The sequence below is a fragment of the Ottowia cancrivicina genome, assembly GCF_029813755.1.
Classification (GTDB): Bacteria; Pseudomonadota; Gammaproteobacteria; order Burkholderiales; family Burkholderiaceae_C; genus Ottowia; species Ottowia massiliensis.
The window spans coordinates 1-57,451 of sequence record NZ_JARVII010000007.1; the positions used below are offsets into that span (position 1 = coordinate 1).

The following is a 57,451-nucleotide window of genomic DNA, read 5'->3' on the forward strand; positions in this document are numbered from 1 at the left end:
CTCTGGCTGGCCAGAGCCGCACCACCTGAAAAAGCGTTTATCTTGCTCCTTGATTCGTAGCATGAAGTCCCGGTGGAATGGGCGCTGGAGCCGTTTTCAGGCCATTGAATCTGCTTCTGTTTTCGAGAGCCTGTTCAAAATCTGGCCGCAAGAGCACGCCATGCGCGGCGCCAGCACTGTTCCAAAGAGGCTGTCCCCCCTTTTCCTGAGCTTCTCCCGCAGGGGAAAAGCGGCCAGAGAAAGCCAAAAGCGAAAGCCTGAAGCGCCCGCAAGCCAGTGCGCCCGCGCAGGCCCGGAAAAGGAAGGGTAAAAGGCTTGAATCTGCTACCAAACCAATAGCACGAGGTCCTAGTGGAATCTGCGCAAACGCCGTTTGGAAGCCCTCCAAATTTGCTCCTTTTTCTGATGAAAAACCACTCGCCCGCAGCCCCCTCGCCATCGCCATGAAAGTGAAAACCGCCCATGACCGGCGCGCCTGACACCGCCGCGCCCGCCGCCCGCGTGACCGCCGCCATCATCGGCGCCGGCCCGGCGGGGCTGATGGCGGCGCAAGTGCTGTCGCAGGCGGGCGTGCCTGTGGACGTGTTTGACGCCATGCCCTCCGCTGGCCGCAAATTCCTGCTGGCGGGCAAAGGCGGGCTGAACCTCACGCACAGCGAGCCGCTGCCCGCCTTCATCCGCCGCTACGGCGCGCGGCAGGCCGAAGCAGCCGCCTGGCTGCAAGCCTTTGGCCCGCAGGCCGTGCGCGAGTGGGCGGCGGCGCTGGGCGTGGCCACCTTCGTAGGCACATCGGGCCGCGTTTTTCCGCAAGAGATGAAAGCCGCCCCCCTGCTGCGCGCCTGGCTGCGCCGCCTGCGCCAGCCCGCCAGCGGCGGCGCGCCCGTGCGCCTGCACATGCGCCACCGCTGCGTGGGCGCGCGGCCCGCCGCGCCGGAAGCGCCTGGCCAGGCGGGCGCAGGCGTCATCTTCCGCCTTGAAACGCCTGACGGCGCGCGCTGCGTGCAAGCCAGCGCGGGCCTGCTGGCGCTGGGCGGCGCGAGCTGGCCGCGCCTGGGATCGGACGGCGCGTGGACACGCTGGCTGGCCGCGCCCGGCGTGGCGGATCTCATCGCCCCCCTGCGCCCGGCCAACTGCGGATTTGACGCGGCAGGCCCCGGCGGCTCCGGCTGGTCGCCCTATTTCGCGCAGCGCTTTGCGGGCCAGCCGCTCAAATCCGTGGCCCTGCGCGTCACGGCCCCCGGCGCAGGCCCGCAAGGCGCGGCGCTGTTTGAGCGCCAGGGTGAATTCGTGGTCACTGCCGCCGGCGTGGAAGGCAGCCTCATCTACGCCGCCAGCGCCCTGCTGCGCGAAACCATCGCCGCCCACGGCCACGCCGTCTTCTGGCTGGATCTGCTGCCCGCCCGCAGCGCCGCCCAGGTGCAGGCCGCCCTGCTCGCGCCGCGCGGCAGCCAGAGCCTGGCCAGCCACCTGCGCAAAAAACTCCGGCTGGACGCCATCAAAACCGCCTTGCTGCACGAGCTGCTGCCCCGCGCCGCCCTGCGGACGGGCAGCGAAAGCGAAGCCGCCGGGCTGGCCGCCGCCATCAAGGCCCTGCCCGTGCGCCTGACCGCCCCCCGCCCCGTGCAGGAAGCCATCAGCACCGCTGGCGGCGTGCGGCTGGAGCACCTGACAGACGGCCTCATGCTGCGCCGCTGGCCGGGCCTTTTCTGCGCGGGCGAAATGCTGGACTGGGAAGCGCCCACCGGCGGCTACCTGCTCACCGCCTGCCTGGCCAGCGGCCACGTGGCCGGACAGGCCATGCGCCGCTGGCTGCAAGCGGGGCCGGGAGCAGATTTCACCAGCCAGACAGCGACAAAAACAGGAGCAAATTCAGGTGGGCTTTAAACCTGCCTCGCGCACATTCCTGTAGGACCTCATGCTATGGATACAGGAGCGAATCGAGGCCATCCAGCGGGCCATGCCCGCCACTGCCTGACGCTTTGCTGGGCGCGCCAGAGTGCAGCGTAGCGGCCATCTTTTGAGCCGTCTTGCCGCAGCAGCTTCCGTGCGCGTCCGGGGCTGCACTTTTCAAACCTCACGGACAGCGGCCGCAAACAAAGCCCTCAGGCCCGCGCGCGCCGCGCCTGCACGGCTTCGGCCAGCACGTTGATGAGCGCCTCGGAATCGTCCCAGCCCAGGCAGGCGTCGGTGATGCTCTGGCCGTATTCGAGGGTGGCGGGGTCGTCCTGGCCGGGAGTGAATTTCTGCGCGCCGGCGCGCAGGTTGCTTTCCAGCATCACGCCGCTGATGCGGCGCGAGCCTGCGCTGATTTGGCGGGCCAGGTCGTGCGCCACATCCAGCTGTTTTTCGTACTGCTTGCTGCTGTTGGCGTGGCTGCAATCGACCATGAGCGTTTCGGGCAGGCCGGCGGCGGCCAGCTGCTGGCAGGCGGCCTGCACGCTGGCGTCGTCGTAGTTGGGCTGCTTGCCGCCGCGCAGGATGAGGTGGCAGTCGGGGTTGCCCTGGGTGTGCACGATGGCGACCTGCCCACTCTTGCCTACGGAGAGAAAGTGGTGTCCGCGCGAGGCGGCCTGCACGGCGTCGATGGCGATTTTCACGTTGCCGTCAGTGCCGTTTTTGAAGCCGATGGGCGCCGAAAGGCCGCTGGCCAGCTCGCGGTGCACCTGGCTTTCGGTGGTGCGCGCGCCAATGGCGCCCCAGCTGATGAGATCGCCAATGTATTGCGGCGAAATCACGTCCAGGAACTCGCTGGCGGCGGGCATGCCCAGGCGGTTGATGTCCAGCAGCAGCTGGCGCGCAATGCGCAGGCCCTCGTCGATGCGGCAGCTCTCGTCCAGATACGGGTCGTTGATCAGCCCTTTCCAGCCGACGGTGGTGCGCGGCTTTTCAAAGTACACGCGCATCACGATTTCCAGCGCGCCAGCGTGGCGCTCGCGCAGCGGCTGGAGGCGGCGGGCGTAGTCCAGCGCGGCGGCGGGGTCGTGAATGGAGCAGGGGCCGATGACCACGAGCAGCCGGTCATCCGCGCCCTGCATGATGCGGCGCGTGCGCTCGCGCGTGGCGGCCACCAGGGTTTCGGCGTGCGTGCCGTTGATGGGGAAAAAGCGGATCAGGTGTTCGGGCGGGGGCAGCATGGCAATGTCCTTGATGCGTTCGTCGTCAGTCGGGCCGGTTTTCTCGTAGGGCAAACGCCAGGACGGGGCATTGCGGGGCATCGTGGTTCTCCTTGCAAGACATGAATGGATGAAATGGACATGAAAAAACCGCCGGGCTTGTGAGGCTCCGGCGGTTTCGGGTGAATGTGATCGGGAAGCTTTGCGGCGCGCTTTCAGCAACAGGCCTGCCTCTCGTCCGCCGGGGACAGAGAAAACCAGAACCAAAACCAGAAAGCGCGGCTGAAAGTCATAGGCGGCGGACTCTAGCACACCGGCGGCAGCCCCCTGCCCTGCTCATGGCCAGACGCTGAACAGGGGCCGGGAGGCAAAGAACCAAGGGCTGGCAGAAGAAAATGACAGGGTCGAATTCGCTCTTGTATCCATAGCATCAGGTCCTAGTGGAATGAGCGCAGACGCCTATTTTCGGGCAGCTTAATTCGCTCTCTTTTTCTGCATTGATTCGAAGCGCCCGAAGCAGCGCTTTTCGCGCCCACGGACGGACTTTGAGCAAGCTCTTGCGCGCCGCAAGTCAGCGGAACAGCCCTTCCACCCTGGGATCAGTTTGCACGTCGATTTCTTCGGAGAGCATGAGGGTGTAGGACGCCTCGTCCATGAGCTTTTGCGAGGTCTTGGCGGAGCCTTCCAGGTTCACGGCCACCACCATCACGCGCGTGCCCAGGCCGTTGAGCTTGCGAATGAGCGGCACGAAGTCCGAATCGCCCGAGACGAGCACCACCACATCCAGGTTCTTGTGCGCGGCCAGGTCATAGGCTTCCAGCGCCATCCAGACGTCGATGCCTTTTTCTTCGGGCGGATCCAGCGCCTCGTTCATGGGGTGATAGTGCGCCACGATGCTGGAGTGCATCAGGATCTGGTCCTGAAAGCGGTCCACTTCCAGTTGCTTGACCGGGTCTTTCATGGCCTGCACGGATTTGAGCGAAAAGCGGCCCCTGAAAAAGTGTGCTTCGGTGATTCTGCAAAGGTCGGCGTTGCCGTCCGTTTCCAGCCTGGCCACGCGCGCGCGAATGAAGTCGTGCAGTCCGTCTATCGAAAGGTAGCTGCTGCGCTCGTGGCGGTGTTTGTAATGGTTGCTGATGCGCCAGAAAAAGGTGCCGTCGTAAAAAATGCCAATACGGATCATGGAGCTTGGTTTGGTTTTCATCTCTTTTGGGAATTTGCCGGGTTTATGGTTTGGAATGAGCCAGAAAAACCAAGGCCGGGAAATTCACATTCCCGGCCTTGAATGAATATTTTCCCTGCGGATTATTCAGCGCGGTAATTCGGCGCTTCCTTGGTGATTTGCACGTCATGCACGTGCGATTCGCGAATGCCGGCGGCGGTGATTTGCACGAATTCGGCCTTTTCGCGCATTTCCTCAATGGTGGCGCAGCCGCAGTAGCCCATGCTGGCGCGCAGGCCGCCGGCCATTTGGTAAATGATGGCGACCACGCTGCCTTTGTAGGGCACGCGGCCTTCAATGCCTTCGGGCACGAGCTTGTCGGCGTTAGGGTTGCCGGTGCTGCTTTCCTGAAAGTAGCGGTCGGCGCTGCCTTGCTGCATGGCGCCAATGCTGCCCATGCCCCGGTAGCTTTTGTAGCTGCGGCCCTGAAAGAGCACGATTTCGCCGGGCGCTTCTTCGGTGCCGGCAAACACGCCGCCCATCATCACGGCATGCGCGCCGGCGGCCAGGGCCTTGGCGATGTCGCCGCTGTAGCGCACGCCGCCATCGGCGATGAGGGGCACGCCCGTGCCTTTGAGCGCCGTGGCCACGCTGTCGATGGCCGTGATTTGCGGCACGCCCACGCCCGCAATCACGCGCGTGGTGCAGATGCTGCCCGGGCCGATGCCGACTTTCACGCCATCCGCGCCCGCCTCGGCCAGCGCGCGGGCGGCGGCGCCGGTGGCGATGTTGCCGCCAATCACATCGACTTGCGGCCAGTTGTTCTTGACCCAGCGCACGCGCTCGATCACGCCCTTGCTGTGGCCGTGGGCGGTATCGACCACGATGGCGTCCACGCCGGCTTTGACCAGCGCTTCCACGCGCTCTTCGGTGCCTGCGCCCACGCCCACGGCGGCGCCCACGCGCAGGCGGCCTGAAGCATCGCGCGCGGCATTGGGGAAGGTGGTTTGCTTGGTGATGTCCTTGACGGTGATCAGGCCCTTGAGTTCAAAGGCGTCATTGACCACCAGCAGGCGTTCCAGGCGGTGCTTGTTGAGCAGCTGCTTGGCCTCTTCCAGCGTGGCGCCTGCGCGCACGGTGATGAGGCGCTCGCGCGGCGTCATGATTTCGCGCACGGGCATGTCGTAGCGGGTTTCAAAGCGCAAATCGCGCCCGGTGACGATGCCCACGACCTTGCCGTGGTCCACCACCGGAAAGCCGCTCACGCCCAGCTCGTGCGACAGATCGCTGACTTGCCGCACGGTGTGCTCGGGCGTGATGACCACCGGATCGCGCAGCACGCCCGATTCATGGCGCTTGACTTTGGCCACCTGCGCGGCTTGCTCCTGCGCCGTGAGGTTTTTGTGAACGATGCCCATGCCGCCTTCTTGCGCCATGGCAATGGCCAGGCGCGCTTCCGTCACCGTATCCATCGCGGCGGACAGCAGCGGCAGATTCAGGCGGATGTTGCGGGTGAGCTGGGTGGAGAGATTGGCGTCCTTGGGCAGGACCTGGGAGAAAGCTGGCACCAACAACACATCGTCGAAGGTGAGCGCATTGCCGATCAGGCGCATGGGGTATGGCTCCGCAAAAAATGAATTCTACTTGCGGCCTCCAAGCACACGCATGCAGCACGCGCATGCCGCCAGATTCAACCCGTTTCTGCGCATTACGGCACATTTGCCCCGCTAAACGGGCATTGGCGCGCGGCCAGGCGCGACGCACAATAAGCGCCTTCATTGACCCAGAGCCTTGCAGCCCCATGAAACTCACCGTCCGCGCCCTTGCCGCCGCCTCCTTCGCTGCCCTTGCCTTGGCAGCCAGCCTTCCGGCCCATGCCCAATACCAGTGGATTGACGGCAGCGGCCGCCGCGTTTTCAGCGACCAGCCGCCGCCGCCCGGCACGCCGCAGAAAAACATACTCAAGCAGCCCGCCGCCCGCCCCGCTGCGCCCGCCCCGGCGACGGACGAAGCCGAAAGCAGCGCCGCCGATAGCACGGCCGCCCCAGCCGCTGCGCCCCAGGCATCCACACCTCAGGCCGCTGCGCCAGCAGCGCAAGACAAGGCGCTACAGGAAAAGCTGAAAAAAGCCGAAGCCGAAGAAGCCGCCAAGAAGAAGGCGGAAGCCGACCGGCTGGCCGCCCAGAAGGCCGAAAACTGCAAGCGCGCCATCTCGGCCAAAGCCCTGCTGGATTCAGGCCAGCGCATCATGCAATCAGACGGAAAAGGCGGGCGCTCCTTCATGAGCCCCGAACAGCGCGCCGCTGAAACCAAGCGCATCGAAGAAGTCATGCGCAACGACTGCAATTGAGCGCCTGTTCAGCACCTGTTCAAAGCGCCCGCGCTTGCATGCCAACCGCCTCTCGCAGGCGGTTTGTTTTTGCAGATGACGGCTGCCTGTGCGGCAGATGAGCGGAGCAAACGAAGCAGAATTTATTTGCCTTTTTGCTTCTTAATCAATAGCAATATCTCGGCGCAGATAAAGCGCAATCCCCATTTTTTGACTGCCTGAATTTGCTTCCTGTTTAATAGCAAGCCAGCTTTGAAGAGGCCGTCCCGCCTCCCTCAGACCATCCCCCCGCATGAAAAACCCAGAACTGCTGCTGCCCGCCGGCAGCCTTGAAAAAATGCGCGCCGCCTATGACTTTGGCGCCGACGCCGTTTATGCCGGCCAGCCGCGCTACAGCTTGCGCGCGCGCAACAACGAATTCCGGCTGGAACAGCTGGCCCAGGGCATCGCCGAGGCGCACGCGCGCGGCAAAAAATTCTTTGTCACCAGCAACCTTTATGCGCACAACGACAAGGTGCGCAGCTACCTGCGCGATCTGGAGCCTGTGATTGCGCTGGGGCCGGACGCGCTCATCATGGCCGACCCCGGCCTGATCATGCAGGTGCGCGAGAAGTGGCCGCACGTGCCCATCCATTTGAGCGTGCAGGCCAACACCACCAACTGGGCCGCCGTGCGCTTTTGGCAAAGCGTGGGCGTGGCGCGCATCATCCTCTCGCGCGAACTCAGCCTGAAAGAAGTGGAGCAGATTCGCCAGGCCTGCCCCGGCATGGAGCTGGAAGTGTTTGTGCACGGCGCGCTGTGCATGGCCTACTCGGGCCGCTGCCTGCTTTCGGGCTACTTCAACCGGCGCGACCCCAACCAGGGCACCTGCACCAACGCCTGCCGCTGGAACTACGCCACGCACGAGGCCGACGTGGACCCCAACACCGGCGAAGCCCTGGCGCAAGGCGCGCGCCTGGCGGATTTCAGCTTCGCCAGCGAGCAAGAGCGCGCCGAAAAAGCCGCCAATGAAGCCGTGCATGACGGCGCCATGCCAAGCGCCACCGGCCAGCAGCGCCATCCCAAAGCCGACAAGGTCTATCTCATCGAAGAAGAAGGCCGCCCCGGCCAGCTCATGCCCATCATGGAAGACGAGCACGGCACCTACATCATGAACAGCAAGGACTTGCGCGCGGTTGAACTGGTAGAGCGCCTGTGCCGCATTGGCGTGGACTCGCTCAAGATCGAAGGCCGCACCAAAAGCCTGTATTACGTGGCTCGCACCGCGCAGGTGTACCGCCGCGCCATCGACGACGCCGTGGCGGGCCGCCCCTTCAACCCCGCCCTCATCACCGAGCTGGAGGGCCTGGCCAACCGGGGCTACACCAGCGGCTTTCTGGAGCGCCACCCCATCCAGAGCTACCAGAACTACGAAACCGGCCACTCCACCTCCACCCGCAGCCAGTTCGTGGGCGAAGTGCGCGCCTGTGCGGACGGCTGGGCCGAAGTGGAAACCAAAAACCGCTTCGCCGTGGGCGACCTGATCGAAATCATCCACCCCGCTGGCAACCGCACCTGCCGCCTGGCGGCCATGAAAAACGCCGAAGGTCAAAGCCTGCAAGTGGCCAGCGGCAGCCCCTTACGCGTGTGGATTCCGATGGACGGCCCGGCCGATGGCGCGCTGATTGCCCGCGTATTCGAGCCACAGGCCGCATGAATCCGGTTGAGGCAAAGGAGCGCGCGACGCCTTCAGATGCTGTCCGCCATCCGGCCGTGAGAGGCGAAAGCGCAGAAATCGGAATGGGGCAGCAAAGCGCAAACTGAAGACGGAGCTTGCAGCCCGCTGAGAATTTGCAAGGCCCACGAGCGCCCGAGTCCGCGCTTTTGCGCACCCCGGACAGAGGGCAATCAGGTTCCAGACGGCTTCCGCCCGCCAGATCACACCAAAAAGAAGAGCAAATCTGAAGGGTGAAAAATGCCGCCTGGCGCAGTTTCCACTAGGACATTATGCTATGAATCAAGGAGCAAATGATGCAGGACGCTGCCCCCTGCGAAGCGCCCATTCCGGCCAGCTTTTTTGCGCCTTGCTGGCGGAGACCAAACAGGTTTTCAGTCCTGCCGGGGTGAAACGCGGGCGACTTCGGAAATGCCGACCACGCCAAAAAACAGGGCGATCAGGCGGTTGAGGTTGGTGAAGGCAACTTTTTTTTCCTGTGCCTGAAGATCGGCCGCCCAGTTGAGCAGCATGCCGGCGGCGGCGAAATCCACGCGCAGCACGAAGCGGCAGTTCAGCTCGACGTAGCGGGCATCGCCGAGGCGCTCGCGGATGGGGGCGAGGATGGCCGTGGGGTCGTCCAGGATTTCGCCGCTGAGCTGGGCGCGCAGGTGGCCTTCGATGAGCTGCACGTCTTCTTGCGGGGCGTGCGTGTCCTGCGCGGCTGCGGCAGGTTCTCCGCCCAGCTCGGCCAGGATGGTTTCGCCTTCGGGCGTCATGGCCGTATAGTGGCAGCGAGGGGCTTGCCAGGCAGGCGGGGAAACTTCGTAGGTGACGCAGTAATTGAGCGCCACAAGGTCGAATTCATCCATTTCCCCCATCAGGCGCAGCAGAGCTAGGCGCGCTGTCCACCACTGCGTGTCGGTGTTGCGGTCTTCGTTGGGGGTTTTTTCGGACAGGATGTCCAGCAGTGCTTCCGTACCGAGGAATTTGATGCGGTCGCCGCTGTCGGCCCAGCGGTGCAGCTGCTCTGTCAGGGCTGGCAGGGCATCAGGGTTGATGCTTTTGAGCGAGCGCCAGTCGATGCGCCAAGGCGGCGTGTTGCGCTTGATGGCGCCTGCCAGCGCGGCCATAGATTGCACGCTGAGCGTGGCGGGCGCAGCCCATTGGGCCAGCGCCGCGCGCACGTTTTTCGGACTGGCGGCATGGCGGGCCATTTGCGCCAGCTTTTCAGGCGTGAGCATGCCCCACTGCGGGGCCGAGCGGCCAAAGCGGCTGGCAAATTCAATGGCGGTTTCGTCGAATTTGGCTTGCTGCGCCGTGGCGCGGTAGAGGTCGAACAGGCATAGCCAAGTGTCTTCATGATCCTGACGCGGGCCGCCTTCGGCAATCAGCGCGCGCAGGCTTTCTTCGGCTCCGGCGGCGTCACCATTGGCGAAGCGGATGGCGCTTTCTTCCAGCTCCGCGTCTTGCGGCATTTCGGCGGAGACTTCCACGTTGAAGTCGCCCATGATGCCGAAGGTGTAGGCGTCGCGGTCTTCTCCTGTGGCGTGCGGAACGTGCTCGTGAGGGGCGTCAGCATGGGTGGGCGGCTCTTCCGCTTTGGTGGCGGGGGCATCCACCAGGGTGTCGTGCTCATCTTCCATTGAAGGCGGAACCACTTCGACCACGCCTTCCGGCAAATGGGACATGGGCACGGTGGCGGCGAAAGCCGTGTTTTCGACGGCGGGCGGAGCATGGGGCGCGGGTTCGGGAGGAGGCGCCTGGGGTTCGGGCGCAGCGTCGTTGCGTGGTTTCTTGAACCAGGCCTGCGCCATCTGTTCTTCGATCTGGTCGATCTTTCTTTCCAGCGTGCGGGCGCGGTGAGGCCGGACGGCGTCAGGGGGAGCGCTGTTCAGGTAGCTGGATGGGCCTGCGTCTGAACTGGAGCTCTTGTTTTTGGCCACTTCGCCACGGCGGATTTTGCGCAGCGTTTCGAACTCGTCGCGGCGCGAGGCGTCGTTGCGGCGTTTGCGCTCGATCATGTCCTTGAGCGCCTGCCGCGTGTCGGACGCATCCTGCCGGGAATCCAGCTGGTCCAGGTCTGACCAGCCGGTGGCCGAGTTCTTGACGAACTTGGCCATCCGCGAGAGCAGGCCGCTGGGAGAGGTGTTCTTGCTCATGGGCGCATTATGCGAACGGGCGCAGGCGGGCGGCCAGCCGGACGCTTACTCGCCAAACATTTTTTGCTTGAGTTCGCGCCGCTGCTGCGCTTCCAGTGAGAGCGTGGCCGTGGGGCGCGCCAACAGGCGGCCCACGCCGATAGGCTCGCCGGTTTCATCGCAATAACCGTATTCGCCCATGTCAATGCGGGCAATGGACTGCTCGATTTTTTTGAGCAGCTTGCGCTCGCGGTCGCGTGTGCGCAGCTCCAGGGCGTGTTCTTCCTCGATGGTGGCGCGATCGGCCGGATCGGGCACAACAATGGTGTCTTCGCGCAGGTGCTCAGTGGTTTCGTCGGCGTTTTCCAGGATGCCGTTTCTCAAGCCAACAAGCTTGTGGCGGAAAAAGGCCATCTGCGCTTCGTTCATGTACTCGTCATCGGGCATGGCAAGCACCTCGGCGTCGGTCAGCTCTTGAGCGGGCTTGTTTTTCCAGTTATCGGCCAGGCGCGGATCTTTCTTGATCAGGGCCGCGGCGGCAGGCTTGGCAGCGGGGGGAGGCAATGTCTTTTTGTGGGCCGAGGACGTTTTGGCCCTGGACTTGACCGTTGCCTGCGCGGGCGGCGTTTGCCGGGTGCTGGCGGCCTTGGAAGCAGTTTTTCCAGCCGTGGTTTTCATGAGGCACTTCTCCCTTGGTTGGAGCCTGGCGCAGGGGCCGGGCGAAAAAATAGGCGGGCGATTGTATAGAGCGTGTCTGGCCCCGAAGCCGGGTTCAGACCAGGCATTGCGACAGCCCTTGTTCAAAGATATCGCGCGGCAAGTCGATGCCGATGAACACCATCTTGCTGACGCGCTTTTCGCCTTCAGCCCAGGCCGGACCCAGGTCGCTGCCCATGAGCTGGTGCACGCCCTGGAAGATGACTTTGCGCTGCACGTCCTTCATCCACAGCACGCCCTTGTAGCGCAGCATCTTGGGGCCGTAGATATTGACGATGGCGCCCAGAAAGTCTTCCAGCCGGGCCGGGTCAAAAGCGCGTTCGGTACGGAAAACGAAGCTTTTCACGTCGTCGTCATGCGCGTGGTGGTGGCTGTGATGCCCGTGCTGGCAGTGGCCATGCGCGTGGTCGCAGCCCTCGTGACCATGGTCATGGTGGCCGTGACCGTGTTCATGGACGTGGCCGTGCTCTTCTTCCTTGAGAAAGTCCGGGTCGATGTCCAGCCGCGTGTTCAGGTTGAAGCCGCGCAGATCCAGCACACTTTTAAGCGGCGCCTGCCCGAAGTGCGTGACGTGCTGCCCCGCGCGCGGGTTCATGTGCGCCAGACGGTGTTGCAGCGCAGCCAGCTCGTCGCCGGACACCAGATCGGCCTTGCTGATGAAGATCTGGTCGGCAAAGCCCACCTGGCGGCGCGCTTCCTGGCGCTCATCGAGCTGCTGCATGGCGTGCTTGGCATCGACCAAGGTCACGATGGCGTCCAGCAGATATTGCTCGGCCACTTCGTCGTCCATGAAAAAAGTCTGCGCCACGGGGCCAGGGTCGGCCAGGCCGGTGGTTTCGATGATCACGCGCTCGAAGTCGAGCGCGCCGCTGCGCTTTCGGGCGGCCAGATCGGCCAGGGTGGCGCGCAAGTCTTCGCGGATGGTGCAGCACACGCAGCCGTTGTTCATCTGAACGATCTGCTCTTTGTCGTCGCTCACCAGAATGTCGTTGTCGATGTTCTCCTCGCCAAACTCGTTTTCGATGACGGCGATTTTTTGCCCGTGCGCCTCGGTCAGCACGCGCCGCAGCAGCGTGGTTTTGCCGGAGCCGAGAAAGCCGGTGAGGATGGTGGCGGGGATGAGGGACATTGGATGCACAAGGGCCGGTTTGAAAGGGCGCGGAGTGTACCGCCGCATTCGCGGGCCTGCCTGGCGGTTCGGCATGCCTTGAAACCATGTTTGCAAACGGTTAATACGGCGGCAGGGTTTCTATTGTTTCGATAGCAACGAATCCAGCAACCACGGGCGCAAGCGGCGAATCGGCTTTCTGGCATTGACGAAACGCAACAAGAAGAAATCTGGTTTGCAATACCATTTACAGCTCATCTCTTATAGAGGAGTTGCAAGATGAAACCTTTTCAGACCATTGCCCAATCCATCGGCCTGGCGGCTCTGCTGGCTTTTGGCGCAGCCGCGCAAGCGGCGGATGTGGCGCTCACCCCGAATGAAATGGCGTTCAAGGACGGCCGCGCCGTGCTGGACGACAACAGCGAATTCACCACCAAAACCATCCGCGTCACCATCGAGCCGAACAAGAAGCTGGAGCCGCACGGCCCGAAAGAAGGCTATTTCTTCGTGACCGTCATCAGCGGCACGCTGGAGCTGGGCTTTGGCAAGACGTATGACGAGGCCAAGCTCAAAACCCTGCCGCCCGGCAGCATCTTCACCCACCCGGCCGGGCAGCTGCACTTCGCCAAAACGGGCAAAGACCCCGTGGTGCTGCAAATCACCGTGATCAAGCCCAAGGGCAGCGCCGACAAAAGCGAGCACTGAGCCAGCAGGCGCATTTCCCGCTGTTTCACACGCCATTCGTTTCTTCCTTTCGTTCTTCCGGCTGCCCTCCTCATCGGGACGGGCGGCCTTTTTTCCGCCCAATAGCTGTCATGAGAGCTGTCATGAAACCTTTCATCCCGCACCCGCACGCCCTGGCTGCCGCCTCGGCGCTGGCCCTGGCCGCGCTGTGCACCAGCGCCGCCGCGCAAACATCCGCTTCCAGCGCGCCCAAGAAAGACAAGGCAGACCCCGCGCTGCCAGCCGTGCTCGTCACGGACAAGCAGGAGACCATCGCCGGCCAGGTCAGCGTGGACACGCGCGCTCCCGCCGTGGCCCCGCGCATGACCGACGGCGCTTCGCTGCTCAAGGAAATTCCCAACATGGGCGTGGTGCGCAAGGGCCAGCAGGCGGGCGATCCGGTCTTTCGCGGCCTGGGCGGCTCGCGCCTGGCCATCACCGCCAATGACCAGTTCCTCTACGGCGGCTGCGGCATCCGCATGGACACGCCCACTTCCTACATCAACCCGCAGGCGTATGACGAACTCGTCGTCACCAAAGGCCCGCAAACCGTGCTCAAAGGCCCCGGCCTGGTGGCTGGCGCGGTGGAGTTCGTGCGCCACCCGCGCGTGTACGACAAATTCAGCACCGAGTTCGACGGCGCCCTGTCGTTGGGCAGCTTTGGCTATGTAGACGCTTTTGGCGACTTCGCCGCAGGCAACCCCCTCGTTTCCCTGCGTGCCATCGCCACGCGGGGCAGAAGCGACGACTACAAAGACGGCGACGGCAACGAAGTGCGCTCCTGGTACACGCGCAAGAGCGGCTCGCTCAACCTGGCCGTCACGCCCACCCGCCATTTGCGCTTTGAACTCTTTGCCGACGCCAACCGCAGCAAGGCCAAATTCGCCAGCCTGCAACTGGACTCGGGCAAGACCGACCGCAACTCCTATGGCGCCAAAGCCGAAATCAGCGACATCAACCCCTTGCTGCAAAAGCTCAGTTTCGAAACCGGCTACAGCCACCAGGACATCATCATGGGCCGCCAGTTCCGGGGCCTGCTGGCGGGCGGCAATCCGGACCGCATCACCCGCAACGCCAAGGCCAGCGCCGAACTCGCCTGGGGCGCCAACCGCACCACGGCCGGCCTGGACTGGTACGCCGACGAGCACCGCGCCCGCCGCGCCTACACCAACCTGGCCCGCAGCCGCAGTGAAACCTCCAACAACATCGGCGTCTTCCTTGAAAACCGCATGAACCTGGGCGAAGACCGCGCCTGGGTCGCCGGCCTGCGCCGCGACCGCACACGCGCCACCACCTACCCCGGCTTCTGGTACGGGCCAAACGCCAAACAGCGCAAAAACCGCTACAACCTCACGGCCGCCTTCACCCGCTTTGAATTCGGCCCGCGTCCCTGGCATCACTACGTGGGCCTGGGCTACACCCAGCGCGCCCCCGACTTCTGGGAACGCAACCGCAACCGCGACATCAAGCCCGAAAAAAGCCTCCAGCTTGATGTGGGCACCCGCTATACCGAAGGCAACTTGCGCCTGAGCGGCTCGGCCTTCATCAACCGCATCAATGACTACATCCTCATCTACAAGGACAACCCGCGCCTCAACGACCTGGCGGCCAATTCCTTTGCCCGCAACATCAGCGCCATGCGCTACGGCTTTGAAGCCAGCGCCGACTACGCGCTGCCCGCCAACTTCAAAGTGGGCGGCGACCTGGCCTGGACCTGGGGCCGCAACCAGACCGACCACCGCCCCCTGGGGCAAATCCCCCCGCTGGAGCTGCGCCTGCGCGCCGGCTACGAAACCCAGCAGGCATCGCTCATCGGCGTGATGCGCGCCGCCGCGCGGCAAAACCGCGTCAGCGTGGGCGACGGCAACGTCAATGGCGTAGACATCGCTCCCACCCCCGGCTTTGCCGTCTTTGGCGTGCACGGCCACTGGCGTTTCAACCAGCACGCCCGGCTGAACTTCGGCATCGACAACATCTTTGACCGCACCTACGCCGAGCACCTCACCAAAGCCGTGCAAACGCCCGAGTTCTACAACGGCCTGGGCCTGAACCCCAACGCCGGCTCCACCACCCGCATCAACGAACCCGGCCGCTCCTTCTGGGTGCGGCTGGACATCAAGTTCTGAACCCGCAGGCGGCGAAAAATCAAGGGGCAGAATTTGCTCCTTGGTTCATAGCAAACTTTCCCGTAGAAGCTGCGACAAGGCCCGTTTGACGGGCTTTTTTTCGCTCCTTTTTGTGGATTCCCTGCAATCAGTCTCTCATCACCGGCAATCCTGAATCTGGTGCCGGCCAGCGCCTGCCAGCCTGCCTGGAAATGGTGTGCAATGCTTTATGGTGCGAAACGGACAAGGCCGAACTTGGACGATGCCCTAGATTTTTGTTCACACGACAGAGAAAATGCCGGAGAAGCCCAGTTTTTTTGATGATGAAAAGGCCATGGCAAAAAGTACCAATATTGCCTCCAATATCAACCAGAAAATAATCCGCGCAGCGGTCGAAAAATAGCCGCCAACCGTGAAGGCCAGAGCTTTTCGATTATGGGCGGGGTCTGCCGGGCAAAACGTATTCCAGCAATGAAAACTGGCAGAAAACCATTGACTGGCAATATCAACGGAGCGAAGAAAACAGGACGGACAGATGACAACCAGAAGATGCATGGTCATGGCTTTCTGCCTTATGGGGTTGCATGGCTGTGACATGACGAATATGGAAACCAATCCTGGAAGCGCCGAAATGAAAGTGGCAAAAACTGGCGATGGAAAAATCCGGAACGAGCTTGACCCCATCGTCAAGCGTTTTCCCATGCTGAAAAACGCAAAATCCATCCAATGGACGAGCGGGGTAATGGGAGATCCGGCCATGCCGGGGCCGTCCCTTTACTGGATAGATGCAGTGATCCGGCCAGACGCTGGATTGCTTGAAAAAATCAGCCAACTGGAAGGCCTTGCCCATGCACAGCCGCCGGGTGACACGCACCCGGCCATCCAGCGCCTGATCCCTGAAGGGCGCTATCAGACATCTCCGGAGCTTGACGGACTTTTCACACATGGAACATGGCTGTGCCATGCCTACTTCGAGCCGTCACAAAACCTTGTGCTGCTGCTTGCCAAGGGGCAATAGCAGAGCAAAAGCAGAGCCAGTGTGCAGAGCAAAAATCGAAACCATGAAACGGGCTGATTTGGGCTGATCCTCCTGAGCAAGCGCACGCGTTGGATGCCGTGCTGATTGCCGCGCCGGGTTCGGCCAAGAACAATCGCTCCGCAAACCATGCGGCGGCTGGCGAGCACAGCGGGCCGCCCCACCGCATCATCCACGCCCATGCCCACTCCACTTCCCGCCACACTGGCCCAGGCCCTGGCCCAAGCCGCCGCCAGCGGCCTGCCGCGCCCGGAAGCGCACATGCTGCTGCTGCACGCGCTGGGCCGCCCCGCGCACGAGCGCGCCTGGCTGCTGGCGCACGACAGTGACGCACTGCCCGCAGAGCAGGCCCGCCGCTTCGCCAGCCTGTGCCAGCGCCGCGCGGCGGGCGAGCCAGTGGCCTACCTCACGGGCCGCAAAGCGTTCTACGGACTAGAGCTGCAAGTGGACGCGCGCGTTCTCGACCCGCGTGACGACACCGAAACACTGGTGGACTGGGCGCTTTCGCTCCTGCCAGCCCAAACCCCTTCCCGCCCCTTGCGCGCGCTGGACCTGGGCACGGGCAGCGGCGCCATCGCCCTGGCCCTGGCCAGCCAGCGCCCGCAAGCCGACATCTGGGCCAGCGACGCCAGCGCTGACGCCCTGGCCGTGGCCGCCGCCAACGCCCAGCGCCTGGCCCTGCGCCTGAACCTGCGGCAAGGCGACTGGCTGCGCGCCGTGGCTGACGCGCCCGCGTTTGACCTCATCGTCAGCAACCCCCCCTACATCGCCGAGGGCGACGCCCACCTGCCCGCGCTGGCGCACGAGCCGCGCCTGGCCCTGACCAGCGGCGCGGATGGGCTGGACGCCATCCGCGCCATCATCCACGCCATCGCCCGCGCCGCGCCCGCGCGCGCCCATCTGCGCCCCGGCGGCTGGCTGCTGCTGGAGCACGGCCACAACCAGGCCCCCGCCGTGCGTGCGCTGCTGGCCGCCGCAGGCTTTGCCCGCGTGCAATCGCGCCGCGACCTGGCAGGCATCGAGCGATGCAGCGGCGGGCAATGGCCAGGCAACAAGCCGTCATGAGCGCGAAACGCAGCGGGCGGCTGATTGCCGCCAGGCGCGGGCCGGACGGCTCAAGCAAGTCTTTCAGCTGAGCAAAGCCTGCCCGGCCGCCTCAAAAACAGGAGCAAATTTAAGCAGTCAGAATACCTGCTCTGCGCTTATTTCACTAGGACAGTGTGCTATGAATAAAAGAGTTATAGAAGCCTCTCCTCGCCGCTTATTCAATGCAGCACCTCTCACTGCCCGCTCTTTCTCTTTCCACGGCCCCAAACTGCAGGAAATGCGGCACAGCGGCAACCCGTGTTCGCACTCTTTGCGCCAAGGCTTGGGGCGATGATGGGATATGGGACGGAATTCCAGAAACGGCAGCAACCGCAAAAACCGCGTCAGAACCCGGCTTCGGAAAGCGATGCGCGCAGCGGTTTGCTGTTGCAGCGCCCGCCTCGGAAAAGCGCAGTCTCGGGCGTTCGTGGGCGTTGCAATCCTTGAAAGGCCCATTTCGGTCGGCGCCATGCCTGAAAACTGAAAATCTGGAATAGCCGCGCCGAAAATCTGCCATTCATCCGTCGTTATTCATCCGCCGCTATTTATCCGCCGCTTTCGTGCTGCCGCTCACGCGGCCCCATCGGTTTGATGTTTATCAATCCGGCTGCGAGGCAATTCTTTACAATTGCGTCAAAAAAGCTGCCAGCCGAGCGGCTATCCACGATGAAAACCGCGTCAGGCCCCTGCGTTTCATGGGGCCGTTTTTTCATTGGTGGATTTCTGATGCGCTCCCTCCATTCTCCTTTCTGGCGTTTTTCCGCCTTGGCCTGCGGCATTTTTCTTTTGTTGGGCCAGGCTGCTGCGCAGCAGGCGCAGCAGGCGCAGCGGACGCAGGAAAAAGACAAAGAAAAAGTCCCGAACCTGCCTGAAGTCACCGTCACGGGCACCAGCATGGCGACGGATTTGCAGACTTATCCCGGTTCCGTTTCCGTCGTGACAGAACAGCAACTGGAGGCGGCCAGCACGCCCATTGACGCGCTAAGCAGCGTGCCCGGCGTTTCAATTGGCGATGACTTCGGGCGAGGCCTGGGACAGTCCTTCCATATTCGCGGCTTTGGCTACCAGTCAGAAAACCGCATCATCATCATGCAAGACGGCGTGCGGCGCTCGCTGAGCATGTTTTCCAACCATATTTCCTCATTCCGCTCCGACCCTGATTTGCTCAAGCGCGTGGAAGTGGTTAAAGGCGCTTCATCCATTCAATATGGCGGCGGCGCGATTGGCGGCGTGGTGGACATGGGCATGAAAACCGCCGAAGATTTTGTGCCGGAAGGCAAGGACAGGGGTTTTGCCGCCAAGTTGCGTTATGAGCACAACAATTACCGCGAAGGCTATTTGGCCGGAGCTTTTGCGCCCAAGGACCAGCCTTTTGAATTCATGGCCTATGGCAAGAAAGGCAGGCGCGGCGATCAGGAAATGTCGCGTGTTTGGGGCCATATCAACGGTCAGCCCGCCCGCAAGGTGCCCACGGACGAAGACACAACGGTGGCCTATCTGCAAGGTGGCTTCAAAATCACGCCGGAGCAGAAAATTTCGCTTTCCTATTTTGATTACGGAATGGATGTGGCTACCGTCTGGCAAAATCTGTGGCACAGTAATTACAGCGAAAGAACAGGCCCTGTCATTGGAAAGCTCAAGCAGCAGGACTGGGTGGCCAAATACACATTCAAGCCCATTGCCAATCCGTGGGTTGATTTGACGGCCACAGCATTCCACTCCAAGGGCAGCTATGATCGGCATTATGAACTTCTGCCTATCCAATATGAAAATGAAGACAAGCGCTACGGATTCCGCGTCAAAAATCTCTCCCATTTCGAGACTGGGCGCATCCAGCACCGCTTGCTGCTGGGCGTTGATTATGAGAAGCGCAATGAAGATGCAATGATGCTCAATGACGGTGAGCTGAGTGATTTTGGCTCCATGCCCAATACCTATAACGACACGGGCGTTTATGGCCACATTGAGTCATCGTTTCTGAATGGCGGCGTGATTCTCCAGCTAGGCGGGCGTTATGACCGTTTCGAGCGCAAAGTAGCCAAGCATCAGTATTCGGCCAAGAAATCACATTTTTCTCCGCGCGTAGGCGTTAGCGTGCGTGTGGCGGACGGCTTTTATCTACTCGGCAACTGGGCGGAGGCTTTTCGAGCGCCCACGCCGCATGAAACGCATAGCAACGGGCCGCTGAATCCGCATTATTGGTATCTTCCAAATTACGAGCTGAAACCTGAAACCGCGCGCGAAACGGAAATCGGTTTCTCATGGACGAAAAACGGACTGTGGGCGGCCAATGATTCACTGGAAACCAAGCTGATGCTGTTCAGCGGCCGCGTCAAGAACCTGATTTCGCTGGAACTCGTGCGCCCGAATGAAAAGCCGCCGGAAAGCGAGTCGTATGCCATGTATCTGAATACAGACAGCGTCAAGCGACACGGCCTTGAATGGACAGGCACATATCAACAAGCCTGGGGCAATGTGGGGCTGGGCTATTCGCGCATCCGCCAGACCGACCGCGCCACGGGGCGCAACGTGCCTGGCGCTTTCGCCGACAAGCTCAACCTGCACGGTCACTGGCAGGCGGCGCCGGGCCTGCTGCTGGGCCTGAATGTGAACCATTGGTTCAAGCCCAAGCAGAACCCGGAATCCTTCGTGTCGCAAGGCCGGCGCTACTGGTATGTGCGCAAGGCGTTCACCGTTGTCGATCTGGATGCGCGCTGGCAGCCGCGCCCCTGGGCAAGCGGCCCCTTCGGGCGCGACATGGAAGTGACGTTCGGCATCAAGAACGTGTTTGATGCTTCCTACATGAACGCCTTTGTTGCTGAAACATCCCAGCGCGTGGGCAAGGGCCGCAATATCTATGTGGGCTTGAGCACCCGCTTCTGACGCACAGCCCGGCTGCTTTGCAGGCCGTCCGGCGCTCCCTGTCCAGGGCTGCCGGGCGGCCTGTTTCTGCTTCTATAAAAAGAGCAACCTTTCAAGTCTCTACCAGGACATCAGCTGATTTGAGCGCCTTGAATCCGCTCCTGTTTCAGAAGCAATCTGCGCCCATTTACACGCTGGCGATATGCTGCGCGCCTTTTGCCGCCTGGCCCTTGCCCATGATGATTGCCCTGAACCAGCTGCCCCCCGGCGCGTGGCGCCACGTGCGGGGCGTGCTGACCGATATTGACGACACGCTGACGACCGATGGCGCCATCACGCCCGATGCGCTGGCTGCGCTTGAGGCGCTGCGGGCGGCGGGGCTGCCGGTCATTGCCATCACGGGCCGCCCGGCGGGCTGGAGCGAGCCGTTCGCTCGCACGTGGCCGCTGAGCGCCATCGTGGCGGAAAACGGCGCGGTGGCGCTGGCGCGGCAGGGCGGCGCGCTGCGCAAGTGGTATTTCGAGCCGGATGCCGCGCGCCGCCAGGCCAATTACGCGCGCCTGCAAGCGGTGGCCGCGCGCGTGCTGCGCGAAGTGCCGCTGGCGCGGCTGGCGCAAGACAGCGCGGGGCGCGAGACGGACATTGCCATTGACCACGGCGAGTTCACGCATCTGCCGCCCGCCGCCATTGAGCAGGCCGCCGCGCTGATGCGGGCCGAGGGGTTGACGGCCACGGTCAGCAGCATTCACATCAATGGCTGGATTGGCGGGCATGACAAGCTGGCCGGGGCGCACTGGATCGTGCAGCTGCTGCTGGGCCGCCGCCTGGCGGATGAAATGGCGCACTGGGTGTACGTGGGCGATTCCACGAACGACCAGCGCATGTTCCAGCACTTTCCCAACAGCGTGGGCGTGGCCAACGTGGCGCGCTTTGCGCCGCACATGGAGCACTTGCCGCGCTACGTGGCGCAGGGCGAGCGCGGCGCGGGCTTCGCGCAGGCGGCGCAGGCAGTGCTGCAAGGGCGCGGCTGACCATGCCGGAGGCGGCGGGCAGGCTCCATGCGCATGCAAGATGCGCCCAGATGCGCGCGCAAGAGCGGGCCGCCCGGCTCTTTTCATGTGCGCTGACACGGTTTTATGTGCAGTAAAACCATTTGTCACACAAGGTACACTTGGCCGTTTGCGACCAGGAATTGATTGCGGATTGCCATGAAGGTGGGCAATCCATTGTTGAACGTTACAGGCCATGACTCATCGCTCCACGGTTCTCATCGTCACCCCCGAGCAGACGCGCTCGGTGGAAGTCAATACGCGCCTGCTGCTGTCCATGCGTCCGCTGCTGATGGGGCTGGGCGCCGTCATCGTGGCCTTGCTGGGCGCGCTGGCCGCCATCGGCTGGGGCTACTGGGGCCAGCGGCAGGCGCAAAGCGAGCGCCATCAGCAGGCGCAGGTTGAACATCAGCAGTTGCTGGAAGAACGCGCCCGCGAAATCGAGGCGCTGCGCCAGCAGCTGGAGCAGGCGCGGGACACCCAGTCCGCCGAAATGGCCGCCAAGGCCGCCGAGGTGGACGCCAAGCTGGCCGAGCTGAAAAAGTCCGAGCACATGCTGGCCGAACTGCGCGAATACCTGAAAGCGCGCGGCGTGAACGTCAAGCCTGTCTCCGTCGAGCCGCCCAGGGGCAAGCCCAACAAGGCGGCGGGCGGCCCCGTTTCAAGCCGCGAAGTGCGCCAGGCCCCTGGCCGCCAGGCGGCGGTGGAAGACGCGGGCGACTTGCTGCAAGTGCTGCAATCCGTGCCGCTGGGCATGCCGCACAACGGCCCCATCAGCTCTCGTTTCGGCAACCGCTCCAACCCTTTCACGGGAAAAGGCAGCGAATTCCACGGCGGGCTGGACCTGAAGGGCAGCACGGGCCAGCCCATCCGCGTCACGGCCAAAGGCAAGGTCCACTTCGCGGGCGTGCAGTCCGGCTACGGCAATGTCGTGATGGTGGACCATGCGCACGGCTACAGCACTGTTTATGCCCACCTCTCCAAAATCAGCGTGAAAGCCGGGCAGCACGTGGAAGCGGGCAGCGTCATCGGCCAGCTGGGTTCCACGGGCCGCTCCACCGGCCCGCACCTGCATTACGAGGTGCAGAGCAAGGGCCAGCGCATTGACCCGGAGCAGTTCCTCTCGCTCAACGCGCCCGTCAGAAAGCAGCTTGAAAAGCCCGCCTCCGAGGCCGTGCCCTGAAGCGGCGGCCCCGCCTTTTTCCAGCCGCTCATCCCAGTCTGTTTTTCCCGCCCTTTCCTTTTTTCTCCCAAGCAAGGCAGCAGCATCATGTTCGGTTCCGGCAAAGACAAAAACACCCCCGCGCCTTTCAGCGCCAGCAAGCAGATTGACACCGTGATTGCCGAGCAGTGCACGCTCGAAGGCGATCTCACGGCGCAAAACTCCATCAAGCTCGATGGCCGCATCCACGGCACGCTGCGTTGCGAGGGCAGCGCCGTCATTGGCGAGACGGGGCTGGTCAAAGGCGATGTCTATGCCTCCGATCTGCTGGTGCTGGGCCGGCTCGAAGGCAACGTTCACGCAGGCCGCCTGCATTTGCAGTCCACCGCGCAAATTCAGGGCAACATCGAAGCCGAAACCCTGCAAGTGGACCCGGGCGCGCGCTATCAGGGCAGCGTCACCATGCGTGTTCCCAACGCCGCCTCCACGCCCCTGCTGCCTGGCAGCGAGAGCGCCACGGCCAAGGCGTGAGCGGCCACCGCATTCTTCGCCAGCGCCCTCCGGGGCGCTTTTTCATGCCCGCCGCCTGCCAATCTGCCCGCAAGGCCTCTCGCACAAGACGGGCGCAAGGAATAAGAACCGGCTCGAAGCCTGCCCGTGAGTGCAAAAAGCGCAGCCCCGGGCGCTTTGCCGCGTTTCAGCTCCAAAGGTTTCAGCTCCGGCTCCGGCGGCCCGCTCTGGCGCGCCCGTGCTACAGGAAGGAGCCTGCCAGGCCATATCAAAACAGGAGCAAATTCAGGCCACCAGAAATGCCGTCTTGCGCAAATTCCACTAGGACCTCATGCTATGAATAAAAGAGCGAAACAAGGCCGCGCAGGCTGCAAGGCGCAGGCCGCCCGGAGCCGCGCTTTTTGCACTCACGGGCAGGCTTTGGGCCGGTTTTCAGGCCAGTGCCTGGCGCATGGCGGCGATGGTTTGGGCGTAGTCGCTCTGGCCGAAGATGGCGCTGCCAGCCACGAAGGTGTCGGCCCCGGCGTTGGCCACGCGGCGGATGTTGGCGGGCTTGATGCCGCCATCGACTTGCAGGCGGATGTCGCGGCCTGATTGCTCGATGCGGCGGCGCGCCTGTTCGGTTTTGCGCAGGGCGCTGTCGATGAAGCTCTGGCCGCCAAAGCCGGGATTGACGCTCATGATGAGGATGAGGTCGATGTCGTCAATCAGCCAGTCGAGCACGTCCAGCGGGGTGGCGGGGTTGAAGGCCAGGCCGGGGCGGCAGCCTGCGGCGCGGATGGCCTGCACGCTGCGGTGCGGGTGGGCGCTGGCTTCGGGGTGGAAGCTGATGGTGGCCGCGCCCGCCCGGGCAAAGGCGGCGGCCAGCGCGTCCACGGGCTGCACCATCAGATGCACGTCGATGGGGGCGCTTTGGCCGTCTGGCAGGCGGGCGTGGGGGCGCAGGGCTTCGCAGATCATGGGGCCGAAGGTGAGATTGGGCACGTAGTGGTTGTCCATGACGTCGAAGTGAATCCAGTCGGCGCCGGCGGCCAGCACGTTGCGCACTTCTTCGCCCAGGCGGGCGAAGTCGGCGGAGAGGATGGAAGGGGCGATGAAGTGGCGGGGCGCGGTCATGCGAAGCAGGGCGGGTTGCGGAAGCGGCGGATGAGGCTGCGGGTGAAACCGTGGCCGAAAGGGCCAGTGAAAGGGGCGCATTGTCGCGCCGCTACCATCGTTGCCCATGACAAAAAATGAATTGGCGGGTGGATGAATGGCCCGTTCGCAGCTTGAACTGGTGCGGCATCTGGAAGCGCTGGATGCCAACGCGCCGCGCGTGGAGCGGCATTTGTGGCTGATTGGCCTGCTGGACTGGGTGCGCGGCAGCGCCGATTGGCAAAACCCCAGCGAAGACGAGGTGCAGGCCGTGCTCACGCGCGTGCGTTCGCTGCTGGACGCGGTGGCGGTGCGCCCGCACTGGCGGCAGCGCTGGCGGCGCTGGTGGGCGGTGTTCATCACCACCACGGATGAGACGCCGCTGCTGGCGGATTTGGGCTTTGCGCCGCGCGCGGCTTTCTTGAGCGAGCTGACGCGCCGCCTGCGCAAGAAGCTGCTGCCGGTCACGCCCGATTCGACCGACCAGGCCGATCTGATCTACCTGCTGTTTCCGGGCGAGCTGGACGCGCGCTGGCTGCGCGCGCTGGACAAGGAAACGGCCCGCCGCATGGGCGAGCTGCTGTTTGACGAGGAGCCGCCTGGCCCCGGCAGCGCCGCGCAATACGACTACGCCGAGCGCGCGCTGCTGGACGCGCTCACCTACGCCGTCAGCCAGATCAGCGCCATTGGCCTGTCGCCCGGCATTCGCAGCCGCATGTCGATGGAGGCGCGCCAGGCGCGGCGCTTTCATGATCTGCCCGCGATGTTCGAGGCCCTGCGCACGGCCGTGCAGACGCAGGGGCGCTTGTCGCCCGGCGCGCAGCAGGCCATTGCAGCGTTTCGCGAGCATCTGGATGCCTGCCGCGCCAGCGCCAACACGGTGTACGCGCATTTGCAGGAGCACGGCATCTCGGTGAACATCGAGTTCCAGATTCAGCAAATGCGCCAGCGCATCTTGCGCGTCAAGGGCCTGCTGCTGTGCCTGGAAACGGCCGAGCCGGTGCTGGCGGCGGCGCAAATGCTCTCGCATCTGGTGCGCGTCAGCCGCGACACGCTCAGCGTGCGCGCGCTCATTCGCAGCAACACGCAGCTGCTGGCCGCCAAGGTGACCGAGCGCAATGCCGAAGGCGGCGAGCACTACATCACGCGCAACGGCAAGGAGTACCGCCAGATGCTGCGCGCCGCAGCGGGCGGCGGCGCGGTGATGGCGCTGGCCACCTGGGGCAAGCTGTTTCTGTACACGCTGGGGCTGTCGGCCTTCTGGGGCGGTCTGGCGGCGGGCATCAACTACTCGCTGGCTTTCGTGCTGGTGATGCTGCTGCACTGGACGATTGCCACCAAGCAGCCCGCAATGACCGCGCCGGCCCTGGCCGCCAAGCTGCGCAGCCTGAACGCGCCGGGCGCCATAGACGGCTTCGTGACCGAGGTGATGTTTTTGCTGCGCTCGCAATTCGCCGCCATCGCCGGCAATCTCGTCCTGGTGATCCCGCTGGCCTGGCTGCTGGGCCTGGCATTCGCGGCCCTGGGCGATACCCGCATGATGACGGCCGGACACGCGCGCCACGTCATCGCCGACCATCACCTGTTTGGCCCCACGCCGCTTTTTGCCGCCATCACGGGCGTGCTGCTGTTTGCCTCCAGCGTGGTGGCCGGGTGGGTGGAAAACTGGTTTGTCTTTCACAAGCTTGATTCGGCCATTGCCTACAACCCGCGCAGCACGCGCTGGCTGGGCAAAGAACGCGCGCGGCGCTGGGGCTGCTACTGGCGCGAACACATCTCCGGCTATGCCGCCAATATCTCGCTGGGGCTGATGCTGGGGCTGGCGCCGCCCGTGCTCCAGTTCTTCGGCATCCACTTTGAAGTGCGGCACGTCACCCTCGTGGCGGGCCAGATGGCTGCCGCCGCGCATCGGCTCGGCCCGGCCGTGCTGCACGAGAGCGCTTTCTGGTGGGCCGTGGCCGGAGCGCTGCTCACAGGGCTGATGAACGTGGCGTTCAGCTTTCATTTCGCCTTTCGCCTGGCGCTGACGGCGCACAACATCTCCAACGTGGAGCGGCACCGCATCTACCGCGCCGTCTGGCGGCGCATGTGGCGCCACCCTCTGGGCTTCGTCCTGCCGCGCAAGTCCGACGCGCGCCTGGTGGCCGAAATGGAAACAGCCGCCGCTGCTGACGGTGAAAACGCGGCCCCGGACAGCCCGGCTTCTCCCAAAGAGCCGCCAGCGCGGCAAGACTGAAAGCCGTGATTTGCGCGGCGCGCGGTTTTGCGTTGAATAGATGGATTCCGTATCAATGGCCGGTTATCTTTTTATATTTTCATTTGGAATTTTGGAATGAATCCAGTCGTTTTTGCCGTGTGCCTGATGCTGGCGCTATCCATTGCGCGCGTGCATGTGGTTTTCAGCCTGATCATCAGCGCCTTTGCGGGCGGGCTGATGGCGGATATTCCGGCCGCCACCATTTTGGCCGCCTTGCCGCCCGATGCCGTTGCGGGCGTGACTGAACCGGGCGTGGTGCTGAAATTGAAGTATCTGGTCAAGGTTTTTGAGGAAGGCATTACGGCGGGCACCACCACGGCGCTGTCTTACGCGGTATTGGGCGCTTTTGCCGTGGCCATTTCCTATTCGGGGCTGTCGCAGGCCATGGCCAATGTCATTGTCAGGCGCGCCACGCAAGGCAGCGGCCATTATGTGAAATGGCTGCTGATTGCGGCGCTTTTGCTGATGAGCATCATGAGCCAAAACCTCATTCCCATCCACATCGCCTTCATTCCGCTGGTGGTGCCGCCGCTGCTGGTGGTGATGAACCGCCTTCAGCTGGACCGCCGCATGCTCGCCTGCGTGATCACCTTCGGGCTGGTTTGCACCTACATGTTCGTGCCTTATGGTTTTGGCGACATTTTCCTGAACAAAATCCTGCTCGGCAATATCAGCAAATTCGGCATGGATGTATCCGGCGTCAATATCTACCACGCCATGTTCATTCCCGCGCTGGGCATGCTGGCGGGGCTGGCGGCGGCCATTTTCTTCAGCTACCGCAAGCCGCGCCATTATCAGGATTTGCCGGTTGAAGGGGCGGCGGAGCAGGTGGCGGTCAAACGGGAAAATATTATTGTCGCGGTGATTGCCGTGAGCATTGCCTTTCTGGCGCAGAAATACACCGGCTCATTGATTCTTGCGGGCCTGCTGGGTTTTGCCATTTTCATGGTTTCGCGCGTGATTCACTGGCAGCAGGCCGATACGGTTTTCAATAGCGGCATTCGCATGATGAGCATGGTCGCTTTCATCATGATTGCCGCCAATGGTTTTGCCGCCGTGATGAATGCCACGGGCGGCATCGAGCCGCTGGTGCGTGACAGCGTGGCTTTTTTCGGCAACAGCAAGGCGCTGGTTTCGCTGGCCATGCTGCTGGTGGGGCTGCTGGTGACGATGGGCATTGGCAGCTCGTTTTCCACGCTGCCGATCATTGCCGCCATTTACGTGCCGATTTGCGTGCACATGGGGTTTTCTCCGCTGGCCACGGTGGCCATCATCGGCACGGCCGGGGCGCTGGGCGATGCCGGCTCGCCCGCGTCGGACTCCACCCTCGGCCCGACAATGGGCTTCAATGCCGACGGCCAGCACAACCACGTCAAAGACAGCGTCATTCCCACCTTCATTCACTACAACATTCCGCTGCTGCTGGCGGGCTGGGTTGCGGCGCTGGTGCTGTAAGCGCCCGCCTGCGGCCAGGCGGCGCAAGAGGGTCGCGCGGGCCGCTGCCTGCCGGGGTTCTAAACTCGGGCGCGATTTTTTCCCCGCCCTTTTCTTCTTTTCCCCTTTTTTCTGGAAAGACCTGACACATGAAGACTTCCTGGTTCTCCCGCGCCGCCGCCGTGGCGCTGGCGGCGACGGCCAGCCTGCTGGCCGCTTGCGGCTCCGGCTCCACCGTGCAGCAGCTCACGCCCACGCGTTTCATGGCCGTGGGCGACGGCATGATTGATCTGGGCCACGACGGCAAGCGCTACACCATCAACGACGGCTCCATGCTGTGGACGCAGCAGCTGGCCTCCCATTTCGGCCTGACCCTGGCTGACAGCTCCACGGGCGGCCTGAGCTACGCGCGCGGCAATGCCCGCATCACCGCCGCCGATCCCACGGGCGGCGGCGCGCCCAGCTTGTCCGCGCAGGTGGACGCGCTGCTGGCCAGGCTGAACAACAAGTTTGAAGACAGCGACGTGATCATCCTCTCCGGCGGCCACACCGACATCGTGACCGCCGTGAACGAAACCGGCATTTCCGCCACGACCACGGCCACGGTCAAGGCCGCCGGCACGGCGCTGGGCGATCTGGCCAAGCGCCTGTCCGAGGCGGGAGCCAAGCACGTGGTGGTTTCGGGCGTGTACAACCTGGGCCTGTCGCCCTGGGCGCGCGCCCAGGGCGAAGCCAAGGCCAACGCCATCCGCGATCTGTCCGTGGCTTTCAACGACGCCATGCTGCTGTCGCTGGCGGACACGAAATGGGGCCGCACCGTTCTGGCCATCAACCCCGGCCTGTTCTACAACCTGATTGCGAACGAAACGAAGGATCCGCTTTTCGCCAACGCGAAAGACCCCGTGTGCACTACGCCCGATGCCACCACCTGCACCAACAACACGCTGGTCAGCGGCGCCAAGGTGGAGCAGTACCTGTTTGCCGACAAGCTGTATTTCACCCCCCTGGCCAACCGCCTGTACGGCAGCAGCAGCTACGGCAACAACGCCTATTCGAGCCTGCGCGACCACTGGTGAGCGCCTGAGCGCTGGCGGGCGGCGCCCCAGGCAAAGCAGCGTTTTTCGCTATTGGATCAATAGCGTGTGCTCCTGGTGGAAACTGCGCAAAGCGCCTTTTTGATGCCCTGAATTTGCTCCTGTTAATGAAGCAAGCCAGCCTTCAGGCAAGGCGCAGGGCCGCCTGACGCGAAGGGGCGACAGGCGGCCTTTTTTATTGGCCTGCCCGCCTCCGCCTTCTTGAGTTTCCGAATCCCTGAATTCCCGAGTTCTCCCCGAAAGACCTGAAACATGCCCATCACCCCGCAAGAGGCGCTGCTGCGCGCCATTGAGCACCGCGAAATCTTTCAGGACGAAATGCTGCACCTGATGCGGCTGATCATGCGCGGCGAGATTTCGCCGCTGATGGTGGCGGCCATCACCGCCGCGCTGCGCGTGAAAAAGGAAACCGTGGGCGAAATCACCGCCGCCGCGCAAGTCATGCGCGAATTCGCCACGCCCGTGCCCATTGCCGACAAAACGCATTTGGTCGATGTGGTAGGCACCGGCGGCGACGGCGCGCGCACCTTCAACATCAGCACCTGCGCCATGTTTGTGGCCGCCGCCGCCGGTGCGCGCGTGGCCAAGCACGGCGGGCGCAGCGTCTCCAGCCAGTCGGGCAGCGCCGATGCCGTGGAGGCGCTGGGCATCCAGCTGAACCTCACGCCGCAGCAAATCGCCCAATGCGTGGCCGAAACCGGCGTGGGCTTCATGTTCGCGCCCAATCACCACCCGGCCATGAAAAACGTGGCCGCCATCCGCAAGGAAATGGGCGTGAAAACCCTGTTCAACCTGCTCGGCCCCCTGACCAACCCGGCTGACGCGCCCAACATCCTCATGGGCGTGTTCCACCCGGATCTGGTCGGCATCCAGGTGCGCGTGCTGCAAGCCCTGGGCGCGCGGCACGCCCTCGTGGTGCACGGGCTGGACGGCATGGACGAAATCAGCCTGGGCGCGCCCACCCTCGTGGCCGAGCTGCAAAACGGCCAAATCCGCGAATACGAAATCCGCCCCGAAGACTTCGGCCTCGACACCCAGCCGCCGCAAGGCATCCGCGTGGCCACGCCCGCCGAATCGGTCGCCATCGTGCGCGCCGTGCTCGCAGGCCAGCCGGGCCAGGCGCAAGACATCGTGGCCCTGAACGCGGGCGGCGCGCTCTACGCCGCCGGCGTGGCCGCCAGCCTGGCCGAAGGCGTGCAGCAGGCGCGCGCCGCCATTGCCAGCGGCGCGGCGCAAGCCAAGCTGGAGCAGGTGCAAGCCTTCAGCCGCACTGCCTGAAGCCGCACGAAACACGCAAGGCCACCCCGGCAGCCCACACGCAAGAAAAGGAGCGCGCCCCATGTTCCACCACGACATGCCCACCACGGCGGAGCTGTTCAAAATCTTCGGCACCCTCGCCATCGTCATCGTCATCGCCGCTTTGATGACCTACTTCATGCTCATCAAAACCATCCGCAACCTGCGGCGCGGCATTCATGAAGAAAGCGGCGAGACGGGCAGCAAGACAGAAAGCGCGGCAGGCGGCGCGCCCGGAAATGCGCCAAACAACGCGCCAAACAGCGCACAAAACGACACGCCCAACAGCACACCAGGCGGCGCGCCCGCCGCCGCACAAAGCGCCGCTGAAGCCGCCCGCCAGCCATGAACGACATCCTGCAAAAAATCATCGCCGTCAAGCGCGAGGAAATCGCCGCCGGCCAGAAAAAAATTCCCCTGCCCGCCATGCGCGCAGACGCCGAAAGCCGCGTGCTCACGCGCGACTTCACCGCCGCCATGCGCGCCAAAGTGGCCGCCGGGCAGGCCGCCGTCATCGCCGAAGTCAAGAAAGCCAGCCCCAGCAAGGGCGTCATCCGCGCCGACTTCGCGCCCGCCGACATCGCCCAAAGCTATGCCCAGGGCGACGGCGCTACCCGCGCCGCCTGCCTTTCCGTGCTCACCGACCGGCAGTTCTTCCAGGGCTGCCCCGACTACCTCAAGCAAGCGCGCGCCAGCTGCGGCCTGCCCGTGCTGCGCAAAGACTTCATCATCGACCCCTGGCAGGTTTACGAAGCCCGCGCAATGGGCGCCGACGCCATCTTGCTCATCGCCGCCTGCCTGCAAGACGCGCAAATGGCCGAGCTGGAAGCCCTGGCCCACAGCCTGGACATGGCCGTGCTGGCCGAAGTGCACGACGCCGCCGAGCTGGAGCGCGCGCTGCGCCTGAAAACCCCGCTCATCGGCATCAACAACCGCAACTTGCGCACCTTCGCCACCACGCTGCAAACCACGCTCGATCTGCTGCCCGCCCTGCCCGCCGGCCGCCTGCCCGTGGCTGAAAGCGGCATCGCCACCCGCGCCGACGTGCAGCGCCTGCGCCAGGCAGGCGTGCACGCCTTCCTCGTGGGCGAAACCTTCATGCGCGCCAGCGAGCCAGGCCGCGCGCTGGCCGAGCTGTTTGGCGGCTGAAGAGCAAAAAAGAGGAGCGAAATTCAGGGGCCTGAAAATGGCATCTGCGCTTATTCATCCAGGAGGTATTGCTATGGAACGAGGAGCAGAAATGGCGCCTGCCTTCCCGCCCCGGCATGCGCCAGAGTGCCGCGCTTTTCAGCCGCCAGAAGGAGCCCATCCATGACCGATGCCGAATTCATCTACGCCCGCTGGCACGAAGCCGCCCGCAGCCGCGACGTGCCCGCGCTGCTGGCGCTCTACGCCGAAGACGCCGAGCTGGAGTCGCCCCTTGTGCCCGTCATCCTGAACCGCGCCAGCGGCGTGCTGCGCGGGCACGCGCAAATCCGTGAATTCCTCGAAGAAGGCACGCGCCGCCGCCCCAACGAACTCGTGCGCTGGCACCGCGACGGGCGTTTTCTGAGCGCAGGCGGCCTGCTCGTGTGGGAATACCCCCGCGCCACGCCGCAGGGCGAGCAAATCGACATTCTCGAATTCATGGAGCTGCAAGGCCGCCTCATCCAGCGCCACCGCATCTACTGGGGCTGGTTTGGCACGCAAACGCTCATCGCCTCGGCGCTGCGCAAGCAGGCCCAGGCTCCGTCTGAACACTGAAACCCAAGACGCGCCCGCGCCATGAATCTTCTGGCCTTTGACACCAGCACCGAAACGCTCTCCATCGCCGTGCAGCGCGGCCCGCAGGTGTTCGCGCACGAGGCGGCCGGCGGCGCGCAAGCCTCCGCCACGCTCATTGAGCAGGCCCTGGCGCTGCTGGAGCAGGCGCAGCTGGCCGTGGCCGACCTGCACGCCATCGCCTTCGGGCGCGGCCCCGGCGCTTTCACCGGCCTGCGCACCGCCTGCGCCGTGGCCCAGGGGCTGGCCTGGGGCGCGGGCGTGCCCGTGCTGCCCATCGACACCCTGCTGGCCGTGGCCGAAAACGCCCGCCAGCGCCACGGCCTCACGCGCGCGCTCGCCTGGCTGGACGCCCGCATGGGCGAGGTTTATGCCGCCCCTTTCATCTGGCAGGCAGATGCCTGGCGCGCCCTGGACGCCGCGCGCGTGTGCGCGCCCGAGGAGCTAGCCCTGCCCGCTGGCGAGTCCGCCGCTGGCTGGGCCTTGGCGGGCAACGCCGCCAGCACCTACGGCAGCCGCCTGCCGCCCGCGCTGGACAGCCTGCCCCGCCTGCCCGCCCAGCCCGCTGCCACGGCCTTGCTCGCGCTGGCCGCGCCCATGCTGGCCGCCGGGCAGGGCCTGCCCGCCGAGCAGGCGCTGCCCCTGTACATCCGCGACAAAGTGGCGCAAACCACCGCCGAGCGGCTGGCCGCCCGCGCGGCGGAAGCAGCGAAGCAGAAGCGGGCGGAGCAAGGCCGGACGGAGGGCCGCGCGTGACAGCCCCCGCGCCGCGCCTGCAGGCCCTAACGGCGTCGCATCTGGACGCCGTGCTGGCCATTGAGCAAGCCGCGCAGGCCCATCCGTGGACGCGCGGGCACTTTGCCAGCGCGCTGGCCGCAGGCAACTGCCTGCTGGGCCTGATGGCCGGAGAGCGGCTGCTGGGCTACCTTGTGGCCATGCCCGGCGTGCAGGAAGCGCACTTGCTCAATCTGGCCGTGGCGCCCGAAAGCCAGGGCCAGGGCCTAGCCGGCGTGCTGCTGCGGGCGCTTGCGCTCTGGGCGCGCGGGCAGGGCGCGGCGTGCGTCTGGCTGGAAGCGCGCGCCAGCAACGAGCGCGCCTTGCGCGCGTACCGCCGCTGCGGCTTCGCGCAAGCGGGCCTGCGGCGCGGCTACTACCCGGGCGCCAACAATCAGCGCGAAGACGCCATCGTCATGCGCCTGGATCTCTGACCCCGCCCCGAAGCCGCCGAAATGGACACCTTGAGGGACACCCTGAGCGAGCGCCAGCGCGCCATGCTGGCCGAAATGGGCATCCGCACCCACTGGCTGCCCCGCGCCAAGGCCCGCCCCGCCAAAGAAAAAGGGCCGTGCCAGCCCGGTGCGGCAGCGCCTGAAGCGCGGGCCGCCGCGCCTGTTTTGCCGCCGCCAGCTGCCGCGCGGGCAGAAGCGGCGCCTGCGGGGCCAAAGGCTCCGGCCAGAACGCCCGGAACGCCCGAAGCACTCAAAGCGCCTGCCCGGCCCGAAGCGCCCGCCGCCAGCGCCCAGGCCGTCGCAGACATGGACTGGCCCGCGCTGCAAACCGCCGTCGCCCAGTGCCAGGCTTGCGGCTTGTGCGAAACCCGCCGCCAGACCGTGTTTGGCGCGGGCGCGCGCCAGGCCCGCTGGATGGTGGTTGGCGAAGCCCCCGGCGAGCAGGAAGACCGGCAGGGCCAGCCTTTCGTCGGCCCGGCGGGCAAGCTGCTCGATGCCATGCTGGCGGCCATGGGCCTGTCGCGCCACGCGGACGACGCCATCGACGCGCTGGAAAAACGCGCGGGCCAGACGGGCCAGGAAGGCCAGGCCGGCGGCCCGCCTGCCGAGGGCGTGTACATCGCCAACGTGCTCAAGTGCCGCCCCCCCGCCAACCGCAACCCGCAGCCGGACGAAGTGGCCCGCTGCGAGCCTTACCTGCGCCGCCAGGTGGCGCTGGTGCAGCCGCAAGTCATTCTGGCAATGGGGCGCTTTGCCGTGCAGTCGCTGCTGCAAACCAGCGAGCCGATTGGCCGCCTGCGCGGGCGCGCGCACCAGTACGCGGGCGTGCCCGTCATCGTCACCTACCACCCGTCCTACCTGCTGCGCAACCCGCCCGACAAGGCCCGCGCCTGGCAGGACTTGTGCCTGGCCCTGCAAGTGATGCGGGAGCAAACGCAGCCCTGAATGCACACCAGAAAAAGGAGCAAATACAGGGCCATCAAAAGCGGCTTCAGCGCCCGTTCCACTAGGACCTTATGCTATTGATACAGGAGCGAATTAATTCTGCTTCTGATGCTTGCGGCCTGCTGGCAGGGAGCGCAGAAAGCGGCATCAGGCGCTTATGCGCCTTTACTTGAAGAAGGCGTCGTAGCCCGTTTTCAGAATCAGCGCGCCGACCACCAGAATGAACGCGCCGCGCACAAAGCCCGCGCCGTGCCTGAGCGCCAGCCGCGTGCCGATCAGGCTGCCGGCCACATTGGCGGCGGCCATGACCAGGCCCGCCTGCCACCACACATGCCCCTTGGCGGCGAACAGGGCGATGGCGGCCACATTGGTGGCCACGTTCAGCAGTTTGGCGGCCGCCGAGGCGTTGAGAAAGTCGTAGCCCAGCAGCCGCACGAACAGAAAGATGAAGAAGCTGCCCGTGCCGGGGCCGAAAAAACCGTCGTACCAGCCAATGCCCAGCCCGATGAGCGAGGCGGCCAGCTGCTCGCCGCGCAGGGCGTAGCGCGGCGCGTGGATGCGGCCCAGGTCTTTGCGGGCCAGCGTGTAGGCCAGCACGGCGATCAGGATGAGGGGCAGCAGGCGGCGCAAAAAGTCTGGCTCGACTTGCGTGACCGTCCACGCGCCGCCCAGCGAACCCAGCAGCGCAGCAGCGGCGGCCGGCAGCAGCACGGGCCAGCGCATGGGCGCCTGGCGGCTGTATTGCACGGCGGCGATGAACGTGCCCCATACCGAGGCGCTTTTGTTGGTGCCCAGCAAGGTGGCCGGAGGCATGGCGGGGTAGGCGGCAAACAGCGTGGGCACCAGCACCAGGCCGCCGCCGCCGACGATGGCGTCAATCAGCCCCGCCAGCAGCGAGGCGCAAGAGACGATGAGCAGATCGAGCATGCGGCCTGTCCGTGAGTGGTGAATGCAAGGTTTGCGCCCCGGGCGGATGAGAAGAAAGGGCCAAGAAAAACGGGCATCTTGCGATGCCCGTAAAAACCCGGCGTGCGGGTCGCTTCATGCAACTGGCGCGGCCTGTTTGTGTTTTTGTGCCTCTTGCGGAGGCTGGCCTTGGCGGTTTGTCTCCTTCGGTCCCCTCGCGGCAGCTCGCCTGGCCAGGCCCTGCGGCGCTGCGATGGAGGGAACTGTATGCGCGGAAAAGCCGCTTGCCTATTGGGATTTGCCCGATTGCGCGGCGGCCCGTATTGCTGTCACGCCCCGGGAGCCGGCGGAGCCTGCTGGCCATCTGCCTGCGGCTTCGGGCCGTCTTGCGCCTTGCAGTCCGGCCCGATCCGCCCTCTTGATCCGCCTGTTTCCCCTTCGGCCAGACGCTGGGCAGGCGCTTACTGCGGCTGGCGCGTGTGGCCAAGCTGCGGCAGCACCGAGTCTTGGCCCAGTTGCAGCAGTCCGGCGCGGGCATACACGCCGAGCTTGCCGCGCGTGTCGGTGATGTCGAGGTTGCGCATGGTCAGCTGCCCGATGCGGTCGGCGGGCGTGAAGGGGGCGTTTTCCACCTTTTCCATCGACAGACGCTCTGGCGCGTAGGTGAGATTGGGGCTTTCGGTGTTGAGAATGCTGTAGTCGTTGCCGCGCCGCAGCTCCAGCGTGACTTCGCCCGTGATGGCGCGCGCCACCCAGCGCTGCGACATCTCGCGCAGCATGATGGCCTGCGGGTCAAACCAGCGGCCCTGGTAGAGCAGGCGGCCCAGCTTCAGGCCGTTGATGCGGTATTGCTCGATGGTGTCTTCGTTGTGAATGCCCGTGACCAGCCGCTCGTAGGCCGCGTGCAGCAGCGCCATGCCCGGCGCTTCGTAAATGCCCCGGCTTTTGGCTTCGATGATGCGGTTTTCAATCTGGTCGCTCATGCCCAGCCCGTGGCGGCCGCCGATTTCGTTGGCGCGGAGCATGAGCGCCACGGGGTCGTCAAAGGTCTGGCCATTGAGCGCCACGGGCTGGCCTTCTTCAAAGCGCACGCGCACTTCTTCGGGCCGGATGTCCACGTCCGCGCGCCAGAAGGCCACGCCCATGATCGGCTCGACGATGCGGATGCCGCTGGAGAGTTCTTCCAGGTCTTTGGCCTCGTGCGTGGCGCCGAGCATGTTGCTGTCGGTGCTGTAGGCTTTTTCGGCGCTCATCTTGTAGTCAAAGCCTGATGCGCGCAGGAACTCGGACATTTCCTTGCGCCCGCCCAGTTCGTCGATGAAGCGCTGATCCAGCCAGGGTTTGTAGATTTGCAAGCCGGGGTTGGCCAGCAGGCCGTAGCGGTAAAAGCGCTCGATGTCGTTGCCTTTGAAGGTGGAGCCGTCGCCCCAGATGTTCACATCGTCTTCCTTCATGGCGTTCACCAGCATCGTGCCCGTGACGGCGCGGCCCAGCGGCGTGGTGTTGAAGTAGGTCACGCCCGCCGTGCTGATGTGAAAGGCGCTGCATTGCAAGGCGGCGATGCCTTCGTGCGCGAGCTGGCGGCGGCAGTCAATCAGGCGCGCCAGTTCGGCGCCGTATTGCAGGGCCTTGCGCGGAATGGCCTCGTAATCCGTTTCGTCAGGCTGGCCCAGATTGGCCGTGTAGGCGCAGGGCACGGCGCCTTTCTGGCGCATCCACAGCAGGGCGGCGGAAGTGTCCAGGCCGCCGGAAAAGGCGATGCCGACTTTCTGGCCAGCGGGAAGCGATTGCAAGATGGTGGACATGTGGAAAACAGTTAGGGAGTGAAAAATGAAAAACGTATCTTAGAACCAGCCCCCAGGCCCTGTTTTCGCCAGCCGGGGAATGTCAAAAAGAAGAGCAGATCAAGGGACTTCAAAATGCCGTTTTGCGCAGTTCCCACTAGGACATCTAGCTATGGATAGAGGAGCAAAATCATGCCGCCTGCCTTGCCCGGGCCGCCTTCGTGAGTTCCAGGCAGGCTGCGCACGGGCTTGGACTTCGGCGCTGGGGGCCGGCGCGGGCTGGGCGCGCGGCCATTGGGCGCGACAGCCATCAGAGCCTGCTTGCAATCTGGCCGCGAAGGGCAAAGGCCTGGGCATCGGGATGAACGGCCAAGCGCAAACCGCAAACCGCAAGCCGCTTGCGCCTGCGGACGGACTTTGAACAGCCTTTCAGGGCGTTTGCAGGCCAAGGGCGCGCCACTGCTGCGCCGCTTCGGGCGACTGCATGGCCTGCGCCAGTTGGCGGGCAGCTTCAGAAGCCTTGAGCCGCCAGGTCAGGGTGTAGGGCAGGCCCGTGTCCAGCGCGGCGGGCAGCGGGGTGATGCCCAGGGCGGTGGAGGCGGCGTCTGCGCCCGCGCCGATGCAGCCCTGCACGGCGGCATCAATGCGGCCCTGCATCAGCTCTTCGCGCAGGGGCTGGCCGCCGGAGAGCACATGAACTTTGGCGGTGAGCGTGGCATGCGCGCCGGACTGGAGCTGGTCGGCGCGGTCCACCAATTGCCAGAACGCATCGCCCAGCGGCTCGGCGCCGGGCTGATAGGCGCCCACGCGCACATCGGCGCGCAGCAGCGCGCCCAGCGCCGTGGCAGGCGCCACGGTCAGGCGCGGCGCGGTCATCAGGCACAGGCTGTCTTTGGCAATGACGGCAGGCGGCTGCCATTGCCCGCCAGATGCCAGCTGCTGCGGCTGGGTGGAGCCGGCGGCCACGAAAACGTCGGCTTCCTGCCCCTGGCTGATGCGCTGGCGCAGGGCGGCGGAAGAGCCGAAGGTGAGCGCCACGGGCTGGCCCGTGCGCGCTTCGTGGCGGCTGGCAATGGCCTGCACGGCAGGGCGCAAGGCGCTGTCGGCCCAGAGGCGGATTGCGCCAGGCGCGGGCGCGCCGCCGGAAGCAGCCTGCCCGGTGTCTTGCCCGGCTGAAGGCGCGCTCTCGCGCGTGGGCGTGCAGCCGGGCAGGCAGGCAGCCAGCGCCAGCAGGCAGGCGGATAGCCAGGCGGCTCGTGTCACTTGCATGGCCCGTGATCGCTGCGGCGCGCCTTACAGCCCGGCGGCGGCGCGCAGGGCTTCGGCCTTGTCGGTCTGTTCCCAGCTGAATTCCGGCTCGTTGCGGCCAAAGTGGCCGTAGGCGGCGGTTTTGGCGTAAATGGGGCGTTGCAGCTTGAGCATTTCGATGATGCCCTTGGGACGCAAATCGAAATGTTCGCGCACGAGCTGGGCCAGTTTTTCGTCAGGCAGCTTGCCGGTGCCTTCGGTGTAGACGGTGATGTTCATGGGCTGCGCCACGCCGATGGCGTAGGCCACCTGGATTTGGCACTGGCGCGCCAGCCCGGCGGCGACGATGTTCTTGGCCACGTAGCGGGCGGCGTAGGCGGCGCTGCGGTCCACCTTGGTGGGGTCTTTGCCGCTGAAAGCGCCGCCGCCGTGGGGGCAGGCGCCGCCGTAGGTGTCCACGATGATCTTGCGGCCCGTCAGGCCGCAGTCGCCTTGCGGGCCGCCGACGACGAAGCGCCCGGTGGGGTTGATGAGAAAGCGCGTGTCCTTGAGCCACTCGGCGGGCAGCACGGGCTTGATGATTTCCTCGATCACGGCTTCGATGAAGCTGGCCTTCATCTTCGTGGCGCTTTCGCTTTGGTCAGGGCTGTGCTGGGTGGAGAGCACCACGGTGTCGATGCTGTGGGGCTTGCCGTCCACGTAGCGCAGCGTGACCTGGCTTTTGGCGTCGGGGCGCAAAAAAGGCAGGCGGCCATCCTTGCGCAGCATGGCCTGGCGTTCGACCAGGCGGTGGGCGTAGTGGATGGGCGCGGGCATGAGGGTGGGCGTTTCGTCGCAGGCGTAGCCGAACATCAGGCCCTGATCGCCCGCGCCGGTGTTCAGGTGGTCGTCGCTGGCCTGATCCACGCCCTGGGCGATGTCGTTGCTTTGCCGGTCGTAGCAGACCATGACGGCGCAGCCTTTGTAGTCAATGCCGTAGTCGGTGTTGTCGTAGCCGATGCGCTTGATGGTGTCGCGCGCCACCTGGATGTAGTCCACGTTGGCATTGGCGCTGATTTCGCCGGCCAGCACCACCAGGCCGGTGTTGGTCAGCGTTTCGGCGGCCACGCGCGCGCGCGGGTCTTGCGCAAGGATGGCATCCAGGATGCTGTCGGAAATCTGGTCGGCCACCTTGTCGGGGTGGCCTTCGGAAACGGATTCGGATGTGAAGAGAAAGTCGTTCGCCATGATGTGAATAAACTCCTTGGGTTGCGCGTCGCCGCCGCGTTTGCAAAACCGTTTTGCAAAGCAACCGGAAGGAGCCTGGCGAACGCTTTAGCAGTATTTTTTTAATGTCGCCCTGCAAGTTGCCCGGTTAACTCGGCGACAAGTTGCGCATTCTACCTATTTGCGTTTTCATGCTTTTGCTGTATCGCCTTGTATCCGGATGGCCGTTGGGGTTGTTGCACGGCGTGGGTGCGGCGCTGGGCTGGCTGATCTGGCTGCTTTCTCCCACCTATCGCAGGCGCTTTGCGCAAAACGCCGCACAGGCGGGCTACGCCTTCGGGCAGGTGCGCGCCGCCGTGGCGCACGCGGGCCGCATGGCGTGCGAGACGCCGCGCCTGTGGTTCGGCCCGCCCGTGCCCGTGCAGTGGCAGGGGCGGGAAGCGGCCGATGCCGCCTACGCGGCAGGCAGGGGCATCGTGTTTCTCACGCCGCATCTGGGCTGCTTCGAGATCACCGCGCAGGGGCTGGCCGCGCGCTACTCGGCGCAATACGGGCCGCTGACGGTGCTCTACCGCCCCGCGCGCCAGAAGGCGCTGGCCGAAGTGGTGGAAACCGCCCGCCGCCGTGAGGGGCTGGAAACCGCGCCCACCACGCTGGCGGGCGTGCGGCAAATGCTCAAGGCCCTGCGCGCGGGCCATGCCGTGGGCCTGCTGCCCGATCAGGTGCCGCCCGAAGGGCTGGGCGAGTGGACGCCTTTTTTCGGCAAGCCCGCCTACACCATGACGCTGGCGGCGCGCCTGGCGCTGCAAACGGGCGCCACGCCGCTGCTGGTGTGGGGCGAGCGCCTGCCCGCCGCGCGGGGCTTTTGCCTGCACGTGCAGCCGCTGTCAAGCCCGCTGCCGCAAGAGCTGTCCGCCGCCGTGGCGCACATCAACGCCGAGATGGAGCGCCTCATCCGCCAGTGCCCGCAGCAATACCTCTGGGGCTACGGGCGCTACAAGCACCCGCGCCCGCAAGGCTGAAGGCCATGGGCGAATCTCCTTGCGCCCAAGCGGCAAAAGCAGATCCGGCGCGGGGCCGCTGGACGGGCCGCCTGGTCGTGCGCCTCATGCGCCTGATCGCCCCGCTGCCGCTGCCCGTGCTGCGCGGCGCGGGCTGGCTGCTGGGCAGCCTGTGCTGGCCGCTGGCGCGCGGCCGCCGCCACGTGGCCCTGGTCAATTTGCGCCTGTGCTTTCCGCAGTGGAGCGAAAAGCGCCGCCGGCAGGTGGCGCGCCAGAGTTTCATCTGCTTTTTTCAGGCTTTTCTGGACCGCGCCTGGGTCTGGCACGGCGCGCCCCGCCTGCTGCTGGAGCGCGTGCGCATCACCGGCCAGGCCGATGAGCTGCGCCGCCCCGAAGCCGCCGTGCTCTTCGCCCCGCACTTTTACGGCATGGACGCGGGCGGCTCGGCCATCATGCAGCGGCTCATCCAGCGCGGCTGCACCATCTACACCATCCAGCGCGATGCGGCGCTGGACGCCTGGATGCGCCAGGGCCGCCAGCGCTTTGGCGACGTGCAGCCGCTCAACCGGGAAGACGGCGTCAAGCCCGTCATCAAGGCCCTGCGCGGCGGCCGCTATCTCTATTTGCTGCCTGACATGAACTTCGGCCCGCAAGAGTCCATCTTCGTGCCCTTTTACGGCGTGCCCGCCGCCACCGTGCCCTCGCTGCCGCGCTTTGCCCGGCTGGGGCGCGCGCGCGTCATCCCTGTCATCACCCGCATGACCGCCGCTGGCTACGAAGTGCAGGTGCACGCCCCCTGGCAGGGCTATCCCACGGACGACGTGCAGGCCGACACGGCCCTCATGAACGAGCGCCTGCAAGAGTGGATCAACGCCATGCCCGAGCAGTACTACTGGGTGCACAAGCGCTTCAAAACCCGGCCCGAAGGCGAGCCGCCGGTGTACTGAAAAGCCTTTGGCGCGGCTTCGCGCGCGGCGCGCCTTGCGGCAGCGCCTGGGCTGCTTGAAAACCTGCTGCTGGCGGGCATCTGTGCGGGCATGCCCAAAAAGAAAACCGCTGCTTGCACGCCTGCCCCCGTTTCCGTATCCGTTCCTGATTCCGCGCCTGATCCGGCTGCTGCCCGCGCCGCCGCGTCGCTGATTCGCCTGCGCGGCGCGCGCCAGCACAACCTGAAAAACCTGGACGTGGACATTCGCACGGGCGAGATGACGGTGGTGACGGGGCCGAGCGGCTCGGGCAAGTCCAGCCTGGTGTTTGACACGCTGTATGCCGAAGGGCAGCGGCGCTATGTGGAAACCTTCAGCGCCTACGCGCGGCAGTTTCTCGACCGCATGGACAAACCGGCGGTGGACCGCGTGGAGGGCGTGCCGCCCGCGATTGCGATTGACCAGACCAATCCGGTGCGCTCTTCGCGCTCCACCGTGGGCACGATGACGGAGCTGAACGACCACATCAAGCTGCTGTTCGCGCGCGCCGGGCAGCTTTTTGACGCGCAAACGGCGCTGCCGGTGCGCCATGACGGCGCCGAGAGCATTTACGCCGAGCTGCTGCGCCGCGCCAAAGCGGCGGGCGATCCGCGCGTGGCGCTCACGTTTGCCGTGGAGCTGCCCGCCAGCGCCAGCGCCGACGAGGTGCAGCAGTGGCTATCGGCCAGCGGTTTCACGCGGGTGCAGGCCGAGCGGCAAGAGGGCGGGCGCAAGGTGCTGGATGTGGTGGCCGACCGCTTCCGCCTGGGGCGCGCCGAGCGCGCGCGGGCGCTGGAAGCCATTGAAGTGGCGCTGCGGCGCGGCGGCGGGCAGATGGCGGCGTATGTGCTGGCGGATGAGGGCGAGGGCGAAAAAGAAGGCTTGAGCGGCCAAGACAGCGGCGAAAACAGCGGCGGGCCGCTGCTCTGGCGCTTTTCCACGGGGCTGCATTGCCCGGAGAGCGGGCGGCGCTATCACGAGCCGTCGCCGTCGATGTTTTCCTTCAACTCGCCAGTGGGCGCGTGCGAGGCGTGCCGGGGCTTTGGGCGGGTGATTGGCGTGGACTGGGGGCTGGTCGTGCCTGATGCGCGGCTGAGCTTGCGCGCCGGGGCCATCAAGCCGATTCAGACGCCCGCGTGGAAGGAGTGCCAGCAAGATTTGATGCGCCACGCCGCAGCGGCGGGCATTCCGCGCGACACGCCCTGGACGCAGCTCACGCCGCAGCAGCGGCAATGGGTGATTGAAGGCGCGCCGAATTTCCGCGAGGGCAACTGGAGCCGGCAGTGGTACGGCATGCGGCGCTTTTTCCAGTATCTGGAGAGCAAGGCCTACAAGATGCACATCCGCGTGCTGCTGTCCAAATACCGCAGCTACACCCCGTGCGAGGCGTGCGGCGGCGCGCGCCTCAAAGACGAATCGCTCTTGTGGCGCGTGGGCAGCAAGGCCGACGCCGATGCCGTGCTGGCGCCCGCGCAGCGCTTCATGCCGCACGGCGTGGCCTGGACGCGCGAGCAGCTTGAAAGCCTGCCGGGCCTGAGCCTGCATGACGTGATGCAGCTGCCCATCGAGCGCCTGCGCGTGTTCGCAGACCGGCTGGCGGGGCCTGAAATTACTATCAAAAAGATAGTTGCCAGCGCAGATTCCACTAGGACAAACGGCCGGTTTGATACCGAAACTGAAGCTGAAACCGGCGCTCGCGCTGATGCGGCGGATGCCGCCGCGCCATCGGCCGCCAGCGCCGATGCGCAGGCGCGCAAGCTCATCCTGGACGAAATCCGCGCGCGCCTGCAATACCTGACGGACGTGGGGCTGGACTACCTCACGCTGGACCGGCAAAGCCGCACCCTGAGCGGCGGCGAAGTGCAGCGCATCAACCTCACCACGGCGCTGGGCACTTCGCTGGTGAACACGCTGTTTGTGCTGGACGAGCCCAGCATTGGCCTGCACCCGCGCGACATGGCGCGCATCAACTGCGCCATGCAGCGCCTCAAGCGCGCGGGCAACACGCTGGTGGTGGTGGAGCACGACCCGGCCGTGATGCTGGCCGCCGACCGCGTGCTGGACTTTGGCCCCGGCCCCGGCGCGGCAGGCGGGCGCATCGTGTTTGACGGCACGCCCGCCCAATTGCGGCAGGCCGATACGCTCACCGGCCAGTATCTGGGCGGGCGCAAGCGCATCAGCGCCGGGCAGGCGCGGCCCGTGCAGGACAGCACGCCCCGGCTCATTCTGGAAGGCGCGCGCGAGCACAACCTCAAAGGGCTGGATGTGGCCTTCCCCCTGCAACGGCTGGTGACGGTGACGGGCGTGAGCGGCTCGGGCAAATCCACGCTCATTCAAAACGTGCTGGCCCCGGCGCTGCTGCGCCACTTTGGCCAGGCCACCGAAGCGCCCGGCGCGCACGAGCGCCTGCTGGGCGCCGAACAGCTGGCGGGCGTGGTGTTCGTCGATCAATCGCCCATCGGCAAAACGGCGCGCTCCAACCCGGCCAGCTATGTGGGCGCGTGGGACGCCATCCGCAAGCTCTTTGCCGCCGCGCCGCTGGCGCGCCAGCGCGGCTACACCGCCGCCAAATTCAGCTTCAACAGCGGCGACGGCCGCTGCCCCACCTGCGGCGGCAGCGGCTTCGAGCACGTGGAAATGCAGTTTCTGAGCGACGTGTATCTGCGCTGCCCCGACTGCAACGGCCGCCGCTGGCGGCCCGAAGTGCTGGAAGTGACGATAGAGCGCCCCGCGCGCAGCCTGGCCACGGATGCCGACCTGGACGCCGCCGCCGAACGCCTGGCCGAAGTGGCCAGCGGCAGGCCCGACCCCGCCCCCGCCGCCCGCGCGCTGAACGTGGCCGACGTGCTGGAACTCACCGTGGCCGAAGCCGCGCAGCTTTTTGCGCAAGACCGCGACGTCATCCGCGCCCTGCAACCGCTGATGGATGTGGGGCTGGACTACGTGAAGCTGGGCCAGCCCGTGCCCACGCTCAGCGGCGGCGAGGCGCAGCGCCTGAAACTGGCAGGCCACCTGGCCGAAGCTGCGCAAACAGCCAGCCGGTCGCGCCAGCCCGTGGCCAAAAAAGGCACGCTGTTTCTGTTTGACGAGCCAACCAGCGGCCTGCACTTTGACGACATCGCCAAGCTCATGCGCGCGCTGCGCAAGCTGCTGCAAGCGGGGCACTCCATCATCGTCATCGAACACAACCTGGACGTGATGCGCGCCAGCGACTGGCTGATTGACCTTGGCCCCGAAGGCGGCGAGGCGGGCGGGCGCATCGTGGCGCAAGGCGCGCCCGCCGAAGTGGCGGCCTGCCCGCATTCGCACACCGGCGCGGCGCTGCGCGAATACGAGCGCGCGCTGGCGGCGGGCATGGCGCAAGCGGCTGAAGCCGCCGATCAAGCCGCCGCTGAAGTGACTGAAGTCGCTGAAGCGCGCGCCGCCTATGCCGCGCCTGCTGCGCCCGCCGCACCCGCCCGGGCCGAGATTGAAATCGTCCACGCCCGCGAGCACAACCTGAAGAACCTGAGCGTTTGCATTCCGCGCGGCAAATTCAGCGTCATCACCGGCGTGAGCGGCAGCGGCAAATCCACGCTGGCCTTCGACATCCTCTTTGGCGAAGGCCAGCGCCGCTATCTGGAAAGCCTGAACGCCTACGCCCGCAGCATCGTGCAGCCCGCCGGCCGCCCGGATGTGGACGCCGTGCACGGCATACCGCCCACCGTCGCCATCGAGCAGCGCCTCTCGCGCGGCGGGCGCAAATCCACCGTGGGCACCATCACCGAGGTCTGGCACTTTCTGCGCCTGCTCTACGTGAAGCTGGGCGTGCAGCACTGCGTGCACGACGGCGCGCCCGTGCAGCCGCAAACGCCCGAACGCATCGCCGCGCAGCTGCTCACCCGCTACCGGGGCCAAACCATCTGCCTGATGGCCCCGCTGGTGGTGGGCCGCAAAGGCGTTTACACCGAACTGGCCGAATGGGCGCGCCCGCGCGGCTACGCCCACTTGCGCGTGGATGGCGAATTTCTGCCCACCGGCGCCTTCCCGCGCATCGACCGCTTCAAGGAACACACCATCGAGCTGCCCGTGCTGACCTTGCCCGTGACGCCCGGCAACGAAGCCGCCTTGCGCAGCGGCCTGGCGCGCGCGCTGGAGCACGGCAAAGGCATCGTTCACGTGCTGCACGGCGCCAGCGGCCTGCCTGCCGCGCTGCAAGCGGGCCAGCCCACGGCTGGCATGGGGCAGGTGGCCGTCTTTTCCACCCGCCGCGCCTGCCCCGTGTGCGACACCAGCTATGCCGAGCCAGACCCGCGCCTGTTTTCCTACAACAGCAAACACGGCTGGTGCCCCGAATGCGTGGGCACCGGCTTGCTGCTCACGCGCGAGCAGCGCCAGGCGCTGGATGACTCCGTGCTGGCGGGCGACCCAAAAGGCCGCGAGCAAAGCTTTGCCGAAGCCGATGTGGAGGGGCTGACGGGCCAACCCTGCCCCGCCTGCCACGGCACGCGCCTGAACCCCGTGGCGCGGCACGTGCTACTGCCAGCGGAATGGGGCAGCGCGCCTTCTGGCAAGCCCTCTGAATCAGAGCCAAATCGGCCTGAAGTCCTAGTGAAATCAGCGCGGGCAGCTACCAAAAAAGGAGCGGAAAAGAACCTAGAAAGCCCCGGAAGCCACGGCGGCATCGCCATCACCGAACTGGCCCGCATGAGCGTCAGCCAGCTGCGCCAGTGGTTTGCCGCGCTGCGCCTGCAAGGGCGCGAAGCGGAAATCGCGCGCGATTTGCTGCCCGAAATCAGCAGCCGCCTTGAATTTCTGGAGCAAGTGGGCCTGGGCTACCTCACGCTGGACCGGGGCGCGCCCACGCTCAGCGGCGGCGAAGCCCAGCGCATCCGCCTGGCCGCCCAGCTGGGCAGCAACCTGCAAGGCGTGTGCTACGTGCTCGACGAACCCACCATCGGCCTGCATGCGCGCGACAACCACATCCTGCTGGACGCGCTGCACCAGCTCTCGGCCAAAGGCAACACGCTGGTCGTGGTGGAGCACGACGAAGACACCATCCGCCGCGCCGAACACCTGATCGACATCGGCCCCGGCGCGGGCGTGCGCGGCGGCCGCCTCATCGCCCAGGGCAGCGTGGCCGACCTGGCCGCCGCGCCCGAATCCGCCACGGGCCGCTACCTGCGCCAGGCCATGCGCCACCCCCTGCACCCGCGCCGCGAAGTGAACTGGCCCGCCAGCGTGCAAGACGCCAGCCAGGCCATCCGCAGCGACGCTGGCAAAGGCCAGCCGCCTGCCGCCGCCCGCATGGCCCAGGCCCTGCAAACGCTGGGCGACTTTCCCGTCAGCAGCGAACCCGGCTGGCTCTGGCTGCAAAACGCCTGCCTGCACAACCTGCGCCACATCAACGCGGCCCTGCCCCTCAAGCGCCTGGTCGCCGTCACCGGCGTGAGCGGCAGCGGCAAATCCACCTTCGCCCGCGACGTGCTCCTGAGCAGCGTGCAGCGCCTGCTCGCCAGCAAGGCCGCCGCCGGAACAACGCCCAAAACCCGCTCCAGCGCACGCCAATCAAGCGCCAGCAGCTATCAAAACAGCGGCGCAGGCAGCGCCACGGGCTGCGCCGACCTCAAAGGCTTTGGCGGCATCGACCGCGTGCTCGAAGTCGATCAAACCCCCATCGGCAAAACCCCGCGCTCGTGCCCCGCCACCTACATCGGCTTCTGGGACACCGTGCGCAAGCTCTTTGCCGACACGCTGGAAGCCCGCGCGCGCGGCTACGGCCCAGGGCGGTTTTCCTTCAACACCGGCGAAGGCCGCTGCCCGGCTTGCGAAGGCCAGGGCATGCGCACCATCGAAATGGCCTTTCTGCCCGACGTGAAAGTGCCCTGCGAAACCTGCCACGGCGCGCGCTTTTCGCCCGAAACCCTGGCCGTCACCTGGCGCGGCAGAAACATTGGCGACGTGTTGCAAATGGAAGTGGACGAAGCCGTGGACTTCTTCGCCGCCATGCCCGCCATTGCCCACCCCCTGCAACTGCTCAAGGACGTGGGCCTGGGCTACCTCACCCTCGGTCAGCCCAGCCCCACCTTGAGCGGTGGCGAAGCCCAGCGCATCAAGCTCGTGACCGAACTCGCCAAAGCGCGCGACGACCTCACCCGCCGGGGCCGCAAAGCCCCGCACACCCTCTACGTGCTCGACGAACCCACCGTCGGCCTGCACATGCAAGACGTGGAAAAACTCATCCACGTCCTGCACCGCCTGGTCGATGCCGGCCACAGCGTCATCGTCATCGAACACGACCTGGACCTCATCGCCGAAGCCGACTGGATCATCGACCTAGGCCCCGAAGGCGGCGACGCCGGCGGCCAGCTGGTCGCCGCCGGCACGCCGGAAGATGTGGTGAAGGCAGGCACGCACACGGGGCAGGCGGTGGAAAAGCTTTTGAAATCCCGAAAAGGAAATTGATATGAAAAAAATCATTTCTCCGTAAATTCCGTATATGGAAAGGAATAACGAAAATCAAGCTTCATGAATCGTCTTGGACGATTTGAATTTGGTATTTATAAAAACCGATTTGTACTTTCACACCCCCGGGCGGACTCTGAACAGGCCCTACCATCGCTCCCTTTCACCAACAAAAGGAAGCAATATGGCTGACGTGACTGGGGCCTTTGAGCAGTGCATGGCGTCCAGTCCGCATGGGGGCGGCGCGCTGGATGCGCTGCAATGCGGCATCAATCTGGGCAATGATTTTTTGTGGACCTGGCTGGTTTACATGCTGCTGGGCGTGGGGGTGCTGTTCACGCTGGGCACGGGGTTTGTGCAGTTGCGGCTGCTGGGGCGCAGCGTGCGCGAGATGCTGGGCAGCCGCAGCGATGGCGATGACGCACACGGGCACGGCATCACGCCCTTTCAGGCGTTCGTGACGGGGCTGGCCAGCCGCGTGGGCACGGGCAACATCGCCGGGGTGGCCATTGCCATTTCCACGGGCGGGCCGGGCGCGGTGTTCTGGATGTGGATGACGGCGCTGCTGGGCATGAGTTCGGCGTTTGCCGAGTCGTCGCTGGCGCAGCTTTTCAAGGTGCGCGACCACGGCAACCGCCAGTTTCGCGGCGGGCCGGCGTACTACATCACGCATGGCCTGCGCCAGCGCTGGCTGGGCACGGTGTTTGCGCTCAGCATGATTTTGTGTTTTGGCTTTGTGTTCAACGCCATTCAGTCCAACACGATCATCGAGGCGGTGAAATCGGCGGCGGGCTGCGCCAGCGGCAGCGGCGCTTGCGAGCAAGACTGGCAGGTGTACCGCCACGCGCTGGGCGCGGTGCTCATCATCATCACCGCGCCCATCATTTTTGGCGGCATTCGCCGCGTGTCGCGCATTTCAGAGGCGCTGGTGCCCATCATGGCGACGGCCTATTTGCTGATGGCGCTGTATGTGATTGCCATGAATCTGGACAGGGTGCCGCAGATGTTCGCCCTGATTTTTGACAATGCGTTCGACTTCCGCTCCGCCGCAGGCGGGCTGGCGGGCAGCGCGGCGGCCAAGGCCATGCAGCTGGGCATCAAGCGCGGGCTGTTTTCCAACGAGGCGGGCATGGGTTCGGCGCCCAACGCGGCAGCGGCAGCGGATGTCAAGCACCCGGTCTCGCAAGGAATGATTCAGATGCTGGGCGTGTTTGTGGACACCATCGTGGTGTGCTCATGCACGGCCTTCATCGTGCTGCTGTCTGACATGCCTGCCGATGGCACGCTCACGGGCATTCAGCTCACGCAATCGGCGCTGGAAAGCCAGGTGGGGGGCTTCGGGCAGTATTTCCTGGCGGTGGTGCTGTTCATGTTTGCGTTTTCCTCGGTGATTGGCAATTACGCCTACGCCGAGTCCAACGTGCAGTACCTGCACAGCCATCGCCTGACGCTGGCCATCTTCCGCATGGCGGTGCTGGCCTTCGTGTACTTCGGCGCGGTGGCCAAAGTGGGGCTGGTGTGGGACATGGGCGATTTGTCGATGGGCATCATGTCCTTCATCAACCTGGTGGCCATCGTGCTGCTGTGCCCGCTGGTGTTCATGCTGCTCAAAGACTATTCGGCGCAGTTGCGCGCCGGCTCGAAAGAGCCGGTTTTCCGGCTGGCGGCCCACCCGCAGCTCAAAGGCCGCGTGCCGCAGGCCGATATCTGGTAATGGCAGCCTGAGAGCCTGTGCCAAGCCACGCCCGTGGGCGCGAAAAGCGCGGCCTCGGGCGATCTTGGGCGTTGCAAACGTTTTGTCGGGCGCAAGCGGGCAGCAAGGCCTATCTGCGGCTTGAAAAGTTTCCAAAAATAAAAGCAGGGGTTTGATGAAAAAGCACCTGCATCCTTTTTGGTTCTGGCTGGGATTTAACAACGCCGTTTATTTCCTGATGCTATTTACATAGTGCCCGGACTGAGCCGTTTTTCAAACGGCCTGACTTTGCCCGATATGCTGCCGTGCAATTAAGGCAGCGTTTATCTGCAAACCTATTTGGGTAACTTGGGGCAGAGGGCAGGCGGTTTTATCTGCACCGCCAGATGGCCGCCGACATGGTTTATCCCGCGCTGTTCGGCTATACCTATCTTCGTCTGACCAGCCTGCTGTTGGCGGGAGCGCGCTTTCGGGCATATTGAAAAAACGGCTGCTGCCGCTGCCCGTTGTTTCGGCGGTATCGGATTATCTGGAGAATTGTTGCCTGATTGCCGTGGTTTCTGCCTGCCCCGAAGCACTGCAAATTGCCGCCGCCGCTCCATTTTTTACCGTTGTCAAATCTGCGGCGGGTATGCTGACGTTCGTCATGTTGGCAGTGCTGCTGTTGTGGCAATTGGCTGGCAGGATGCGGAAATCCTGACGAGGTCACCTGAAAAAACCTAAAACAAGGAGAAACAGCATGCCGCAAACCAAAATCTCCGCCGTCTTATTCCACTCTGGTCCGCCACCCTTTACGGCCAGGCTTCGAGCAAGGGTTGAAAGATTCTGAAAATCTGCGGCAGCCTGGGCGTGGGCGGCGGCTTCAGGTGCACTTGCGTTCTGCGCCGCACCTGTATCTCTTGTTAAAAACAAGAGCAAATTTCAGGGGTAAAAAATACCGTTCTGCGCGCTTTCCACGAGGACATCACGCTATCGATAAAGGAGCGAAATAACGCCCTTCGCTTCAGGCGGCTTTTGCCGCAGCGGGGTTGCCATTGCCGAAGCGGGCGGCGATGTAGTCTTCCACGATGCGCTGGAAGTCTTGCGCGATGTGATCGCCGCGCAGGGTCATGGCTTTTTCGCCGTCGATGAAGACGGGGGCGGCGGGCGATTCGCCGTTGCCGGGCAGGCTGATGCCGATGTCGGCGTGTTTGCTTTCGCCGGGGCCATTGACGATGCAGCCCATGACGGCGACTTTCAGGCGCTCGACGCCCGGGTACAGGTCGCGCCAGACGGGCATTTGGGCGCGCAGGTAGTCGTCGATGTCTTTGGCCAGCTCCTGGAAGGTGGTGCTGGTGGTGCGGCCGCAGCCGGGGCAGGCGCTGACGCTGGGCACGAAGGCGCGCAGGCCCATGGCTTGCAGGATTTCGCTGGCGACCAGCACTTCTTGCGTGCGCGCTTCGCCGGGCTGGGGGGTGAGGCTGACGCGGATGGTGTCGCCGATGCCTTCTTGCAGCAGGATGGACAGGGCGGCCGCCGAGGCGACGGTGCCTTTGGCGCCCATGCCCGCTTCGGTCAGGCCCAGGTGCAGGGGGTAGCGGCAGCGGCGGGCCAGTTCGCGATAGACGGCGATGAGGTCTTGCACGCCGCTGACTTTGCAGCTGAGGATGACTTGCCCGGGCGCCATGCCCAGGCGCACGGCCAGATCGGCCGATTCGATGGCGGAGGTGACGAGCGCCTCGTACATGACCTGGCGCGCTTCCCACGGCTGGGCGCGGCGGTTGTTGGCGTCCATCAGGCCGGCCAGCAGGTCTTGGTCGAGGCTGCCCCAGTTCACGCCAATGCGCACGGGCTTGTCCCACTTGAGGGCGGCTTCGATCATTTGGCCGAATTGCTTGTCTTTTTTGTCGCCTTTGCCGACGTTGCCGGGGTTGATGCGGTATTTGGACAGGGCCTGGGCGCAGCCCGGAAATTCGGTGAGCAGGCGGTGGCCGTTGTAGTGAAAGTCGCCAATGAGCGGCACGTCGATGCCCATGCGGTCGAGCTGCTCGCGGATGTGGGGCACTTCGGCGGCGGCCTCGGGGGTGTTGACCGTCAGGCGCACCATTTCGCTGCCGGCTTGCGCGAGTTCCTTGACCTGGATGGCGGTGCCAATGGCATCCACGGTGTCGGTGTTGGTCATGGATTGCACGCGCACGGGCGCATCGCCGCCGACAGTGACGACGCGTGCGCCCCAGCAAACGCGCGCCTGGCGCGAGCGGCGCGCGGCGGGCTGGACGATGGCAATGGGTTGGGCGGAGGCGGTTTCAGGCATCGTGGAAATCCGGCCTGGCGGCAGTGCGCTTCTGGCCGGTGAAAGCGGCAAAAGGGCCTTATTTCACTTCAAAGCGGGCCACACTGCCGCGAGCCAGGGCTTTGGCGTCAAACGGCTCGCCGCGCACGGTGACGCTGACGCCATCAACCTTGCCGATCTTCACGGTCAGCGGCAGCTCGCCTTCGGTCACGCTGGCCTGCTCGCCCGCCTTGAGGGTGCGGTCCAGCAGGTTTTTGCCTTTGGCGTCACGCACGCTCACCCAGGTGGACTGCGTGGCGGCGAAGGCGATGAATGGGGCGGCGGGCTGGGGCGCAACCGGCGCGGCTTCTGCGGCGGCGGGCGGGGCTTCTGGCGCTGCGACAGGCGCAGAAAGAGCGGGCGTTGAAGAAGCCGGCGGCTCCGGCTGGAGAGGCGGCTGGGCCGCCAGCGGCGAGTCAGAGTGTTCGCTGACGGCTTCCACCACCATGCCGGACGCGGGGGCGTGAGCGCCGTCTTCGCGCATGCCGTCCTGCGTGGTTTCCGCCGGGGCGTTGAGCCGGATGGGCAGCGTGGGCAGCAAAGACAGCGCCGCCGCGCCCAGCGCCAGCAGCGCCAGGATGATCAGCACCGGGCGGCTGAACAAGTGCGACAGCAGCGATGCGGGCCGGTCGCTGGCGCGGTGAAACGGCGCATAGCCCGCGTTGCTGGCGGGGCTGTACAGGCCGTGGCGCGAGGTGGGCATGCAGGCCAGCACGGCGGCGGCATCGCCCCCCAGGTGGCGGCAGATGGATGCGGCCAGGCCCCGGGCGAAGGTGATGTCAGGCAGCAGCTCCAGACGCCCGGCTTCCAGCGCCTCGATGCGGTACAGCGGCACTTTCAGGGCATTGGCGAGCAGGTCGGCGTCGATGCCGGCGGCTTCACGCACCTGGCGCAGCATCACGCCCGCGCGCACGGCGGGCGCATCGGGCGGCTCGGACTTGGCGGCCGGCGCGTCAGTCTCCAGCGGGGCGGGCGCGGTCGCCTGCTCGCGCAAAGGCAGCGGTGCCGGAGCGCTGTCGCGGCCCTGCCGTGCCAGCTCACTCATTGAAGCGTCCCCGCTCATAGGACACCAGCTGGCTTGAGCTGGGGTAGCGGCGGCGCAGCTGGTCGGCCAGTTGCAGCACGGCTTCCGTGTGGCCAAGCTGGCGCTCGATCTTGATGCCCAGCCATAGCGATTCGGCGTTGCCCAGTTCGCTGTTGTTCAGGCGGCGGATGTAAAAGCGCGCGCGCTCCAGGTCGCCGCGCAGGAACAGCAGCTGCGAGAGGTTGTAGCCGGTGATGGGGTTGCCAGGGTCCAGCTCGTAGGCTTTCAGCAGCGTGGCTTCGGCCTTGGTGCGGTCGCCCGCGCGGGCCTCGCAGATGCCCTTGGTCATCAGGGTCTTGGCGCGCTCCGGGTACAGCGGGTTGCTGACGGCGCGGTCGAACATCTGGCTGGCCTGTTCGTAATTTTTTTGCTGGCAGTACATCCAGCCCAGGTTGTGCAAGGTGTTGCTGTCGCGCGGATTGAGCGACAGGGCGCGCTGCAACTGGGCGCTGGCCATGGGCATGTCGCCCAGAGACATGTAAATGAGGCCCGAGAGGTTGTAGGCGTCCGGGAAGGTGGGGTCGATTTGCAGCACCTGCTTGAGTTCGCTCAGCGCCACGGCGGTCTGCCCGTTTTCAAAGTAGCTGGCCGCCAGCGCCAGGCGCGTGCGGGCGCGGCGCCGGGCGTCGGTTTCGTTGTCGGGCGTGATCAGGCCGGCGGAAACGGCGTCGTCCATGCCAGTTTTGCTGCCTGAAGTAGCACAGCCGCCCAGGGCGGCGGCCAGCGCCAGCGCAGCGGCAGCCAGCGCCAGGCTGCGAAAAAGCGGGGAAGCGGGCATGGCATTCATGACAGAGGCTCCTTCAGATGAAATCGGCTGAGGCCGCCCGCCGGGCGGCGGCAGGCTGGGCGGCGGAGGGGGCGGAGGGGGCGGAGGGGGCGGCAGGCGTCAGGCGCGGCATGCGGTGCAGCACCACGGTGTGCTGGCGCGCCATGCGCTCGGCCACGCGGGTGCGGTCGCGCACGTCGCCCGCCAATTGGCCGCAGGCGGCGTCGATGTCGTCGCCGCGCGTTTTGCGCACGGTGGTGACGATGCCCGCGTCATTGAGCATCTTCGCGAACGCCTGCACGCTGGCCGCAGGCGAGCGCAGCAGGCCCGATTGCGGGAAAGGATTGAACGGAATCAGGTTGAATTTGCAGCGCAGCCCGTCGGCGGCATGGGCGCGCATCAGGGCGATCAGCGCCTTGGCATGCGAGGGCTGATCGTTCACGCCGTCCAGCATGCAGTATTCAAAAGTGATGAAGTCGCGCGGCGCATGCGCCAGGTAGCGCGTGCAGGCGGCCAGCAGCTCGGCCAGCGGGTATTTGCGGTTCAGCGGCACGAGGGCGTCGCGCAGTTCATCCGTGGGCGCGTGCAGCGAAACGGCCAGGGCCACGGGGCAGTCGGCGGCCAGCCGGTCGATCATGGGCACCACGCCAGAGGTGGAAACCGTGAGCCGGCGGCGCGAGAGGCCGTAGGCGTGGTCGTCCAGCATGGTGCGCAGGGCGGGCACCAGCCGGGCGTAGTTTTGCAGCGGCTCGCCCATGCCCATCATCACCACGTTGGAAATCACGCGCTGATCCGTTGCCAGCTTGCGGCGCAGGAAATGCTCGGCAAACCACAGTTGCGCCACGATTTCGCCCGATGTGAGGTTGCGGCTGAAGCCCTGATGGCCGGTGGAGCAAAAGCGGCAGCCCACGGCGCAGCCCGCTTGCGAGGAAATGCACAGCGTGCCCCGGTCGTCTTCGGGGATGAACACGGTTTCCACCGCATTGCCGCCGCCCACGTCGAACAGCCATTTCACGGTGCCGTCGCGCGATTCATGCTGCTTGATGGCGCGCAGCGCCGTCACGCTGGCGCGGCCCGCCAGTTTGTCGCGCAGCGATTTGGCCAGGTCGCTCATTTGCGCGAAGTCGCTCGCGCCGCGCTGGTGAATCCAGCGGAAAAGCTGGGTGGCGCGAAAGCGCTTTTCGCCCAGCGTTTCGCAAAAGGCGGCCAGCCCTTGCGCGTCAAAGTCGAGCAGATTGACGGTTTCTTCAGTCATGGGGCCAGCCGCTGCGCTTTGCCTGTTCAAGGTTTTTTTAGCGGGAGAAGATTTGCATGCCGGGGAAGAAGAAGGCCACTTCCACGGCGGCAGTTTCAGGCGCGTCGGAGCCGTGCACGGCGTTGGCGTCAATGCTGTCGGCGAAATCGGCGCGGATGGTGCCTTTTTCGGCCTTCTTGGGGTCGGTTGCACCCATCAGCTCGCGGTTTTTGGCAATCGCGCCTTCGCCTTCGAGCACCTGAATCATCACGGGGCCGGAGACCATGAAGTCCACCAGATCCTTGAAGAAGGGGCGCTCTTTGTGCACGGCGTAGAACTGCTCGGCTTCACGGCGCGAGAGATGCGCCATGCGGGCGGCCACGACTTTCAGGCCGGCGCCTTCAAAACGGGCGTAAATCTGGCCGATGACGTTCTTGGCGACGGCATCGGGCTTGATGATGGAAAGAGTGCGTTCAATGGCCATGCTGGTTTCTCTGCAAAAAAGCGGGGCGCGGATACGCCCCATTAAAAATTGTTTATTTTAGAGGCGTGATTGTGTGAAGTCTTGCCAAGTCAAAGCGGGCCGTCGCGTGCAGACAGCCCGTTTCGCTTTGTAAACAGGAGCAAATTCAGGCCGCCTAAATAGCCTGAGGTCCTGGTAGAGACGGGAGAGTTTGCTATCGATTGAGGAGCGGGTAAAAACGGGCCGCCAGCGCCGGGCCTGGGCCGCCTCAAAGCAGGCTCTCAGGCGCTCACGCGCTCGATGTCCGCGCCTATGGCGCGCAGCTTTTCTTCCATCTGGTCGTAGCCCCGGTCCAGGTGGTAGATGCGGTCCACGCGCGTTTGTCCTTCGGCCACCAGGGCGGCGATGACCAGGCTGGCCGAGGCGCGCAAATCGGTGGCCATGACGGTTGCGCCCGTCAGGCTGGCCGCGCCGTCTATATCGGCCGTGCGGCCTTCCACGTGGATGCGCGCGCCCAGGCGGGCCAGTTCGTTCACGTGCATGAAGCGGTTTTCAAAAATGGTTTCCGTCACCGCGCTGTGGCCTTGCGCCACGCAATTGAGCGCCATGAACTGCGCCTGCATGTCGGTGGGAAAGCCGGGGTATTCGCTGGTGCGGAAGTTCTGCGCCTTCAGATGCGCCGCGCCTTCGCTTTGCACGCGCAGGGCGCTGCCTTCGGGCGTGTTTTCTTCCTGCACGCGCACGCCCGCCTCGCGCAGTTTTTCCAGCACGGCGCCCAGGTGTTCGGCGCGGGCGTGGCGCAGCAGCACATCGCCGCCCGTGGCGGCCACGGCCACGGCGAAGGTGCCCGCCTCGATGCGGTCGGCCACCACGGCGTGCTCGCAGCCGTGCAGGCGCTGCACGCCCTGCACGCGGATGCGGCTGCTGCCGTGGCCTTCGATACGCGCGCCCATGCGGATGAGCATTTCGGCCAGATCGGCCACTTCCGGCTCCTGCGCGGCGTTTTCCAGCACGGTTTCGCCTTCGGCCAGCGTGGCGGCCATGAGCAGGTTTTCGGTGCCGGTGACAGTGATCATGTCGGTGGTGATGCGCGCGCCTTGCAGGCGCTGGCGTCCGGCGGGCAGGCGGGCCTGGATGTAGCCGTGCGCCACTTCGATTTCGGCGCCCATCGCGCGCAGGCCGCTGATGTGCTGATCCACGGGCCGCTGCCCAATGGCGCAGCCGCCGGGCAGCGACACGCTGGCATGCCCCAGCCGCGCCAGAAGCGGCCCCAGCGCCAGAATGGAAGCGCGCATGGTCTTGACCAGCTCATAGGGCGCGCGCGGCTCCAGCGGGCCGGCGCAGTGAAAGCGCATGCCGCCGCGCTCGCCCACGGTTTGCACGTCCATGCCCATGCTTTGCAGCAGGCGGCGCATGGTGGCCACGTCTTGCAGGCGCGGCACGTTGGTCAGGCGCACGGGGTCTGTGGTGAGCAGCGCGGCGCACATTTCGGGCAGGGCGGCGTTTTTTGCGCCGGAGATGACGACTTCGCCTTGCAGGCGGCGGCCGCCGCGAATGAGGAGTTTGTCCATGAGGAGATTGATGCGGGGCGTGGCGCGGAAAAGATGCGGGCGGGGAGATTACTTCATCCCTGATGGGCATGCCCGCCTGGCCCGGCGACAATCCGCGCCCCATGCACGACTCCATACGCCAGCAGCTCGCGCGGCGCGCCGAGCGCCTCTCCGAAATCGACTTTCTGCTCACGCGGCCCGACATCATGGCCGACATGACGCAGTTCATGCGCCTGTCGCGCGAGCACACCGAAGTGAGCGCCGTGGTCTCGCGCTGGCAGCGCTACGGCCAGCGCGAAGCCGATCTGGCCGCCGCACAGGCGCTGCTGCAAGACGCCGCGCAAGACGCGGAAATGCAGCAGATGGCGCAGGAAGAAATCAGCGCCTGCCAAAGCGAGCTGGCGCAGCTGGAGGGCGAGTTGCAGCGCCTGCTGCTGCCCAAAGACCCGGATGACGAGCGCAACGCCTTCGTGGAAATCCGCGCGGGCACGGGCGGCGACGAATCGGCGCTGTTTGCGGGCGATCTGGCCCGCATGTACACCCGCTACGCCGAAACGCAGGGCTGGCGCGTGGAAGTGGTGAGCGAATCGCCCGCCGAGCTGGGCGGCTACAAGGAAGTGGTGCTGCGCGTGGCGGGCGAAGGCGCGTATGGCCGCCTGCGCTACGAATCGGGCGGGCACCGCGTGCAGCGCGTGCCCGTGACGGAAACGCAAGGCCGCATCCACACCAGCGCCGCCACCGTGGCCGTGATGCCCGAGCCGGACGAGGCTGCCGCCGTCACGCTCAACCCGGCCGATTTGCGCATCGACACCTTCCGCGCCAGCGGCGCGGGCGGCCAGCACATCAACAA

General features: G+C 65.2%; 47 protein-coding genes (1 of these 47 cut by a window edge). 28 read left to right on the forward strand and 19 right to left on the reverse strand.

Annotated features, from left to right (window positions below; genetic code table 11):
- On the forward strand, positions 1-310 hold a 310-nt coding region (locus tag QB898_RS04705), incomplete at its 5' end, for a hypothetical protein (RefSeq protein WP_279524008.1).
- A 152-nt stretch (positions 311-462) separates the two neighbouring features.
- The gene (locus QB898_RS04710) at positions 463-1,884 is read left to right on the forward strand and encodes a TIGR03862 family flavoprotein (RefSeq protein WP_279524009.1); all 1,422 of its coding nucleotides are present in this window, start codon (positions 463-465) and stop codon (positions 1,882-1,884) included.
- 218 nt (positions 1,885-2,102) lie between these two features.
- Here QB898_RS04710 and QB898_RS04715 read toward each other — a convergent pair whose 3' ends face one another.
- From QB898_RS04715 to guaB, 3 genes are all read right to left on the reverse strand, one after another.
- On the reverse strand, positions 2,103-3,215 hold the full coding sequence (locus QB898_RS04715) for a 3-deoxy-7-phosphoheptulonate synthase (RefSeq protein WP_279524010.1): 1,113 nt from the start codon (positions 3,213-3,215) through the stop codon (positions 2,103-2,105).
- 469 nt (positions 3,216-3,684) lie between these two features.
- A complete protein-coding gene (locus QB898_RS04720) occupies positions 3,685-4,317 on the reverse strand; it encodes an NYN domain-containing protein (RefSeq protein WP_279524011.1) in 633 nt (210 codons plus the stop codon).
- Positions 4,318-4,418: 101 nt separating this feature from the next.
- Positions 4,419-5,888, reverse strand: a complete 1,470-nt coding sequence (guaB, locus tag QB898_RS04725; RefSeq protein WP_279524012.1) for an IMP dehydrogenase — start codon at positions 5,886-5,888, stop codon at positions 4,419-4,421.
- Between the two features lie 188 nt (positions 5,889-6,076).
- Between guaB and QB898_RS04730 the strand changes: the two genes are divergently transcribed.
- On the forward strand, positions 6,077-6,625 hold the full coding sequence (locus QB898_RS04730; protein ID WP_279524013.1) for a DUF4124 domain-containing protein: 549 nt from the start codon (positions 6,077-6,079) through the stop codon (positions 6,623-6,625).
- Between the two features lie 271 nt (positions 6,626-6,896).
- Positions 6,897-8,300: a prephenate-dependent tRNA uridine(34) hydroxylase TrhP gene (trhP, locus tag QB898_RS04735; RefSeq protein WP_279524014.1), complete on the forward strand. Its 1,404-nt coding sequence runs from the start codon at positions 6,897-6,899 to the stop codon at positions 8,298-8,300.
- Positions 8,301-8,692: 392 nt separating this feature from the next.
- Here the strand turns inward: trhP and QB898_RS04740 are convergent, their stop codons facing one another.
- From QB898_RS04740 to QB898_RS04750, 3 genes are all read right to left on the reverse strand, one after another.
- Positions 8,693-10,459 carry an STAS domain-containing protein gene (locus QB898_RS04740; protein WP_279524015.1) on the reverse strand — a complete coding sequence of 589 codons (1,767 nt, stop codon included), beginning with the start codon at positions 10,457-10,459 and terminating at the stop codon, positions 8,693-8,695.
- A 45-nt stretch (positions 10,460-10,504) separates the two neighbouring features.
- Positions 10,505-11,116 carry an RNA polymerase-binding protein DksA gene (dksA, locus tag QB898_RS04745; RefSeq protein ID WP_279524016.1) on the reverse strand — a complete coding sequence of 204 codons (612 nt, stop codon included), beginning with the start codon at positions 11,114-11,116 and terminating at the stop codon, positions 10,505-10,507.
- Between the two features lie 94 nt (positions 11,117-11,210).
- Entirely contained in the window at positions 11,211-12,284 is a 1,074-nt protein-coding gene (locus tag QB898_RS04750) for a CobW family GTP-binding protein (protein ID WP_279524017.1), read from the reverse strand.
- Positions 12,285-12,542: 258 nt separating this feature from the next.
- Between QB898_RS04750 and QB898_RS04755 the strand changes: the two genes are divergently transcribed.
- Both QB898_RS04755 and QB898_RS04760 read left to right on the forward strand, forming a co-directional pair.
- Positions 12,543-12,968: a cupin domain-containing protein gene (locus QB898_RS04755; RefSeq protein WP_050714941.1), complete on the forward strand. Its 426-nt coding sequence runs from the start codon at positions 12,543-12,545 to the stop codon at positions 12,966-12,968.
- A 122-nt stretch (positions 12,969-13,090) separates the two neighbouring features.
- Positions 13,091-15,112, forward strand: a complete 2,022-nt coding sequence (locus QB898_RS04760) for a TonB-dependent receptor domain-containing protein (protein ID WP_279524018.1) — start codon at positions 13,091-13,093, stop codon at positions 15,110-15,112.
- Positions 15,113-15,370: 258 nt separating this feature from the next.
- On the opposite strand, the gene QB898_RS04765 is transcribed toward QB898_RS04760, so the two are convergent.
- Positions 15,371-15,652, reverse strand: coding sequence for a hypothetical protein (locus QB898_RS04765; protein WP_279524019.1), 282 nt, complete (start codon positions 15,650-15,652; stop codon positions 15,371-15,373).
- A 34-nt stretch (positions 15,653-15,686) separates the two neighbouring features.
- Between QB898_RS04765 and QB898_RS04770 the strand changes: the two genes are divergently transcribed.
- Both QB898_RS04770 and prmC read left to right on the forward strand, forming a co-directional pair.
- Positions 15,687-16,109, forward strand: a complete 423-nt coding sequence (locus QB898_RS04770) for a hypothetical protein (RefSeq protein WP_279524020.1) — start codon at positions 15,687-15,689, stop codon at positions 16,107-16,109.
- A 198-nt stretch (positions 16,110-16,307) separates the two neighbouring features.
- On the forward strand, positions 16,308-17,192 hold the full coding sequence (gene prmC / locus QB898_RS04775; protein ID WP_279524021.1) for a peptide chain release factor N(5)-glutamine methyltransferase: 885 nt from the start codon (positions 16,308-16,310) through the stop codon (positions 17,190-17,192).
- 566 nt (positions 17,193-17,758) lie between these two features.
- Here the strand turns inward: prmC and QB898_RS04780 are convergent.
- A complete protein-coding gene (locus tag QB898_RS04780) occupies positions 17,759-18,109 on the reverse strand; it encodes a hypothetical protein (RefSeq protein ID WP_279524080.1) in 351 nt (116 codons plus the stop codon).
- Between QB898_RS04780 and QB898_RS04785 the strand changes: the two genes are divergently transcribed.
- The 4 genes from QB898_RS04785 (at position 18,108) to QB898_RS04800 (ending at position 22,817) form a co-directional block, all read left to right on the forward strand.
- Entirely contained in the window at positions 18,108-20,096 is a 1,989-nt protein-coding gene (locus QB898_RS04785) for a TonB-dependent receptor domain-containing protein (protein WP_279524077.1), read from the forward strand. The two genes, QB898_RS04780 and QB898_RS04785, sit on opposite strands and share 2 nt — an antisense overlap.
- A gap of 218 nt (positions 20,097-20,314) precedes the next feature.
- Entirely contained in the window at positions 20,315-21,106 is a 792-nt protein-coding gene (locus tag QB898_RS04790) for an HAD-IIB family hydrolase (RefSeq protein WP_050716397.1), read from the forward strand.
- Between the two features lie 214 nt (positions 21,107-21,320).
- A complete protein-coding gene (locus QB898_RS04795; RefSeq protein WP_102283757.1) occupies positions 21,321-22,307 on the forward strand; it encodes a M23 family metallopeptidase in 987 nt (328 codons plus the stop codon).
- An 87-nt stretch (positions 22,308-22,394) separates the two neighbouring features.
- Positions 22,395-22,817 (forward strand): bactofilin family protein, encoded by a 423-nt coding sequence (locus QB898_RS04800; RefSeq protein ID WP_050714947.1) that lies wholly within the window; start codon positions 22,395-22,397, stop codon positions 22,815-22,817.
- Between the two features lie 411 nt (positions 22,818-23,228).
- Here QB898_RS04800 and rpe read toward each other — a convergent pair whose 3' ends face one another.
- Positions 23,229-23,912, reverse strand: a complete 684-nt coding sequence (rpe, locus tag QB898_RS04805; protein ID WP_279524022.1) for a ribulose-phosphate 3-epimerase — start codon at positions 23,910-23,912, stop codon at positions 23,229-23,231.
- A 136-nt stretch (positions 23,913-24,048) separates the two neighbouring features.
- On the opposite strand from rpe, the gene QB898_RS04810 reads away from it, so the two are divergent.
- The 10 genes from QB898_RS04810 to QB898_RS04855 all read left to right on the forward strand — a co-directional run bounded on the left by QB898_RS04810 (position 24,049) and on the right by QB898_RS04855 (position 33,946).
- Positions 24,049-26,166 (forward strand): site-specific recombinase, encoded by a 2,118-nt coding sequence (locus QB898_RS04810; protein ID WP_279524023.1) that lies wholly within the window; start codon positions 24,049-24,051, stop codon positions 26,164-26,166.
- Between the two features lie 96 nt (positions 26,167-26,262).
- Positions 26,263-27,642: a Na+/H+ antiporter family protein gene (locus QB898_RS04815; protein ID WP_279524025.1), complete on the forward strand. Its 1,380-nt coding sequence runs from the start codon at positions 26,263-26,265 to the stop codon at positions 27,640-27,642.
- Positions 27,643-27,770: 128 nt separating this feature from the next.
- Positions 27,771-28,697: an SGNH/GDSL hydrolase family protein gene (locus QB898_RS04820; protein ID WP_279524026.1), complete on the forward strand. Its 927-nt coding sequence runs from the start codon at positions 27,771-27,773 to the stop codon at positions 28,695-28,697.
- A 270-nt stretch (positions 28,698-28,967) separates the two neighbouring features.
- Entirely contained in the window at positions 28,968-29,993 is a 1,026-nt protein-coding gene (gene trpD / locus QB898_RS04825; protein ID WP_279524027.1) for an anthranilate phosphoribosyltransferase, read from the forward strand.
- A 61-nt stretch (positions 29,994-30,054) separates the two neighbouring features.
- A complete protein-coding gene (locus tag QB898_RS04830) occupies positions 30,055-30,360 on the forward strand; it encodes a hypothetical protein (RefSeq protein WP_279524028.1) in 306 nt (101 codons plus the stop codon).
- Positions 30,357-31,160, forward strand: a complete 804-nt coding sequence (gene trpC / locus QB898_RS04835) for an indole-3-glycerol phosphate synthase TrpC (protein WP_050714952.1) — start codon at positions 30,357-30,359, stop codon at positions 31,158-31,160. The genes QB898_RS04830 and trpC overlap by 4 nt, the downstream gene beginning before the upstream one ends.
- Before the next feature lie 162 nt (positions 31,161-31,322).
- On the forward strand, positions 31,323-31,754 hold the full coding sequence (locus QB898_RS04840; protein WP_050714953.1) for a nuclear transport factor 2 family protein: 432 nt from the start codon (positions 31,323-31,325) through the stop codon (positions 31,752-31,754).
- Positions 31,755-31,775: 21 nt separating this feature from the next.
- Complete coding sequence (tsaB, locus tag QB898_RS04845; protein ID WP_279524029.1) at positions 31,776-32,528, forward strand: tRNA (adenosine(37)-N6)-threonylcarbamoyltransferase complex dimerization subunit type 1 TsaB; 753 nt, start codon at positions 31,776-31,778, stop codon at positions 32,526-32,528.
- Entirely contained in the window at positions 32,525-32,980 is a 456-nt protein-coding gene (gene rimI, locus QB898_RS04850; RefSeq protein WP_050714955.1) for a ribosomal protein S18-alanine N-acetyltransferase, read from the forward strand. Before tsaB ends, rimI begins: the two co-directional genes overlap by 4 nt.
- 21 nt (positions 32,981-33,001) lie before the next feature.
- Entirely contained in the window at positions 33,002-33,946 is a 945-nt protein-coding gene (locus tag QB898_RS04855) for a uracil-DNA glycosylase (protein ID WP_279524030.1), read from the forward strand.
- Between the two features lie 165 nt (positions 33,947-34,111).
- On the opposite strand, the gene QB898_RS04860 is transcribed toward QB898_RS04855, so the two are convergent.
- The 4 genes from QB898_RS04860 to metK form a co-directional block, all read right to left on the reverse strand.
- On the reverse strand, positions 34,112-34,873 hold the full coding sequence (locus QB898_RS04860; protein ID WP_279524031.1) for a TSUP family transporter: 762 nt from the start codon (positions 34,871-34,873) through the stop codon (positions 34,112-34,114).
- Positions 34,874-35,313: 440 nt separating this feature from the next.
- Positions 35,314-36,657, reverse strand: a complete 1,344-nt coding sequence (argG, locus tag QB898_RS04865) for an argininosuccinate synthase (protein ID WP_279524032.1) — start codon at positions 36,655-36,657, stop codon at positions 35,314-35,316.
- A 408-nt stretch (positions 36,658-37,065) separates the two neighbouring features.
- Positions 37,066-37,905, reverse strand: coding sequence for a substrate-binding domain-containing protein (locus QB898_RS04870; RefSeq protein WP_279524033.1), 840 nt, complete (start codon positions 37,903-37,905; stop codon positions 37,066-37,068).
- Positions 37,906-37,929: 24 nt separating this feature from the next.
- Entirely contained in the window at positions 37,930-39,111 is a 1,182-nt protein-coding gene (gene metK, locus QB898_RS04875; protein WP_102283745.1) for a methionine adenosyltransferase, read from the reverse strand.
- Positions 39,112-39,281: 170 nt separating this feature from the next.
- On the opposite strand from metK, the gene QB898_RS04880 reads away from it, so the two are divergent.
- The 5 genes from QB898_RS04880 to QB898_RS04900 all read left to right on the forward strand — a co-directional run bounded on the left by QB898_RS04880 (position 39,282) and on the right by QB898_RS04900 (position 49,893).
- Positions 39,282-40,112: a lysophospholipid acyltransferase family protein gene (locus QB898_RS04880; protein ID WP_279524034.1), complete on the forward strand. Its 831-nt coding sequence runs from the start codon at positions 39,282-39,284 to the stop codon at positions 40,110-40,112.
- Between the two features lie 5 nt (positions 40,113-40,117).
- On the forward strand, positions 40,118-41,038 hold the full coding sequence (locus QB898_RS04885; RefSeq protein ID WP_082202977.1) for a lysophospholipid acyltransferase family protein: 921 nt from the start codon (positions 40,118-40,120) through the stop codon (positions 41,036-41,038).
- Between the two features lie 483 nt (positions 41,039-41,521).
- Positions 41,522-47,500, forward strand: a complete 5,979-nt coding sequence (locus QB898_RS04890) for an excinuclease ABC subunit UvrA (RefSeq protein ID WP_428982736.1) — start codon at positions 41,522-41,524, stop codon at positions 47,498-47,500.
- Between the two features lie 184 nt (positions 47,501-47,684).
- The gene (locus QB898_RS04895) at positions 47,685-49,214 is read left to right on the forward strand and encodes an alanine/glycine:cation symporter family protein (RefSeq protein ID WP_279524036.1); all 1,530 of its coding nucleotides are present in this window, start codon (positions 47,685-47,687) and stop codon (positions 49,212-49,214) included.
- 457 nt (positions 49,215-49,671) lie between these two features.
- A complete protein-coding gene (locus QB898_RS04900) occupies positions 49,672-49,893 on the forward strand; it encodes a hypothetical protein (protein WP_279524037.1) in 222 nt (73 codons plus the stop codon).
- Positions 49,894-50,196: 303 nt separating this feature from the next.
- Here the strand turns inward: QB898_RS04900 and ispG are convergent, their stop codons facing one another.
- The 6 genes from ispG to murA all read right to left on the reverse strand — a co-directional run bounded on the left by ispG (position 50,197) and on the right by murA (position 56,622).
- A complete protein-coding gene (gene ispG, locus QB898_RS04905; RefSeq protein ID WP_102283741.1) occupies positions 50,197-51,486 on the reverse strand; it encodes a flavodoxin-dependent (E)-4-hydroxy-3-methylbut-2-enyl-diphosphate synthase in 1,290 nt (429 codons plus the stop codon).
- A 58-nt stretch (positions 51,487-51,544) separates the two neighbouring features.
- Positions 51,545-52,549, reverse strand: coding sequence for a helix-turn-helix domain-containing protein (locus QB898_RS04910; protein WP_279524038.1), 1,005 nt, complete (start codon positions 52,547-52,549; stop codon positions 51,545-51,547).
- A complete protein-coding gene (gene pilW / locus QB898_RS04915) occupies positions 52,542-53,375 on the reverse strand; it encodes a type IV pilus biogenesis/stability protein PilW (protein WP_156304024.1) in 834 nt (277 codons plus the stop codon). Before pilW ends, QB898_RS04910 begins: the two co-directional genes overlap by 8 nt.
- A gap of 13 nt (positions 53,376-53,388) precedes the next feature.
- Positions 53,389-54,609: a dual-specificity RNA methyltransferase RlmN gene (gene rlmN, locus QB898_RS04920; RefSeq protein ID WP_279524039.1), complete on the reverse strand. Its 1,221-nt coding sequence runs from the start codon at positions 54,607-54,609 to the stop codon at positions 53,389-53,391.
- A gap of 37 nt (positions 54,610-54,646) precedes the next feature.
- A complete protein-coding gene (gene ndk / locus QB898_RS04925) occupies positions 54,647-55,072 on the reverse strand; it encodes a nucleoside-diphosphate kinase (protein ID WP_050714966.1) in 426 nt (141 codons plus the stop codon).
- A 260-nt stretch (positions 55,073-55,332) separates the two neighbouring features.
- Complete coding sequence (murA, locus tag QB898_RS04930; protein ID WP_279524040.1) at positions 55,333-56,622, reverse strand: UDP-N-acetylglucosamine 1-carboxyvinyltransferase; 1,290 nt, start codon at positions 56,620-56,622, stop codon at positions 55,333-55,335.
- 101 nt (positions 56,623-56,723) lie between these two features.
- On the opposite strand from murA, the gene prfA reads away from it, so the two are divergent.
- On the forward strand, positions 56,724-57,451 hold the 5' portion of the coding sequence (prfA, locus tag QB898_RS04935; RefSeq protein WP_279524078.1) for a peptide chain release factor 1. Its footprint extends 361 nt past the window's final position; only the first 728 of its 1,089 coding nucleotides appear in the window; it begins with the start codon at positions 56,724-56,726; its stop codon lies off the right edge, out of view.

Coding starts and splice junctions, on each gene's coding strand:
- QB898_RS04710 (WP_279524009.1), top strand. CDS start 463: ATGACCGGCGCGCCTGACACCGCCGCGCCCGCCGCCCGCGTGACCGCC.
- QB898_RS04715 (WP_279524010.1), bottom strand. CDS start 3,215: ATGCCCCGCAATGCCCCGTCCTGGCGTTTGCCCTACGAGAAAACCGGC.
- QB898_RS04720 (WP_279524011.1), bottom strand. CDS start 4,317: ATGAAAACCAAACCAAGCTCCATGATCCGTATTGGCATTTTTTACGAC.
- guaB (WP_279524012.1), bottom strand. CDS start 5,888: ATGCGCCTGATCGGCAATGCGCTCACCTTCGACGATGTGTTGTTGGTG.
- QB898_RS04730 (WP_279524013.1), top strand. CDS start 6,077: ATGAAACTCACCGTCCGCGCCCTTGCCGCCGCCTCCTTCGCTGCCCTT.
- trhP (WP_279524014.1), top strand. CDS start 6,897: ATGAAAAACCCAGAACTGCTGCTGCCCGCCGGCAGCCTTGAAAAAATG.
- QB898_RS04740 (WP_279524015.1), bottom strand. CDS start 10,459: ATGAGCAAGAACACCTCTCCCAGCGGCCTGCTCTCGCGGATGGCCAAG.
- dksA (WP_279524016.1), bottom strand. CDS start 11,116: ATGAAAACCACGGCTGGAAAAACTGCTTCCAAGGCCGCCAGCACCCGG.
- QB898_RS04750 (WP_279524017.1), bottom strand. CDS start 12,284: ATGTCCCTCATCCCCGCCACCATCCTCACCGGCTTTCTCGGCTCCGGC.
- QB898_RS04755 (WP_050714941.1), top strand. CDS start 12,543: ATGAAACCTTTTCAGACCATTGCCCAATCCATCGGCCTGGCGGCTCTG.
- QB898_RS04760 (WP_279524018.1), top strand. CDS start 13,091: ATGAAACCTTTCATCCCGCACCCGCACGCCCTGGCTGCCGCCTCGGCG.
- QB898_RS04765 (WP_279524019.1), bottom strand. CDS start 15,652: ATGACCATGCATCTTCTGGTTGTCATCTGTCCGTCCTGTTTTCTTCGC.
- QB898_RS04770 (WP_279524020.1), top strand. CDS start 15,687: ATGACGAATATGGAAACCAATCCTGGAAGCGCCGAAATGAAAGTGGCA.
- prmC (WP_279524021.1), top strand. CDS start 16,308: ATGCCCACTCCACTTCCCGCCACACTGGCCCAGGCCCTGGCCCAAGCC.
- QB898_RS04785 (WP_279524077.1), top strand. CDS start 18,108: ATGGCGACGGATTTGCAGACTTATCCCGGTTCCGTTTCCGTCGTGACA.
- QB898_RS04780 (WP_279524080.1), bottom strand. CDS start 18,109: ATGCTGGTGCCCGTGACGGTGACTTCAGGCAGGTTCGGGACTTTTTCT.
- QB898_RS04790 (WP_050716397.1), top strand. CDS start 20,315: ATGATTGCCCTGAACCAGCTGCCCCCCGGCGCGTGGCGCCACGTGCGG.
- QB898_RS04795 (WP_102283757.1), top strand. CDS start 21,321: ATGACTCATCGCTCCACGGTTCTCATCGTCACCCCCGAGCAGACGCGC.
- QB898_RS04800 (WP_050714947.1), top strand. CDS start 22,395: ATGTTCGGTTCCGGCAAAGACAAAAACACCCCCGCGCCTTTCAGCGCC.
- rpe (WP_279524022.1), bottom strand. CDS start 23,912: ATGACCGCGCCCCGCCACTTCATCGCCCCTTCCATCCTCTCCGCCGAC.
- QB898_RS04810 (WP_279524023.1), top strand. CDS start 24,049: ATGGCCCGTTCGCAGCTTGAACTGGTGCGGCATCTGGAAGCGCTGGAT.
- QB898_RS04815 (WP_279524025.1), top strand. CDS start 26,263: ATGAATCCAGTCGTTTTTGCCGTGTGCCTGATGCTGGCGCTATCCATT.
- QB898_RS04820 (WP_279524026.1), top strand. CDS start 27,771: ATGAAGACTTCCTGGTTCTCCCGCGCCGCCGCCGTGGCGCTGGCGGCG.
- trpD (WP_279524027.1), top strand. CDS start 28,968: ATGCCCATCACCCCGCAAGAGGCGCTGCTGCGCGCCATTGAGCACCGC.
- QB898_RS04830 (WP_279524028.1), top strand. CDS start 30,055: ATGTTCCACCACGACATGCCCACCACGGCGGAGCTGTTCAAAATCTTC.
- trpC (WP_050714952.1), top strand. CDS start 30,357: ATGAACGACATCCTGCAAAAAATCATCGCCGTCAAGCGCGAGGAAATC.
- QB898_RS04840 (WP_050714953.1), top strand. CDS start 31,323: ATGACCGATGCCGAATTCATCTACGCCCGCTGGCACGAAGCCGCCCGC.
- tsaB (WP_279524029.1), top strand. CDS start 31,776: ATGAATCTTCTGGCCTTTGACACCAGCACCGAAACGCTCTCCATCGCC.
- QB898_RS04855 (WP_279524030.1), top strand. CDS start 33,002: ATGGACACCTTGAGGGACACCCTGAGCGAGCGCCAGCGCGCCATGCTG.
- QB898_RS04860 (WP_279524031.1), bottom strand. CDS start 34,873: ATGCTCGATCTGCTCATCGTCTCTTGCGCCTCGCTGCTGGCGGGGCTG.
- argG (WP_279524032.1), bottom strand. CDS start 36,657: ATGTCCACCATCTTGCAATCGCTTCCCGCTGGCCAGAAAGTCGGCATC.
- QB898_RS04870 (WP_279524033.1), bottom strand. CDS start 37,905: ATGCAAGTGACACGAGCCGCCTGGCTATCCGCCTGCCTGCTGGCGCTG.
- metK (WP_102283745.1), bottom strand. CDS start 39,111: ATGGCGAACGACTTTCTCTTCACATCCGAATCCGTTTCCGAAGGCCAC.
- QB898_RS04880 (WP_279524034.1), top strand. CDS start 39,282: ATGCTTTTGCTGTATCGCCTTGTATCCGGATGGCCGTTGGGGTTGTTG.
- QB898_RS04885 (WP_082202977.1), top strand. CDS start 40,118: ATGGGCGAATCTCCTTGCGCCCAAGCGGCAAAAGCAGATCCGGCGCGG.
- QB898_RS04890 (WP_428982736.1), top strand. CDS start 41,522: ATGACGGAGCTGAACGACCACATCAAGCTGCTGTTCGCGCGCGCCGGG.
- QB898_RS04895 (WP_279524036.1), top strand. CDS start 47,685: ATGGCTGACGTGACTGGGGCCTTTGAGCAGTGCATGGCGTCCAGTCCG.
- ispG (WP_102283741.1), bottom strand. CDS start 51,486: ATGCCTGAAACCGCCTCCGCCCAACCCATTGCCATCGTCCAGCCCGCC.
- QB898_RS04910 (WP_279524038.1), bottom strand. CDS start 52,549: ATGAGTGAGCTGGCACGGCAGGGCCGCGACAGCGCTCCGGCACCGCTG.
- pilW (WP_156304024.1), bottom strand. CDS start 53,375: ATGAATGCCATGCCCGCTTCCCCGCTTTTTCGCAGCCTGGCGCTGGCT.
- rlmN (WP_279524039.1), bottom strand. CDS start 54,609: ATGACTGAAGAAACCGTCAATCTGCTCGACTTTGACGCGCAAGGGCTG.
- ndk (WP_050714966.1), bottom strand. CDS start 55,072: ATGGCCATTGAACGCACTCTTTCCATCATCAAGCCCGATGCCGTCGCC.
- murA (WP_279524040.1), bottom strand. CDS start 56,622: ATGGACAAACTCCTCATTCGCGGCGGCCGCCGCCTGCAAGGCGAAGTC.